We start from the raw sequence: 57359 nt of genomic DNA, 5'->3' as shown, positions 1-57359 counted from the left end.
CCCCGTCCGGCGGGGGAAGGTTAGGATGGGGGGGTTGCGGATGTACGGCAATAAAGGGCAAGAGCCACCCTCTCCCCAACCCTCTCCCGCCGGACGGGAGAGGGGGCGGATTCTCGTGGGCAAAGCCCACGCTACGGTTATTCCACAAACCAACGCAAAAAATTCCGCTATGGGTTTTCTCCAACTTTAGGAGTTGCCCGACGGTGTAGCGTGGGCTTTGCCCGCGAATCCTATCGTATTGAGGCGATAATGGATTTAAAGTATCAGAATACAAAGAGGTCGTCTGAAAAGATTGAGATAGGTTTTTCAGACGACCTCTTTCAGTTACAGCAACCTGATCCCTTCCCCCGTCCGGCGGGGGAAGGCTAGGATGGGGGTGGCTTGCGGATATACGGCAATAAAGGGCAAAGAGCCACCCTCTCCCCAACCCTCTCCCGCCAAACGGGAGAGGGGGCAGATTACTGGATGCCGCCGTTACTGCTTTTTAGTGTCGTATTGAGGCGATAATGGATTTAAAGTATCAGAATACAAAAAGGTCGTCTGAAAATCCTCCAAAACAGGTTTTTCAGACGACCTCTTTCTTCTCCTACTCATTCCAACGCGATTTCTAAATACTCGCGCTATGCCCTACCCGCACATGGCTGTGGTGGTCGCGGCCTTCGTGGTCGTAGTCGGATTTGAAGCCTTTGAGCACGACGTCTATGTCGTTTTCTTTGGCGAAGACGTTGGCGAAGTCTTCAATCAGTTCCAATACGTCGCCGGCGATGTAGGACGAGCGTTCGGCGTTGATGGTTACTTTCGAACCCGGACGGATGTTTTTCAGGGTTTTCTTGATGGCGGCTTTGTTCAGGAACGAGACTTCTTCTGCCAGCTCTAAGCTGATTTCGTCGGCTTCGGCGAGTTCTTCGCGGCTGAGGTAGTAGGCGCGTTTCATGTTGCCCTGAAGGATGAAGATGATGCTGATGGCGAGCCCGATACCGACGCCTTTGAGCAGGTCGAGCGCGACGACTGCGGCGAGGGTGGCGGCGAAGGGGATGAACTGGTACAGCCCTTTATGCCAGAAATGCAGGAGGGTGGCGGGTTTTGCCAGTTTGTAGCCCACCAGCAGCAAGACGGCGGCGAGGGTGGACAGGGGGATCATATTGAGGATAAAAGGAATCGCCAAAACGCACACCAGCAACAGGACGCCGTGGATAACGGCAGACAGTTTGTGCGTCGCACCTGCATTGGCATTGGCGGACGAGCGCACGACGACGGAGGTAATGGGCAGTCCGCCGATGAGCGAGCTGACGATGTTGCCTGCGCCCTGAGCGCGCAATTCGCGGTTGGTGTCGGTAATGCGGCGGTGGGTGTCGAGGCGGTCGGCGGCTTCGATGCAGAGCAGGGTTTCAATCGAGGCGACGATGGCGATGGTGATGCCGGTCATCCAAACGTAGCTGTTGCCAAAACCTGAAAAGTTGGGCAGCGTGAGCATAGCTGCGGCTTCGCGCCATGTGTCGGGGACGGGTAGTTGGACGAGTTGTCCGGCGGGAATGGCAAGGCTGCTGCCGCTGGCGACGAACCATTGGTTCATCAGTATCCCCGCGCCCACAGCAACCAGCGCGGCGGGCAGGGCTTTGATGTTTTTCAGCGCGGGGATTTTGTCCCATACGATTAGGATCGCCATCGATACGCCCGCTACCAAAAGAGAGCCTGTGTGGATGTCGGCAAACAGTGCGGCAGGATCGGCGAGGCTGCCGCTGCTGCCCAAGGCAAACGGAATCTGTTTCATGATGATAATCACGCCGATGCCCGCCAACATGCCTTCAATAACGGACACGGGGATGTATTCGGCAAGGCTGCCGGCACGGATGAAGCCGAGCAAAAGCTGGATGGCGCCGGCGATTAAGCCCGCGCACAGAAACAACTCGAACGAACCGAGTTCGGTAATCGCGGCAAGGATAGTCGCCGCCAAGCCTGCGGCGGGGCCGGAAACGCTGATGTGCGAGGTACTGAGTGAACCGATGACGATACCGCCGACGATGCCCGCCAACACGCCGGACAAAGGCGGCGCGCCGGAAGCGAGCGCGATGCCGAGGCACAACGGCAGGGCGACGAGGAAGACAACCAGTCCGGAAGCAAAATTGGACTTGAACAGGCTGCCCAAAGGCTGTTTTTTCTGATGGGGTTTCATGGTGAGGGGTACTCCTGATGTGTGTATGTTTTTGTATTTGAGAGGATTGGGGCAAATCAAGGTCGTCTGAAAAATCAGGACGCTTGTTCAAACTGATTTTCAGACGACCTCCGAGCCGTCAACCCGCTTTCTTGCGCGCGTTGACCACCCATTCTGAATCGGTGAGGTCGTAGATTTTTTGAATGTCGGCGAGGATGTTTTTGAAATCGATGTTCAAATCGATGAGGCGGCCGGTACGCAGATCGAAGACCCAGCCGTGCACGATCGGATAGCCGTCGAGCAGGTAACGTTCCTGCACGCACGCCATTTTGATGACGTTGAGGCACTGTTCCTGCACGTTCAATTCGACCAGGCGGTCGTAGCGCAGGTGTCCGTCCTCAATCGCGTCCAGTTCTTCCTGATGCAGGCGGTACACGTCGCGGATGTTGCTCAACCACGGATTCATCGTACCAAAATCTTCGGGCAGCATCGCCGCTTTGATGCCGCCGCAGTTGTAGTGGCCGCAGATGATGATATGTTTGACTTTCAGATGCGAGACGGCGTATTCGATGGCAGAGGCGGCACTCATGTCCAAACCGTGCACAAGGTTGGCGACGTTGCGGTGCACGAACACGTCGCCCGGCTCAAATCCCATCAGCTCTTCCGCCGCGACGCGGCTGTCGGAGCAGCCGATGTAGAGGTATTCGGGATTTTGCCCGTCGGCGAGGTCTTTGAAGTAATCGGGGCATTGCTGCCTCTTCGTTTCCTGCCATTTGCGGTTGTTCTCAAAAATGACTTCGTATGATTGGCTCATGCGGCTTCCTTTCTGCTTGATGTGTCGTCTGTTTTTTTGTTACCGCACCCTGTTGCGGATGCGGCCTCTGTAAGGGTTGCGCATTCTAGGAAGGCAAAATTAGAGAAAAATTAGCCATAAAATGCCGTATAAATATGTAAATTCGGCATTTTCAAGCAAAAGGTCGTCTGAAAACCCTTTTTCAACCCAACCAAATAAAAAAGGAGAAACCGCCGTTTCTCCCTATCTTTCAAAAAATTAAACCGTCCTCGTCCACACGCCGCCGCCCCGTCCGAAACGCCCCTACTGTCTGCCATTCCCCGCAATTTTCAGACGACCTCCTTACCAATCCTTACACTTTACGGCATAATGGCGGACTGTTTTTCCGAGGAGAATTCCATGTCCGTCAAAACCCCGTCGCTATTCGGCGGCGCCATGATTATCGCCGGTACAGTCATCGGCGCAGGTATGCTTGCCAACCCGACCGCCACTTCCGGCGTCTGGTTTACAGGCTCGCTGATTGTGTTGCTTTACACTTGGTTTTCCATGCTCTCCAGCGGCCTGATGATCCTTGAAGTCAACACCCACTATCCGCACGGCGCCAGCTTCGACACCATGGTCAAAGACCTGCTCGGACCGACTTGGAACGCCATCAACGGCATTGCCGTCGCCTTCGTTTTATATTTACTTACCTACGCCTACATCTTCGTCGGCGGCGACTTGACCGCCAAAGGGCTGGGCAGCGCGGTAGGCAGCGACGTTTCGCTCACCGTCGGACAGCTTGTCTTCTTCGGCATCCTCGCCTTTTGCGTGTGGGCGTCGGCACGGCTGGTCGATCGCTTCACCAGCGTCCTCATCGGCGGCATGGTGCTGACCTTCATTTGGGCGACCGGCGGGCTGCTTGCCGATGCCAAACTGCCCGTCCTCTTCGACACCCAAGCCCCCGCAGGCACGAGCTACTGGATTTACATCTCCGCCGCCCTGCCCGTCTGCCTCGCCTCCTTCGGCTTCCACGGCAACGTCTCCAGCCTGCTCAAATACTTTAAAGGCGATGCGCCCAAAGTCGCCAAATCCATTTGGGCAGGTACGCTGGTCGCGCTCGTGATTTACGTCCTGTGGCAAGTCGCCATCCAAGGCAACCTGCCGCGCAACGAATTCGCCCCCGTCATCGCCGCCGAAGGGCAAGTCTCCGTCCTCATCGAAACCCTGTCCAAGTTCGCCCAAACCGGCAGCATGGACAAAGTGTTGACCCTCTTCTCCTACATGGCGATTGCCACCTCCTTCCTCGGCGTAACGCTCGGCCTCTTTGACTACATCGCCGACATCTTCAAATGGAACGACAGCGTGTCCGGCCGCACCAAAACCGCCGCCCTCACCTTCCTGCCGCCCCTGATTTTCTGTCTGTTGTATCCAACAGGCTTCGTTACCGCCATCGGCTACGTCGGTCTGGCGGCAACCATTTGGACCGGCATCATCCCCGCCATGCTGCTCTACCGTTCGCGCCAAAAATTCGGCGCAGGCAAAAACTACAAGGTTTACGGCGGATTCGGGCTGATGGTTTGGGTTTTCCTCTTCGGCGTCGTCAACATCGCCGCGCAGGTATTGAGCCAGCTCGAACTCGTCCCCGTGTTCAAAGGCTGACAACCCAACCGCACAAGAGGTCGTCTGAAAACCCCATCAAAGGTTTTTTCAGACGACCTTTTCTATATTTTGCATAGACAGTATCAGCCCCTTAAAAATCCATTGCATTTTCGCTCAATCCATTAACATTTAACCTTGTTGGAAACACAGTTTGTTTGTTAGTATTAAGCCATTGCCGTTACATCCGCATCACGGCGGCGACGGACAACCTCCAAGACGGACAACCTCCAAATAGAAAGGACACATATCATGGCTAAATTATTGGTCGCTCCGGTATCCGCCGGTTTGGACGTGGCAGCAGCAAGCAAAGCCTTTGCCCAAGCTTTGGGCGCGCAAGTTTTCCAACCGCTCGACGCATCCGCCGAAACCCTGTTGGCGCAAGGCAAAAGCGACGACTGGTTTGACGCTGTGGTCGGCAAAGCCGTCGCACTCAATACCGACAAACTCGTTATCGAAGGTATCGCCCCCGATGCGGACAAACTCTTCCTCTCCGGCAAAAACGTCGAGCTGGCGCTGTCTTTGGATGCAGGCGTAGTCTTGGCATTGCAATCCGACAATGCCGACGCAGCCGAAGCGGCACACCGAATCAACCTTGCCAAACAGCTTTACACCAACTCTCCGGGCCTCTTGGAAGGCTTCATTATTGAAGGCGCGGCAGCATCCGTAGGCGAAGAAGTTGCCCGTCTGACTGGACTGACGTTCTACGGTTCAAGCAGCGCGCTCAAAGACGTATCTGTTTTGGCAAAACGCGAGGCCTCCCGCCTGTCTCCCGCCCAATTCCGTTACAACCTGATTGATTTTGCCCGTAAAGCCGATATGCGCATTGTCCTGCCCGAAGGCGCAGAACCGCGTACCGTCGCCGCAGCCGCCATCTGCCACGAAAAAGGCATTGCACGCTGCGTTTTGCTTGCTAAACGCGAAGAAGTTGAAGCCGTTGCCAAAGAACGCGGCATCAACCTGCCTGACTCTTTGGAAATCGTCGATCCCGCTGCATTGGTCGAACAATACGTCGAGCCGATGTGCGAATTACGCAAATCCAAAGGTCTGACCCCTGAAGACGCCCGCAAACAACTGCAAGACACCGTTGTCCTCGGCACCATGATGATGGCGCAAAACGACGTGGACGGCTTGGTATCCGGTGCCGTTCATACGACCGCCAACACCATCCGCCCCGCCTTGCAGCTGATTAAAACCACACCGGGCGCAAGCCTCGTGTCCAGCGTATTCTTCATGCTGCTGCCCAACCAAGTCCTCGTCTTCGGCGACTGCGCGGTCAACCCGAATCCGACACCCGAACAGCTTGCCGATATCGCCATCCAATCCGCCGATACCGCCAAAGCCTTCGGTATTCCGCCAAAAGTTGCCATGATTTCTTACTCTACCATCAACTCAGGCAGCGGCCCTGATGTCGATGCCGTGATTGAAGCGACCAAACTGGCGAAAGAAAAACGCCCGGATTTGGAAATCGACGGCCCGCTGCAATACGATGCGGCTACTGTGCCTTCAGTCGGCAAAAGCAAAGCCCCTGAAAGCACCGTCGCCGGTCAGGCAAGCGTCTTGATTTTCCCGAACCTCAACACCGGCAACTGTACTTACAAAGCCGTACAACGCAGCGCCAACGTCCTGAGCGTCGGTCCATTGTTGCAAGGTTTGCGCAAACCGGTCAACGACCTTTCCCGCGGCGCATTGGTAGAAGACATCGTCTTCACCATCGCCCTGACAGCGGTTCAGGCAAAACAAATGGCAAACTGATTACTTGATTTTTTAAAGTAAACAAAGGTCGTCTGAAAACCATCAATAAGGTTTTCAGACGACCTTATATATTCGGACGGTACATACCTGGCCGAAACCCTGCACCTTGGCTATACTCTTTCAGACGACCTTTCCGCACCTTCATTATGGAACAACCCGATTTCTTCCCCATCCCCAGCCCCTGCATCGGCGTATGTGAAGCCAACGAAAAAGGCTATTGCAAAGGTTGCCTGCGCAGTCGTGAAGAGAGATTGTATTGGCAGCAGATGACGGACGACCAAAAGCACCAAGTCATGCGCCTGCTGCATATGCGCAAAACCAAAATCCGCAACAAAAAACTCGATTTGCTGAGACAACAGGAAGAACGGGAAGAAATACAGCAGGACAATTTGTTTGATGACAACTTTGTCCCGGAAACTTAAAACGAGAAAGAGGTTCCCCTTCTCTTTCACAATAAAAGGTCGTCTGAAACCAGGCAGCAGATTTTGGTTTGCTTTTAGGTTTTCAGACGACCTTTCCCGCCTTAAAATACATCCCCTCAAATACAACTATACCCCGTCCACACACCATGCCCGTCAAAATCCAAACCCGCCCCGTCAACCAAAACGTCCTCGATGATTTGCTCACCGCCGGCGCCGACCCTTTAATCGCCCGCCTGTGCGCCTCGCGCGACGTGCAGAGTCCTGCCGAATTGGACGACAAACTCGCCGGCCTTCTGCCTTATCAATCGCTGACACATTGCGAAGCCGCCGCCCGCCGTCTGGCGGATGCCATCGAGCGCAAGGAAAAAATCCTGATTGTCGCCGACTACGATGCCGACGGCGCGACCGCGTGTTCCGTCGGCATGAGCGGTTTGGCGGCGATGGGCGCGGCGGTGGATTTCCTCGTACCCAACCGCTTCGAACACGGCTACGGCTTAACGCCCGAGCTTGCCGAAATCGCTGCCGCGCAAGGCGTGGATTTGCTGATTACGGTCGATAACGGCATCGCCAGCATCGCAGGCGTGGCGCGGGCGCAGGAATTGGGTTTGGACGTGATCGTTACCGACCACCACCTGCCCGCCGAAACCGTGCCCGACTGCATCATCGTCAATCCGAACCAAAAAGGCTGCGGCTTCCCCAGCAAAAGTCTGGCGGGCGTGGGCGTGATTTTTTATGTATTGATGGCGTTGCGTGCCGAATTGCGCCGCCGCGATTATTTTTCAGACGACCTTAGAGAACCGAATCTGGGCGAACTTTTGGATTTGGTCGCACTCGGCACCGTCGCCGATGTCGTCCCCCTCGACCACAACAACCGTATCCTCGTGTCGCAAGGTTTGAAAAGGATGCGTTCCGGCAAAATGCGTCCCGGCATCCGCGCCTTGTTTGAAGTGGCGCGGCGCGACTGGCGCAAAGCGCAGCCTTTTGATATGGGTTTTGCACTGGGTCCGCGCATCAATGCCGCCGGACGGCTCGACGATATGTCGGTCGGCATCGCCTGCCTCTTGGCGCGCGACGACGCGGAAGCGCAGGCATTGGCGACGCAGTTGAACGACCTTAATATCGAACGCCGCGAAATCGAGCAATCCATGTTGCAAGACGCGCTGAACGCCTTTCCAGAAACCCTGCCTTCAGGTCAGACGACCCTGGTCGCCTACCGCGACGACTTTCATCAAGGCGTGGTCGGCATCGTCGCCAGCCGCCTCAAAGACCGCTTCTACCGCCCGACCATCGTGTTCGCCCCTGCGGACAACGGCGAAGTGCGCGGTTCGGGCCGCTCTATTCCCAACCTGCACCTACGCGACGCTTTGGATTTGGTATCCAAACGTCACCCCGATTTGATTTTGAAATTCGGCGGACACGCGATGGCGGCGGGCTTGAGCATACTCGAACACAACATTCCCGCGTTTCAGACGGCCTTTGAAGAAGCCGTGCGTGAAATGGTGTGCGAAGACGATTTGTCGCAAACCTTCATCACCGACGGCAGCCTGAAAGCCTGCGACATCACGCTGGAACAGGCGCAAAACCTCGCCCGCCATGTTTGGGGGCAAGGCTTCGCGCCGCCGAGCTTTACCGACGAATTTCACGTCGTCCGCCAGCAACCCTTAGGCGCAGAGGGCAAACATAAAAAAGTCTGGCTGCAAAAAGACGGCTACGAATTTGAAGCCATGTTCTGGCGGTGCAGCGAAGACATCCCCGAATACATCCGCACGGTTTACCGCCCCGTGGCAAACGAATGGCGCAATCAGATGGAATTGCAGCTTTATATCGATTATTGGGAAGCGGCTTAAGGCTTGCGAAAGATATAGTGGATTAAATTTAAATCAGGACAAGACCGACGAAGCCGCAGACAGTACATATAGTACGGAACCGATTCACTTGGTGCCTCAGCACCTTAGAGAATCGTTCTCTTTGAGCTAAGGCGAGGCAACGCCGTACTGGGTTAAAGTTAATCCACTATAAAAGGTCGTCTGAAACCGAAGATTAGGTTTCAGACGACCTTTATGCTCTTGAAGCTCAGTTCAACCTATTTCTTCAAAATATATTTGCGTACGGCGGCGTTGTGTTCTTCCAGATTATGGCTGAACTGGCTCAAGCCGGTGCCGTCCATTTTGGAGACGAAATAGAGGTATTTTTCATTCGACGGATGCGCGGCGGCATCAAGGGCGGCTTTGCTCGGCAGGGCGATGGGGGTCGGGGTTAAGCCGCTGCGGGTGTAGGTGTTATACGGCGTATCGCGCTGGAGGTCGGCTTTGCGGATTTTGCCTTTATACGCGCTGCCCATGCCGTAAATCACGGTCGGATCGGTCTGCAGGCGCATGCCGATGTTGAGGCGGTTGACGAATACGGAAGCAACATGGGCGCGGTCGTCTTCGTGGGCGGTTTCTTTTTCAATCAGGCTCGCCATAATCAGCATTTCATACGGATTTTTGTAGGGCAATCCGCTTTGGCGATCTTCCCAAGCGTCGTTCAGACGACGTTGCATGGTTTGATAAGCGGTTTGGTAGATTTGCAAATCGCTGCTGCCTGCGTCGATTTCATAGCTGTCGGGGAAGAACTGGCCTTCGGGATTGCTGCTGAGCGCGTCGGGGGCAATCGCCTGCATGAGTTCCGCATCGCTCCAGCCGCGTGTTTTGTGTTCGATGTCGGGGGTGTTATCGATGATTTTACGCATGGTGGCAAAACGCGAACCTTCGACGATTTGAACGGTAACGGCATCGGGTCTGCCGTTGCGGATTTTCTGTAAAATGCCCCAGGCGGAAATATTGGAAGGGAGGCGGTATGAGCCGGCGTTGAGTTTGTTGTGTGCGCCTATCAGGTAGGCGGCTGCGACCAGCACATGGCGGTTGTAAACGACTCCGTCTTCGGCAAGCGTACGGCTGACGGAAGAGATACCTTGGTTTTTGGCAATTTTGATGCGGTATGCTTTGCCGTTGTCTTTGGGAACGAACAGCAAGGCGGCGAACACGGCGGCAACGGCAACAAAAAATACCGCAAACCATTTCAACATTTTTTTCAGCATGGTAGGATTTTTGATCTGTGAACGTCGTGCGACAGTATAACCGAAATGCGCGCCTTCTTCCCTGCGTGCCCGCCCGACGTATGTTTTTTCCGCCTCAGTGGTCGTCTGAAATAAAGGGTCGTCTGAATTATGAATCTTCCGTCCGAATGCCAAGACATTGACTGGCAACAAGGCTGGTGGCAGCCTGCCCGCCGCGCGTTTTCGCCGAACTTCGAGCCGCGTGCAGAATCAGAAGCCGTGTCGCTGGTGGTTTTACACAATATTTCGCTGCCGCCTTTCGAATATGGGACGGGCGCCGTGGAAAAGCTGTTTACCAACCGCATCGACCCCGACAAACATCCGTTTTTCAGCGTCATCCACACCTTGCGCGTTTCCAGCCACTTCTTGATTACCCGCGAGGGCGAGGCGGTGCAGTTTGTTTCTTGCGACGATATGGCGTACCACGCGGGCGTGTCGTCGTTTCGCGGACGCGAAAAGTGCAACGCGTTTTCGGTCGGTATCGAATTGGAAGGCTGCGATTTCGAGCCATTTACCGAAGCGCAATATCAAACGCTGGAAACCCTGCTGCAAGCGTTGATCGGGCATTACCCTATCACCTCCGTTACCGGCCATCAAAACATCGCGCCCGACCGCAAAACCGACCCCGGCCACTTTTTCGACTGGCAAAGATTGCAGGCAGCAGGTTTTCCGGTTGTCCGTTAATCGCTCAAAAATGCCATATAGCATTTTTCAGACGACCCTGCCCCATTTTGAGCTATCATTCGCGGCATTTGCTGTCAGAAAAGTTTATTTTCGTTATAATCGAGCATCCATACGGGACAATCCGTGTCCGACTCCGACGAACTTACTTGCGGCAATACGATTCCGCATACCGCCCAAAGGCAAACCCGCCTAAAGGCAACGAAGACGGAATGCCGCTCTTACAAAAAAGTGATTACCCATGATTTTCATCGTCTTAGGCTTGGCAGTCATTCTTGCCGTCATCGCCTACAATATGTACCAAGAAAACCAATACCGCAAACAGGTGCGCGAACAGTTCGGCCACTCCGACAAAGACGCGCTCCTGAACAGTAAAACCAGCCATGTGCGCGACGGCAAAGAATCCGGCGGCAAAGGCCTGTTCGTCAAAAAAGCGAACAAAGCCCAAGAAGCCGCGCTGCGCAATCTGCAAGAACAAGACGAAATCTTCGCCGCCAAAGCCAAACTCGCCAAACCTTCCGCCATCAAAACCGATGTCGAGTTGGCGATTGAAGACGACTTTACCGACGAGCCGGTACAGCATACCGTCATCGGGCTGAACAACGAAATCACCACCCAAGCCGCGAGCGACGAGCCGGTCAACCTGCCGTCCGCCGCCAACCAACCTTTGGTCAGCTTGGACGAATTGTCTCAAGTCGAATTGCCGTGGTTTGACCCGCGCTTCGACTACCTCGCCTACATCGCCCTCTCTGAAGCGCAAGAGCTGCACGCCCTGCCCCGCCTGTCCAACCGCCACCGTTTCCAAATCATCGGCTGCACCATGGACGACCGCTTCCAAGTTGCCGAACCGATTCCGAGCGTGTATTACCAAGGTTTCGTCGTCGGTCTGCAAGCAGTCAGCCGCAACGGTTTGGCAACCCAAGAAGAATTGCAACAGTTCAACCAACAGGTTGACACCTTCGCCCAACTGATGGGCGGCAAAGTCCTCCACACCGATTTGGCAGCGTTTACCGAAGTCGCGCAGGCATTGGACACCTTCTGCGCCCGCGTCGATCAAACCATCGCCATCCACTTGGTTTCACACAGCAACATCAGCGGCGTAGAACTGCGCGCTTCTGTTGAAAACCTCGGATTCGTGTTGGGCGAAGACGGCGCATTCCACTACACCGGACAAACCGGCAGCCCGATGTTTGCCATCCACAGCCTCACAGGCGACGCGTTTACCAACGCCCTGTTGGACAACCAGTCCTACAAAGGCTTCAGCATGCTGCTCGACATCCCGCACGCGCCCGCCGGCGAAAAAACCTTCGACCTCTTCATGGACTTGGCGGTACGCCTCTCCGGTCAGTTGGGCTTGGATTTGGTCAACGACAAAATGGAAGAAGTTTCTACCCAATGGCTCAAAGACATTCGCAATTACGTCTTGGCGCGTCAGGAAGAAATGCTCAAAGTCGGCATCAAACCCGGCAGCAAACAAGCCCTGCGCCTGTTCTCCTAAAATCGAATGTAATCAAAGCGGATATGTCGTTACGGCATATCCGCTTTTTTTCGGGTAAAATTCAGCTGTTTTCAACTTATCCTTTTTCAGACGACCTTTGCCCGTCCCATCATGTATAGTGGATTAAATTTAAATCAGGACAAGACCGACGAAGCCGCAGACAGTACATATAGTACGGAACCGATTCACTTGGTGCCTCAGCACCTTAGAGAATCGTTCTCTTTGAGCAAAGGCGAGGCAACGCCGTACTGGTTTAAAGTTAATCCGCTATATCAGACAAAGGTCGTCTGAAAACCTTCCTCCATGAATCCGACCGCACAACACATCCGCCACCTTACCGATCTCCTCAACCGCTACGCCTACGAATACTACACCCTCGACGCGCCCAGCGTACCCGATGCCGAATACGACAAATTATTCCGCGAACTCGAAGCGTTGGAACGAAACCATCCCGAACTCAAACTGCCTGACAGCCCGACCCAGCGCGCAGGCACAGAACCACTAACTGCTTTTGCTGAAGTACACCACGAAGTGCCGATGCTGTCACTGACTAATGCCTTCTCTCCAAGAAATGAAAATGGTGTGTTCGACCATTCAGAAATGTATGCTTTCGATGAACGTATCCGTAACAGTTTGAATGGTGAAAAACCGCAATACGTCATCGAACCCAAATTCGACGGTCTCGCCATCAGCCTGCTCTACCGCGATGGTGTATTAGCACAGGCAGCAACGCGTGGCGACGGCACGACGGGCGAAGACGTTACCCAGAACGTCAAAACCGTCGCCAACATCCCCCTTCGCCTACACGGTGACAATACCCCAAAACTCATCGAAGTTCGTGGTGAAATATTGATGTTAAAAGCCGATTTCATAACACTCAATCAACACCAAACCGAAAACGGCCAAAAAACCTTCGCCAACCCCCGCAACGCCGCAGCAGGTAGTTTGCGCCAGCTTGACTCCCGCATTACAGCTAAACGTAAACTAACCTTTTTCCCATACAGCATTGCCCAACAACAAGGTGGGAAAGAATTTACAACACATACTGAGGAAATAGACTATTTAACGACATTGGGATTTGGGCATAAAAAATTAAAAAATATTCTTAAATTAAATAAATTTAAAGATATAAATGACGTACTTAAACGTTATGAAAAAATGTACGAAGAAGAGCGCCCCTCTCTGCCCTACGAAATCGACGGTATGGTGGTCAAAGTCAACAGCTTGGCACAACAGCGTGAACTCGGCTTTATCTCCCGCGCGCCGCGCTGGGCGATTGCCCACAAATTCCCCGCCGAAGAAGCTCTGACCGTCGTTGAAGCCATCGATGTGCAAATCGGGCGCACCGGCGCCGTTACCCCCGTCGCCCGCCTACAACCCGTATTCGTCGGCGGCGTAACCGTTACCAACGCCACCCTGCACAATCAGGACGAAGTATCGCGCAAAGACGTGCGCGTCGGCGATACCGTCGTCGTGCGCCGCGCCGGAGACGTGATTCCCGAAGTCGTGCGCGTGATTTTTGAACGCCGCCCGATGCAGAAAACCGCCGTTGCCGTTTCAGACGACCTCAAACATCAGCAAGACGACCTGTTTGCCGAAACACCGTCTACCAATCAAACCCAATCTGTTCCGCTCCACAAGCCCTACCACCTGCCGACCCATTGCCCCATCTGCCGCAGCGAAATCGAACGCGAAGAAGGCGAAGCCGTCGCCCGATGCAGCGGCGGTATGCTTTGTCAGGCGCAACGCGCGCAGGGCTTAATCCACTTCGCCTCGCGCAAAGCGATGGACATCGACGGACTCGGTCAAAAACAAATCGAGCAGCTGGTCGCCCAAGACCTCGTCCGCCATTTCGCCGACCTCTACCGCCTCGACATCCCGACCTTGCAAAAAATGAAGGAAACAGCGGATAAAGCGTCGTCTGAAAACGAAAACGGCAACGCAGAAACGGTTTCAGACGACCTGTCTGAATCCAACCCCAAAAACGGCAAAAAACAGCCGACCAAGTGGGCAGAAAACATCCTTGCAGGCATAGAGGCCAGCAAAACGCCCGAACTCGCCCGCTTCCTGTTCGCGCTCGGCATCCGCCATGTCGGCGAACGCACTGCCAAAACGCTGGCACAGGCATTCGGCTCGCTGGAACACGTCCGCCGCGCCCCCGAACCCATCCTTGCCTGCCTGCCCGACATCGGCACCGTCGTCGCCCGCTCCATCGCCCACTTCTTCGCCCAAGACGCGCAGCAGGCGATGATAGACGAGCTGCTTGCCGCAGGCGTTGCCCCGCAAACCCAAGCCGTTACCATCCCGCCCGCCCGCCATGCCGAGCCGCAACGCTGGATTGCCCGCCTGCCCGGTTTCAAAATCAGCGAAAACAAAGCCCAAGCCTTGTGGGAACTCGCCGGCAAAAGCATAGAAGGCCTGCAAACCGACAAAGCCCTCCCCGCCGACTGGCAAACATGGCGCAGCGAAGCACAAAACGCCGCCCTGCTCGAAAACCTGAAAACCTTCTTCTCTCAAACGCCGTCTGAAAACCAAGAAGCAACGGTTTCAGATGACCTAAATGAAGCCGTATCGGGCAAAACCTTCGTGTTAACCGGCACGCTGCCCACCCTCAAACGCGACCAAGCCCAAGCCCTGATCGAAGCCGCAGGCGGCAAAGTTTCCGGCAGCGTGTCCAAAAAAACCGACTACGTCGTCGCCGGAGAAGCCGCAGGCAGCAAGCTGGAAAAAGCCAATGCCTTGGGTGTGGTGGTATTGAGCGAGGAAGAGCTTTTGGCGATGCTGGGCTGAATACCCGCCAAACATACCGCAGATTAAACTAGGAAATCCCTGCATCGTAGTTCCTCCATATGCGGAAACGACAGCATGGATATTGCTGATTCGAATTTATAAAATAAGGTCGTCTGAAAAATTTTCAGACGACCTTATGAATACAAAAAAGGAATAATAATCATGACAAACCAAAGTAAGCCTGGCTGGTTATTACGAGTAAAAGAGAAATTAAAATGTAACTGGTTATTATGGGCATTAGGCGGATTCGCTGTTTTATTTTTTGCTGTTGCCTTAGCATTTTATTATTTGAAATTTAATATATCACCTATGTTTTGTAATTACTCCACATGGGAAGATTTCATTAATAATTCACATACAAACTCCTTCATATTAGACAATTTCCTAGCCAAGCTTTCTAATGATCCTGCCACATGGGGAACATTCGGTGATTATCTGGGCGGTACGCTGAACCCCATCATCAGCTTCCTAGCCTTTATCGGCCTGCTCTACACCATTCATCAACAAGCGCAAGAAATGAAAGCGACGCGCGATGAATTAGAACGTACAGCTGAACAACAAAGCCGCCAATCAAAGATTTTTAATCTGCGACAGTTTGAATCGACATTTTTTTCTTTGTTGAATCAGCATAATAAAATTATTGAGAAAATAATGACACCGATAGAAGCAAAGAGAATCAAGATTATAGAAGAGTCGCGTGATATAACTAATGGGGAGTTAATAAAACATAATACTATTACAATGATGAAAAATAATTATCAACATTCTTTTACCATCAACCCAAATGACGATAGCTGTTCAAATTTCTATGAACAAAATTATTGGCGAATAAGTAACTACCATATAGCTAACGAAATACTCATAAGCCATGAATTAAGAAGATATTTTATTACATTATTCCAAATACTAAAATTTATTTCAATTAACTTATCTACAGGCGAGAATAAAATAAAAAATTTAGAAATTTTTTCCTCTGACAACCAAGAATCCAGAAAATACATTAGTAAAGAAAGTTTTAACTCAAGGGAAAAAATATATAGCAATATAGTTCGAGCTGCCATCCCTAATGAAATTCTTCAACTTCTGGCTTTAAATTGCTTAACCATGGATGAATACTCTGAAATTCAAGGATTTAAAACTTTTCATAATTTCCAAGGACTATTAAATCGATATAATTTTTTAGAACATTTAAGATTAGATGAAACAGATATTAAAAATTCAAGCGATTCAGAATTCAATATTCTATGGCTATTTCTAGCCATCAATATTAACGATATTAAGAAATCCTTCGGAAATTCAAATATTTTAGAGGGAATATGGAAACTTATAAAACAAAAATTATCTATTGAAAAAATTATTACGGAAATAGAAGGTCTCACATCCAAACTAGAAGATGAACAACAAGAACTTCAAACTAATTTACAATCTATTTGAACAGAAGATGAAGAAAAACTTAACGGAATAAACAATTCGATTACAGTATTGGAAAAAATGAAGAGTTTTTTGCAACACCCAGAAGATCAACTCAACTAAACTGTTAGTTTCTTACCCCTAAAGGTCGTCTGAAAATTTTCAGACGACCTTTATTCCATTATCAATACCAAACCACTCCGTTCAAAGTAATCATGAACTGATACCAACCGCACCACTCTTATCAATATCCCCATCTTTACCCACAACGGTCAATATCATGCAGACTTTTACCCGCAGCGTCTGGCTAGAGGCGCCGCTCGAACCGATATTCCGCTACTGCACTTCCCGACACGGATTTGCCCGTCAGTTTCCGTTTCACGTGAAATGGTTATCGGAAAAGGAATACTGGGAGCGTGGGGATATTTTGGATTTCAAATACAGAGTTTGCGGGATTTGGTTGCGGCATCGTGCCGAAATCATTTCGCTTGAGCCGAACCAATCGTTTACCGACCTGATGCTGAAAGGGATTTACCGCTCCTTCCGCCATACGCATGAATTCAGATTTTCCGGAGGGCGTACCTGCGTGACGGATACGGTGGAATTTACTTTCGGGCTGGGAAAAACGGTTGACCGGCTAATCGGATTGCCGACTTTGCGTCGGACATTTGAAAAACGCCACCGTTTATTGAAAGAGTGGGCTGCCCAATGGACTGACTGAAGATGCTACAAGTTAAAGGCGTAAAAAAGGTCGTCTGAAAACCCGTATCTCAGTTTTCAGACGACCTTCTTCATTCCTTCTACATCACAAAACGGCTGCCGGATAGGAACCGATGACTTTGACAAACGATGCGCGTTCGCTCAAGAGCCGCAGTGCGTTTTGGACTTTTTCGTCGTTTTGATGTCCTTCGATGTCGATGAAGAACAGGTATTCCCACAGCGCGGATTTGCTCGGGCGGCTTTCGAACTTGGTCATTGAAATACCCGATTCGGTAAACGGCTGCAACAGCGCGGCGACGGCGCCGGCGCGGTTGGGGGCGGAGACTGCCAGCGAGGTTTTGTCTTTGCCGCTGCTGCCTGTATCTTGATGCCCCATGACCAAGAAGCGCGTAGTGTTGTTCGGCTCGTCTTCGATACACTCGGCGACATAGTTCAAATGATAAATATCGGCTGCGGTACGCCCTGCGATGGCGGCGATACTGGGGTCGTCTGATTCTGCCACCAGCCTTGCCGCCTCTCCGTTGCTGGAAACGGCGATGCGTTCGGCGTTGGGCAGGTTGCGTCCGAGCCAGTCGTTGCATTGCGCCAGCGCTTGGGCGTGTGCGATGACTTTTGTGATGCCGCCCAATTCGTGCGTGCCTTTACGCAAGAGGTTATGATGGATGCGGACAATGACTTCGCCGCAGGCTTTCAATGCGGTTACTGCCAATAAGTCTAAGGTGCGGCCGACCGAGCCTTCGGTCGAGTTTTCAACCGGCGCGACCAAATAATCTGCCTGCCGCGTTTCAACTTGGCGGAAACACTGGTCTATGGTTTGAAATGCGGCGGTATGGGCGGCATGGCCGAAATGTTTGATGGCTGCCTGCTGGGTAAACGTTCCCTGCGGGCCGAGGTAGGCAATCGTCAGTGGACGCTCCAACGCTAAGCATTCGCTCATCACTTCGCGAAACAGCCTTGCGATGGATTCGTCAGGCAGCGGGCCTTGGTTCAAACTCTGAATCCGCCTCAATACCGCGACTTCGCGCTCGGGACGGTACACTGCGCCCGTTCCTTTCAATTCGCCGATGGCGTGCGCATGGCCTGCGCGCTCGTTCAACAGGCGCAAAATCTCGGCATCGATTTCATCGATGGCATTGCGGTGCGGCAAAAGCTGTTCGTCAATGGATAAGGACATATCGACAAGCCCCTTGGTGATTCATTCATAGATATAAGCAATCATTCTAACATCAAACAGGTCGTCTGAAAGCCTGAATACGTTTTCAGACGACCTGTTTTATAGTGGATTAACTTTAAATCAGGACAAGACGACGAAACCGCAGACAGTACAGATAGTACGGCAAGGCGAGGCAACGCCGTACTGGTTTAAAGTTAATCCACTATAGAATCCCCCGTTCTTTCTCGAACACAGCCTTTACCGGCATCATTTTGCCGTCCGTTTGACGCGTATCCGGCGTATATTTTGGAGATTTGGTACAGGGGTCGTCTGAAAATGTAAAGACAGCGTCCCTGCAATGCAAAAAAGCGCAAAAGCATAGGAAAACAAGCTATCAAAAAACTCAAAATGCGTGTTAAGATTAGCCATTACTATCCGCCGCACCCGTTTATTTCGGGTTTGCGCAGCGCATACAATCACGAAAAGGAAATCCCATGAGTCGCGTATTACTCGTAGATGACGACGCTTTGCTGACTGAATTGCTCACCGAATACCTTACCGCCGAAGGACTGAACGTCCACAGTGTTCCGGACGGCGAAGCCGGTGTACACGAAATCCTGACCGGCCAGTACGATGTCGTCGTATTAGACTCCATGATGCCGAAAATGAACGGCTTGGACGTATTGAAAAACGTCCGCTCCCAAAGCACCGTTCCCATCATCATGCTGACCGCCAAAGGCGATGACATCGACCGCATCATCGGATTGGAAATGGGTGCGGATGACTATGTTCCGAAACCTTGCACCCCGCGCGAACTGTTGGCACGCATCAACGCCATCCTGCGCCGTGCGCAACAAAGCGGCGAGCCGAACAACGCGCCAAACAGCATTTCCGTCAGCGACGTCGTCCTGTACCCTGCCAAACGTCAGGCGACCATCAAAGACACTCCGCTCGAACTGACCAGCACCGAGTTCAACCTGCTCGAAGTCCTGATGCGCCATGCCGGACAAGTCGTCAGCAAAGAAACTTTGTCCATCGAAGCGCTTGACCGCAAACTGGCAAAATTCGACCGCAGCATCGACGTCCACATCTCCAGCATCCGCCACAAACTGGGCGATGCCTCGCTGATTCAGACCGTACGGGGCTTGGGCTACCTGTTTGTTAAAAACTAAAGATAAAACAGATCAATGAAACTGTTTCAACGCATCTTCGCCACATTTTGCGCAGTCATCGTCTGCGCAATCTTTGTGGCGAGTTTTTCTTTTTGGCTGGTGCAAAATACCCTTGCCGAAAACCAATTCAACCAACGCCGCACCATCGAAACCACTTTGATGAACAGCATTCTCTCCGCCTTTAGGGCGCGCGGGGACAGCGGTGCGCGCGAAATTTTGGCGGAATGGGAAGACAGCCCCGTTTCCAATTCCGTTTACGTCATTTTGGGCGACGAGAAAAAAGACATCCTCGACCGCAACATCGACAACCACACCATCGAACGCGCCCGCGTGTTTGCCATCAATAATCCCAATTCCGATTTGGCGCACATCGAATACGACCGTTTCGGCGAAGAATACCTCTTCTTTATCAAAGGCTGGGACAGCCATCAGGCGCAACGCCTGCCCAGCCCGCTCTTTATCCCTGGTCTGCCGCTCGCCCCGATTTGGCACGAATTCATCATCCTCTCCTTCATCATCGTCGTCGGTCTGCTGATGGCGTATATCCTCGCCAGCAACATTACCAAGCCCATCAAAATCTTGGGCAGCGGTATGGACAGGGTGGCAAACGGCGAACTTGAAACCCGTATTTCGCAGCAAGTGGACGACCGCGACGACGAATTGTCCCACCTTGCCATCCAGTTCGACAAAATGGCGGAAAAACTGGAAAAACTCGTTGCCAAAGAACGCCACCTGCTGCACCACGTCTCCCACGAAATGCGCTCGCCCTTGGCGCGCATGCAGGCGATTGTCGGACTGATTCAGGCGCAGCCGCAAAAGCAGGAACAATATCTGAAAAGGCTGGAAGGCGAATTGACCCGCATGGATACCTTGGTTGGCGAATTGCTGACGCTTTCCCGTTTGGAAACATCCAATATCCCGCTGGAAAAAGAAAGCCTGAAGCTCGTCCCCTTCCTGAAGAACATCGTGGAAGACAACCAAAGCATCGCCCAGCAGAACAAACAAACCGTTACCTTTTCGGTCGAACCCAGAATCCCCGAAAATGCCACGGTCTGCGCCAACGAAGGCTATTTGTACCGCGCGTTTGACAACGTTATCCGCAACGCCATCAATTACAGCCCCGAAGGCAGCACCATCCGCGTCAATATCGGACAAGACAGCAAGCATTGGATTGTGGACGTTACCGACAACGGCCCCGGCGTGGACGAAATGCAACTGCCGCACATTTTCACCGCCTTTTACCGTGCCGACTCCAGCGCCAGCAAACCCGGTACCGGCTTAGGCCTTGCCCTGACCCAACACATCATGGAGCAGCACAACGGCAAAATCATGGCTGAAAACATCAAGCCGAATGGTTTGAAAATGCACTTTATCCTGCCCAAAAAGAAAGTGAACGGCAAAACGGAAAAGCCGCATCCTAAAAACTCTTGACCATGAATATTGCCCATCGGGGTTTGTATAGTGGATTAAATTTAAATCAGGACAAGACCGACGAAGCCGCAGACAGTACATATAGTACGGAACCGATTCACTTGGTGCCTCAGCACCTTAGAGAATCGTTCTCTTTGAGCTAAGGCGAGGCAACGCCGTACCGGTTTAAAGTTAATCCACTATAAACAAATTGTCACACCCCAAGCCTATAAAAGGTCGTCTGAAAAGAACAAACCCTTACGTTCCCACCTTTCAGACGACCTTTTATACCATTTGTCATATATAATGTAAGTGAATAATTAAATCATTTAAAGTGCGTATGTTCCGCTATACCGAGCAGCGAAACATACTATCCATTGATAACAAAACCAACGACGAACGCCCAATCCCATTCACTCATCACATACCCCTTCCCCCCCCCGAAAGGTCGTCTGAAACGCAGCGTCCACACACCGAAAAGGAGGCACCATGTCCGCCCAATCCATGTCCGGCTACTTCTTCATGCCCAACCACATCATTCTCGTGGGCGCGAGCGAACGCCCATATAGCTTGGGCGAACGCATCCTGAGCAACCTCCTGAGCGCACCGTTTCAAGGTCAAATTACACCCGTCAACCTCCGCCACCGCACGGTTGCCGGACTCACCTCCTACACCAACCTCAACAAAATCCCCGGCAGCGCCGACCTCGTCATCGCCGTAACGCCGCCCGACAGCTACGACGCCCTGTTCAAATCCTGCCGCAAAAAACAGTTCGGCCACATCATCCTCATCCAAGACTGGGAAAGCCTGTCCGACGACGAATGGCACACTGCCGAAGCAGCCATCAAAAAACACCACGGCGACGAGCTCAACATCAGCGTGTGCAGCCCCGCGGGCGTGCAGCTTCCATCGCAAAGCCTCAACATCAGTTCCCAACCCGACCATCCGGCAGGCTACACCGCCCTTCTGACCGGACACGCCTCCGTCAGCAGCGAAATCAACCTCATGCTGCAAAAAATGGGACAGGGCATTTCACGCCACATCAGCCTCAACTATCCGCTCAGTCCCACCACTTCTGCCGACTGGCTCAACCGTTTCGGCCACAACCGCCACACCAAAGTTGCCGTTATCGAGCATAACCCAGCCGAAAACCAGCGCAACCTGTTCAGCGCCATCCGCCATTTCACCCGCCACACCCCGCTTATCCTCCACGTTACCCACCGTTCGGACGACACCGAAAAAGCCGTGTTACGCTGCCTTGCTCGCCATTGCAACTTCCTCGCCACATTCAGCAGCAGCGAACTCGAAGCTGCCCTGCACGCGCGTTTATCCGATCTTCCCCCTCTGAACAGCATCGACATCCTGTCCGACACCCCTACCGAGTGGCTGGAAACCTGTGCGCCCCAAAACCTAAAACTCCAATTCCCCACCAAGCAGCCGCACATCCGCCAAGGCTACATCGGCAGCACACCCACACCCGCCCATTACCACAGCATCGCCAGCCAACACCTTCAAAATACCCATACCGAAGCCCTGCTCGCCATCGTTGCCCCGACCGACAGTCCTGACGAAAAAAATCTGACCCGCACCCTGAGCATGCTGGCGAAACACACTACCAAACCCCTGCTTGTCAGCAGCCGCTTTTCAGACGACCTCCTGCATTTCGACCGTCCCGAACAAGCCCTGCAAGCCGTATCGTTCCGCAACATTGCCGACCAACTGCAAAAAGAGCAGCTACGCATCGCCACGCCAAAAAAAGGTCGTCTGAAAACCCCGCAGGCAAGAAACATTACCAAAGCCCTCGCCTCAAAAGACCTACCCCTGCTTGCCGAAGCCCTGTGTCTGCCGGCTTATCAACACACCGTGCATAACGCCGTGCAATTCCGTTTCCAACGCCATACCGCCTATGGCGACATCCTGACTGTATGCCATCAAGGCAGAACCACCGCCGCGCTCCCGCCGTTTTCTACGCTGGACAGCGAACACATCGCCCGTTTCGCCCAACTCGACAACGCACACACCCTCAACCAGCTCCTGCACACCCTAAACACACTCAGCCAACGGCAGCAATACATCGGCGAAATCCTGCTCAACCTCAACGGCGACCAATACAGCAGCGACTTTGTCTTGCATGCTGACGAACGTCCTTCCCCGAAAAACAAACCAACCAATATAGCCACCCTCAAGCTCGAGCAGGCCGCCGCCAAAGTACAGACCGCAGCGGAATACCTGCGCAGCAAAAATCCGACTGCCGCCGAGTTCCTCCGCAACACCGGCGAAGCCGCCGCTGAACTTTTGGGCGCCAAAACCGAAAGCGAAGCCCCCATCCAAAACGTGCTCGCCCCCTACCCGACCGAGCATCCTGCCACGTTTACCCTCAAAAACGGCGAAACCGTAACCATCCGCCCCTTCGCCCCCGAAGACGCGGAAGCCAAGCAGCAATTCGTCCGCAGCCTGTCTCCGCAAGCGCGCTACACCCGCTTCATGACCCACACCAACGAATTGCCCATCCCCACCCTCGCGCGCTTCAGCAAACTCGACTACCACAGCGAAGCCGCATGGACGGCACGCAATTCAGACGACCTCATCGTCGCCGTCAGCCGCTTCAGCCGCATCAACCGCAACGAATGCGAATTCGGCATCACGCTTGCTGAAAACGTGCGCGGCAAAGGGTTAGCAGCAGAAATGATGAAGCTGATTATCCAATCGGCAACACAACAAGGCTACCGCGTCATGAGTGCCCAAATACTCAAATCCAACACCCCTATGCTTAAACTTGCTGAAAAATCAGGCTTTACCATCACCCCTTCAGAAGAAGACAACACTTTGTGCCAAGCACGCCTCAACCTGACCACTCCGCAAAACAGCAACAAAAACAAATAAAAACTTGCATGAACAACGCAAAATATCCTAAAATTAGCGGTTTCTTATCTATCCGATTTTCTCAAAAGGACTCAAAATGGTAGTTATCCGTTTGGCTCGCGGTGGTTCTAAACACCGTCCCTTCTTCCACGTAGTCGTTGCCGACTCCCACAACCGCCGCGACGGCCGCTTCATCGAGCGCGTTGGCTTCTACAACCCTGTCGCCAATGAAAAACAAGAGCGCGTACGCCTCCAAGCCGACCGCCTGAACCACTGGATCGCCCAAGGCGCACAAGTAAGCGACGCAGTTGCAAAACTGATCAAAGAACAAAAAGCTGCTGCTTAATCACCGGCTAATCTTGCTATGACCGACACTCGACAACGGGTAGCCATGGGCTACATCAAAGGCGTATTCGGCATCAAAGGCTGGCTCAAAATAGCCGCCAATACAGAATACGCCGACAGCCTCCTGGACTACCCTGAGTGGCAGTTAAGCAAAGACGGTAAAACCCTGAACGTTACACTCGAAGCCGGCAAAATCGTCAGCGGAGAGCTTCAGGTTAAATTCGAAGGCATAGATGATCGCGATCAGGCTTTTGCCCTGCGTGGCTATACCATCGAAATTCCCCGAGAAGAATTCGCCCCTACCGAGGAAGACGAATATTATTGGGCAGATTTAGTCGGCATGACCGTTGTCAACAAAGACAATATCGTGCTCGGCAAAGTCACAAACCTGATGGAAACCGGCGCCAACGATGTTTTGATGATTAATGGGGAACATGGCCAAATCCTGATCCCGTTCGTATCCAACTACATCGAGGCCGTCGATACCGAAGGCAAAACCATTACCGCCGACTGGGGCTTAGACTACTGATGTTGATACAAGCCATCACCATCTTCCCCGAAATGTTCGACAGCATTACCGAATACGGCGTAACCGGTCGCGCAAAAAAACAAAACCTTTGGCAATTCCAAGCCATCAATCCCCGCAAATTCGCCGACAACAAACTCGGCTATATTGACGACCGCCCCTTTGGCGGAGGTCCGGGAATGATTATGATGGCGCCGCCGCTGCAAGCAGCGATAGAAGAAGCCAAACAAACATCTTCAGCGCCTGCAAAAGTCATCTACCTTAGTCCGCAAGGTCAACCGCTGACCCACAAAAAAGCCGTAGAACTTGCAAAATCTCCGCATCTCATACTGCTTTGCGGACGATACGAAGGAATTGACGAACGCCTGCTGCAAAGCAGCGTAGATGAAGAAATCAGCATAGGCGACTTTGTCGTTTCCGGCGGAGAGCTACCCGCCATGATGCTGATGGATGCCGTACTCAGACTGATACCCGGCGTATTGGGCGACATACAGTCAGCCGAGCAGGATTCGTTTTCAGACGACCTATTAGACTGCCCCCATTACACCAAACCTTTAGAATTCCAAGGCATGACCGTCCCTGACGTATTGCGTTCGGGCAATCATGGCTTGATAGCCGAATGGCGGTTGAAACAATCGCTGCGGCGCACCCTGGAGCGCAGACCAGACCTGCTGGAAAAGCGCAGTTTAATCCCAAAGGAATCCCGCCTCTTAAAAGAAATCTTGCAAGAGCAACAGGAAATCCAATCATAATTTAGGAAAAACAATGAACCTGATCCAACAATTAGAGCAAGAAGAAATCGCTCGCCTGAACAAAGAAATCCCCGAATTCGCACCGGGCGACACCGTAGTCGTTTCCGTACGCGTAGTAGAGGGTTCACGCAGCCGTCTGCAAGCTTACGAAGGCGTTGTTATCGCCCGTCGTAACCGCGGCTTGAACAGCAACTTCATCGTCCGCAAAATTTCCAGCGGCGAAGGCGTTGAGCGTACCTTCCAACTCTACTCCCCTACCGTAGAAAAAATCGAAGTAAAACGCCGCGGTGACGTCCGTCGCGCCAAACTGTACTACCTGCGCGGCCTGACCGGTAAAGCTGCCCGTATTAAAGAAAAATTGCCTGCCCGTAAAGGTTAAGCAAAAGAATTGCAAAGCAAAATCCCCACTTTTCAGTGGGGATTTTTATTTTGCAATTCTTATAACGGATCTTCGCAGAAATTTGATCTAAAAAATATTGGGTTAAACTTAAATCAGAGCAAGGCAATGAGGTTGCCGACAGCAAAATGTATAAAACTATTTCACTTATTACCCTGATAACTCAATAAAAAATTATTCTTTTCAAACCAGAGTAAAGTAAAGCTGTGCAGGTGTTTAAACTTAACTCTCTATACAACAATATATCCCAATAAAAACCAGTTTCAGACGACCTTCGATGTAATTGGGGTCGTCTGAAACCGGTGGATTTACGATTCCGCCTTATCTTCCGCCTTTTCCTTCTGACCGGGCAGATAAGGCATGATGACTTCAGACAATGATTGGAAATAAGGAATGCTGTACGAGCTTTGCCAATCTTCCGTTTCCGGCAAATCGGTGTGGGCGCAGACCATGACCGCCAAAGTGACCAGCAACACGCCTTTGGCTGCACCGAACACGCCGCCCAATACTCTGTTGACGCTGCCCAAGCCCATCGATGACGCTGCGTTGGTCAGTATGGTGCGCAAAAACTGCTGTAAAAAACGCGCCAAAAAGAAAATCACGACAAACGAAATGGCAACGCCCAAGGCGCGCGGTTGAATCGATTTGAACGCCACTTCCGAAAACGGTACGGCAAATGTTTTAGCCAACAAAAAGGAAATCACCCACGCAAACAGCGAACCCGCTTCGGCAATGACGCCGCGTATCATCGACATCACGATACACGCCGCGATCACGCCGAAGGCGAGTATGTCGGCTAACGGAATATCATTCATTGGTTACCTGTCCGGCAATGCCGTGTACGCGCAGTTTGTTCAAGTCGCGTTCGGCGTCGTAGGCGTTTTTGTATGCGCCTGATTTGACACGGTAAACCTTGCCTTTATCCGTCATCACTTCAGTAATGGTTGAGTCGATACCTGCCGCTTTCATTTTGCGTTGCAGGCTCAAGGCGCGTTCTTTTTCAGCATAACCTGCCTGAATGGCGGCTTTTTTACCTGATTTGACTTCGGCGGTTTTGGTTTTTGCCTTTTCAGACGACCTTTCGGCAGTAGCGGTTTTCTCTGCCTTGGCGGTCTGCTCGGCTTTGGCTTTGGCAACTTTCGCTTCGGCTTCCCTTACCGCGGAAGCTTTTTTGCCGGCCGTTTCGATTTTTTCGTATTTGGAAGCATCTACCCGAATTCTTTCTTTAGGTTCGGATGCGGATGCTGTGACGGCTTCTTTGGCTTTTTCCGCTGCCGCTTTGTGTTTTGCCGCCGCTTCTTCTTTGGCTTTTAATGCCTTACGTTCGACAACGGCTTTCTCGGCTTTTTCCAACTGTGCCAGCTTGTTGCGTTCGGCTGCGGCGGCACGCTCGGCCTTCTCGGCTTTTGCAGCTTGAAGCGCACGTTTACGCGCTGCGGCATTGGCTTCGCGTTCTGCTGCTTCTTGGGCTTGAAGCTGCTGCGCTTTACGCTGCTCTTCACGGTTACGGCGGCGCTCTTCCGCGCGTCGCTCGGCTGCTTCGCGTTTGGCGGCTTCGGCTTTTTGGATTTTCTCAGACTCTTCCAAACCTTTGATGTCGCTGTCTGACAAGGTATCGTTAATCAACACCAAAGGCGGGCCTACATCTTCGGGCGCGGCTGGTGGCGCATCAGGTTGCGGCTCGGCTTGCGCAGTTTGCTCCGGCGCAGTGGTTTCCTGCGGTTTGTCCGCTACTTCGGCATCGGCATTTTTGGCCGCTTCCGCCGCTGCTTCCAAATCTTCTTTGGTAGAGGGTTCCAACACGGTCGCATCCGCCAGGTTGGCAGGTTCTGCGTTGGCATTATTCTGTTGGATGGTTGTAGTTTGGGCGTTTTCTTCTTCTGGCTTGTTTTCCGGTCCGGTTGACAGGGCGACGCCCAATAAAACGGTCGATGCCGCCACCAACCCCGATGCCATAACCAAGCGGCGGCGGTTGCGGCGTTTGAGCTGTTCGTAACCGGTCAGAACTTCATTTTGCTTATTGTCAGACATGGAGATTTCCTTTTACAACGCCGCCATCACGTCGGCAACGGTATGAAATGAGCCGAAAACAACGATTCTATCATTTTCGCCCGCCTTAGCCAAAGCTGCGCGGTACGCCTCGCGAACGGAGGTAAAAGTTTGTATATTTTCGATATTTTGTGCTTCCAGTTTCGCCTGCAAGGCTTCCGCGGTCATACCGCGAGGCACGTCCAAAGGCGCGATATACCACTCGTCAAACTGGTCTTTAACGATTTCCAACACGCCGTCTATGTCTTTGTCGGACAGCATGCTGAACACGGCGGTGCGTTTTTGCGCAAACGCCAAATTAATCAGGCTGCGGCGTAAGGCGCGGGCGGCGTGGGGGTTGTGTCCGACATCCAAAACGGTCAGCGGACGGCCGGGCAGAACTTGGAAGCGTCCGGGGTTTTCAACCAGCAGCAAACCGCGCTTGATGGCGCCGATGTCCACCGGCAATTTTTCGTTCAAACATTCCAACACGGTCAACGCGCAGGCTGCGTTGGAAAGCTGGTATGCGCCGCGCAATGCGGGGAACGGCAGGGAATTGCGGTTGCGCGCGGGGTCGTCTGAATGCTGCGGATGGAAGCGGTAGTTCCATTGGATGTTTTCCAATGAGGCGAAATCGAAATCGCGCTGCACCATCAACAGTTTCGCGCCTATGGCTTCGGCGTGTGCGACCAACGATTCGGGTGCGGGGTTTTGCCCGCAGATTGCGGGTTTGCCGCTGCGGAACACGCCTGCTTTTTCAAAGCCGACCTGCTCGACCGTATCGCCCAAAAACGCCTGATGGTCCAAATCCACGCTGGTAACCACCGCGCAATCGCAGTCGAACACATTGACCGCGTCCAAACGTCCGCCCAAGCCGACTTCCAATATCATCACATCGACTTGTTCGCGTATGAAGATATCGACCGCCGCCAAGGCATTGAATTCAAAATAAGTCAGCGATATTTCGCCGCGCGCCGCTTCGATGCGCTCGAAGGAAGCGGTGATGAGGTCGTCTGAAACCGGCTCGGCGTTGACGGCGATGCGTTCGTTGTAACGCAATAAATGCGGGCTGGTCAGCGTACCGACTTTGAAGCCTGCCTGTTTGTAAATCTGCGTCAGGTAGGCGCAGACCGAACCTTTCCCGTTTGTTCCCGCAACAACGACGACAGGGCATTGCGGCTCGAGCTTCATGCGTTTTTTCACTTCGCCCGTGCGTTCCAAGCCCATGTCGATTAAGCCGCCGCTGTGGGCGGTTTCCAAATGCGAGAGCCAGTCTTGTAATGTTTTCATGTGTGTTTCGTTTTTCAAAAGGTCGTCTGAAACCGTCGCTTCGGAATAATGGGGACGGTTACTGCTGCTTGTGTGGACTATTTTTATATTGGGTTTAATTTGACAAGGACAAGGCGGAAAACCGCTTTACCGAATTAAAGCGGATGCCCGGCATCCTGAACCTGACACCAGCGCGCCCAAACTTTCAGACGACGGTAAGATTCCTTATCCGCCATATCGGGCGTGACGCATTGCCGTATCGTTTTGCCGTCGGCGTTCCACTGCAAAAACAAAGCGTAAGGGGTCAGCATGGTCGCACCGTCCAACACTGCGCCCTGCCCTTCTCCGTCTCCGCAAAATACACAAGCGCGCGCATGGCGGTCGATGGCGATTTTCTTTACCGCACCCGCCGTCCGCAAATTCACTACGCGCCAAGCGTGGACAAAACTGCCCGCCAACGCCGCCAGCCCGAACCACATCATCCAGCCGTAAAACCATATCAGGCATACGGCCACTGCGGACAAATGCAACAAAACGGACAAGACTTTTAAAGAACGGGACGGCTTCAAGGTCGTCTGAAAAGCGCGCATCACCCTACATCATATTGTCAAACACAGGCGTAATGCTCAATTCCGCCTCTTCCATGTCCAAAACCATATCGTGGATTTCGGTATCGAAAAATTCCCAAAACGCCTTCAGGCTCATGTCTTGCGGCCACTTGCTTTTATCGATGTCCCAGCCTGCCAACTCCGCCTCGAAAATCTGTTGGTAGCGTTCGTCAAAATAGGCAATCACGGCTTCCGGCTCGTCAAACTGCGGCACGAGGAATACGGAGCAGTTGGCACGGATTTGCTCGATGGTCAGGTCAGGCATATTTTCATCGGCGGATTTCAGCCATTCCAAAAAACGGGCGGTCGGCTTAAGCACGACGGCGGTACGGTCAACAAAATACATGGTTTTCCTTTGCTACGGCAAAATCGGAGATAGTCTCTTTACCGTCTATATCTATTCTAAAATAATCCATTTGCCATCTTTGTGTTTTCTGGGCTGTTTTATTTAAATTTGTGCACCAGGGTGGATAAAATCGCATGGACATCTTTCCTTTACAATCCTTTGTAGAGAGAATTTTTTTACTGATAGCCACCTCTTTGGGAATTATAAATAAACCGCAATGACAGCCGTCTATCACGACAATAATCAGTTCATCGCCCAAGTCCTCATCGGTATAAGGGATATTTTTGTTCTCTTGGTCTTTTTTCCAAAAGACTGTAAAGTAGCCTTCTTTTTTGGGTGTTTTCTTTGCCAAACGACATCTTTTATATTTTTGATCATACTTTGTCTTAATCAAAATGCTTTCATAGTCTTCATTCCATTTTTCCTTTATCAGATCAAAGTCACCATAATACCTATGAAGAATGTCTGTCATTTTCATTGTTTTATTGTCTTGTCTTTAGAGATGTCAGTTGCATTCACCAAAGGTCGTCTGAAAGCCCAAATCTGTCTTTCAGACGACCTTTTGGCAAACTGTTAATGCGTCATTACTTGCTGCAAGAACTGTTTGGCGCGTTCGTGTTTCGGATTGGTAAAAAACTCTTCAGGCGTTTCGTTTTCCAAAATCTGCCCTTTATCCACGAAAATAATGCGGTCTGCCACTTCGCGCGCAAAGCCCATTTCATGCGTAACACACATCATGGTCATGCCGCTTTCCGCCAAGTCCTGCATCACTTTCAACACCTCGCCGACCATTTCCGGGTCGAGCGCGGAAGTCGGTTCGTCAAACAGCATCACGCGTGGCTCCATCGCTAACCCGCGCGCAATCGCCACGCGCTGCTGCTGACCGCCGGAAAGCTGGCTGGGGAAAGCGTCTTTTTTATGCGCCAAACCCACGCGTTCCAACAGCTCCATCGCCTTTTCCTCAGCCTGTTCGCGGCTTTGTTTTTTCACCTTCATCGGCGACAGGATGATGTTTTCCAATACGGTCAGATGCGGATACAGATTGAAGCCTTGAAACACAAAACCCACTTCCTCACGCACCTTGTTCAAATCCGTTTGCGGATCGGCAACATTGATACCATCCACCCAAATCTCGCCGCTCTCAATGCTTTCAAGCTGGTTGACGGTACGGATGAGCGTCGATTTGCCGCTGCCCGAAGGTCCGCAAACCACCACCACTTCACCCTGCTTCACTTCCAGATTGACGCCGTTGATGACGTGCAGGTCTTTGAAATGTTTATGTACATTTTTGAATTTAATCATGTTTATTTTACATTCTCTAAAATTGACCAGATTTTGGCTGGTTTATCTTCGATACGTTTAACATAGCCATCTATTTTTTTCGCATTGTGTTCATAGTAAATACCGCTGCACAATACATCCATTGCATCCTTATTCAGATCACCATAACGATTATTGGTATATACCGACAAAATACAGGCTTTCAAAGGATGGAAAGGCACGCCATATTCCCGCGCAGCATCCTGATTTCCAAATAGCCATGCGGTTTTCACCAGAGCTGAAAAATTTCCCAACGTCCCCGCTTTAAACAATTTTTCCTTGATTAACGGATAATTTTTCCGTTTCTGCCTTTCCAGCTTGGCGACTTCATCCATCAATTTTTGCGAACCGTTAGGTGCAAGTTCGTCTTCCAAAGCCTTTCTATCATATTCGGCATCAATATCATGGAGTAAATCCTGTGCCTGACCATTGCCGTTTTTTGCAGCTTTCTTGAGCCAATAGTAAAACTCACTCTTCTTGAGATTCACAGGGTCAGTGGTCATTTCCAACTGCTCTGCCAGCATATATTGTGCATCTGCATCACCAGCCTTTGCCTTCCTCAGCAAATCACCTTTCTTCCCACCGATACCGCCTGAGGCAAACACCGTACCTGCAATGAATATGACTACCCCGCCCCAAAGATATTTTTTAAGCATTCCATCCCCTCATTTTTTCAGACGACCTTACGGACGAGATAATTGCTCAGTTCCACATATTTCTCCGGCGCGATATGTTCGGCGCGGTCTTGCGGGCTGATGCCGACTGCCTGCAAATCCTCGTCACAGGCAAGCTCTTTCAGATTGTTGCGTATGGTTTTGCGGCGTTGGTGGAAGGCGAGTTTCACCAGTTTGGCGAAATGCTCGAAATCGTCCGCCTTGCCGATGCGGTGTTTCACCGGAATCATGCGCACCACCGCCGAATCCACTTTCGGCGCTGGGTCGAACGATTCGGGCGGCACGTCAATCAGCAGTTCCATATCGAAAAAATATTGCAGCATCACGCCCAAGCGGCCGTAGTCGTTGCTTTTCGGCTCGGCAACCATGCGTTCGACCACTTCTTTTTGCAGCATAAAGTGCATATCGATGACATCGTCCGCCACTTCCGCCAGCTTGAACAAAAGCGGCGTGGAAATGTTGTACGGCAGATTGCCGACGATTTTCTTTTTGCCCGCGATGCTGTTGAAATCAAACTGCAATACATCGCCTTCATGAATCACGAGCTTATCCGCAAACGGCAGCGTTTTCAGACGACGTACGATGTCGCGGTCGATTTCGATAACGTGCAGGCAGTTCAGTTTCTTCGCCAAAGGCTCGGTAATCGCCGCCAAGCCCGGCCCGATCTCAATCACCACATCATCCGCCTGCGGACGCACTGCGTTGACAATATCGGCAATAATGCGCGTGTCCTGCAAAAAATTCTGCCCGAAGCGTTTCCGGGCCTTATGTTCTTTCATCGCGTCTCTTCAAACTGTCGATCATTATAGTAAGCGCGTATTGTAACTGAAAAACATAGCATTTTGTCGGACAAGAAAGAGGTCGTCTGAAAACGTTTTTCAGACGACCTCTTTAGCTATAACGGTAATTTCATCCCCTACCCCGCTCAAAAAATGGGTAGGCGGCTGAATTGTTCAAACAAACATTACCGGCGGCAGCCAAGATTGGGTACCGCTGGCGGAAAATTCCCACAGGATGTCGGGCAAACCGTAATGGTCGGCGCGCGTCGGGTCGAGTTGCGTTTCGATTTCGGCTTCGCGGCCTTCGCTGATTTGTGTGGCGATGTGCGGATTGATCATGACGGTTTTGCCCAGTGCGATAAATTCCGCCCAGCCGGTTTCAAACGCCGCCAAAATTTGATCAGCGGTAAACAGGTTGCCCACGCCGATAAGAGGCAGCTTGCCGTTGATACGGTCGTGGATAAACTGCATACGGGTTTGCGCCGTATCGCCGCCGCGTCGGATTTTCTTGTCGAATTCCCATAAGGAAACGTGCAGATATTGCAGCGGCTTTTGCACCAAGGCGTCAATCAGTGCGCCGGTTTCGGTCATGGTCAACCCGTCTTCGCCTGCTTCTTCGGGCGAGAAACGGTAGCCGATAATGAAGTCGTTGCGTTGGTGTTTTTCACGAACTGCGGCAACGGCATCGACGACGGCGAGTGGGAAGCGCATTCTGTTTTCCAAGCTGCCGCCCCATTGGTCGTTACGGCGATTACTTTGGGCGGAGTAAAACTGTTGGATTAAATAGCCGTTCGCGCCGTGGATTTCCACACCGTCAAAGCCTGCGCGAAGTGCCAAATCGGCAGCTTGGGCGAAGGAGGCGATGAGTTCTTCCACTTCTGCGGCACTCGCTTCACGCGCTCCATCCTTTTCGCTGGCGGACGCACTGATTTTGTCGCGGTGGTTGAGTTCTACCATCGCTTGGGAGCCGCCGTGATGGATTTGCAAAATCGCTTTTGCACCTTGTTTTTGAATGATTTGGGCGGTTTCTTTCAGGCTGTCGAGGCAGTTTTCACCCGTAGCTTCGGGCTGTCCGCGAAAGGCTTTGCCGCCTTCTTGAACCAAAGTGGCGGCGGAGATAAAGAGACCTATATCACCTGCGCGATTGCCGAGAAACGTGCGTTCTTGGTCACTGATTAAACCATCGGCGTGCGAACCGAAATGGGTCATGGGCGCAACGGCGAGGCGGTTTTTGACGGTTACGCCGTTGTTGAGTGTGAAAGATTGGAAAAGCGGAGCATATTTGGGTTTCATTTTGTTCTTTCGAAAATTAATAACTCCTACAAAATTGGGACAAATATGGAATTATCAAGAACGAGGTCGTCTGAAAAACACGGTTTCGACGAAACGGAATGTTTTCAGACGACCTTTCGACAATACGTCTAACGACGATTACCAGAGGTAGGTTACGCTGGCGCCGCCGCCCGCACCGCCTTTCGCCGCGCCGACTGCCGAGCCTTTAACCAGCCATTTGCCGCTGGCGGATACTTTGGAAATACCTACGGCGTAACCGCTTTTACCGCGCCAGATACCGCTTGCGACGGAAACCGCGCCTTGTCCCGGCTGATATGCCTGTCCGAGGCTGCCGACCGCGATTGCAGCGGCGGAGCCTGAATCGGCGCGCTCTTCAAGTTTATCCATACGGACTTTGGCCTCGTTGCGCAAAGCGGCGATTTGTGTCTGGTGATTGCTCTCGGCTGCGGCAAGGCTGCTTTGGCTTTGGCGGGCAAGGCTCTTCACTTGGGCAACGTTGACCGCGTCCGTATCCTCCTTACCCGCAGCAACATTAGTAATCTGGCGGCTGTTTTGTTCGCTGCCGACAGATACCGCACCTAAAGTCGATACCCATGTTCTGCCTGTTTCCGTACTTGCCGCGCCGGTAGCAAAGTCATGACCTGCAACGCCTGCCGCAGTATCGGCAACGCTGTCCGTACCGAGCGCTACGGAGTTTTGTTGACGCGCTTCCGCTTTGTAGCCCAAAGCAGCGGATTTTTCCTCAAATGCGGCAGCACCTGCGCCCAAAGCCGTTCCGCCGGATTTCCGTACCCGTGCGCGCGTACCGGCGGCAAGACCGTTGAGCGCGGTGGACGAAGATTCTACGCCCAATGCCACGCTGTTGGTTTCCTCGGCAACCGCGCGCGTACCGACTGCAACCGCTTGATAACCGTTTGCCTCGGCAGCAGATGCCAGCGCAACCGCCTGCGTACCATTGGCTTTTGCCCTATCCCCGACAGCGGTGGAACTGAGCGCATTGGCTTCGCTTCCGCGTCCAAACGCAACCGCATCAATATCGGCAGCCTTCGCGCTTTCGCCGACCGCGATAGAACGCAAACCTGTTGCCTGCGACATCAAACCGACCGCCACCGACTGTCCGCCGGAAGCCTTCGATGCGCCGCCGACGGCAATATCATTGGTTCCTTTTGCATTCGCCCTGAAACCGACGGCAACCGTCCGCAATGCTTCCGCCTTAGCCTCACTGCCAAATGCCGACGCGCTCAAACCCGAAGCGTTTGAATCATAGCCGGCAGCAACAGACTTATAACCCGCCGCAGCCGCTTTGTCGCCCAACGCAGTCGCATTCTCCCCTGCCTTCGAGTCTTTGCCCAACGCAGCAGAACCATTTTTGTGCATCGTTCCTGTCGCAATACCTTCTGCAACACAAACATTTGCAAAAACAAGGGATAACACCAAACACAGCGGTTTGACGGATAAGTTTAGTTTCATCTTTTTCATTCTCCATTTTTGAATTTTTAACAATACTAACTAATCCCAAATAATTATATTTAATTATTTAGAATTAGTTATATTGTATAGTATTATTACAATATTATTAATTATATGTAATTAATGATTGATTTAAATCAGTGGTCCGTTACGTCGCTTTTGCCATACTGGGCAATCTTATAAATTACACCAAGGTGTTTTCAGACGACCTTTTACCAACACTTTCCACCTGACAACCGGCAAATGAAGGCATCCAAAGGGGTAGAAATATAAATCCTCTGCCATATCCGCTATAATCAACTCTTTTCATCCGACAGGAAGTCAAATGTCCTCCAGCCGTTTCAACCAAACCGGCCCCAAAATCGGTCTGAGCGTGCGCCTTGCGGAAACGCAGGCGGAAATTGAAGCAGCACAACGCTTGCGTTATCAAGTATTCGCCCAAGAGCTGGGTGCGGAAATCGAAAGCGACGACGGTCGCGATGTCGATCCTTACGACGAACATTGCCACCACCTCCTCGCATTCGACGACGCCACCGGAGAAGTCATCGGCTGCTACCGCCTGATTACCGAAGAAACCGCTAAAAAAGTCGGCGGCTGGTATAGCGAACACGAATTTGACTTGTCCCCTTTGAAAGACATCTTGCCGCAAACCGTCGAACTCGGACGCGCCTGCACCCATCCCGACTACCGCAACGGCGGTTTGGTCATGCTTTTGTGGTCGGGGTTGGTCAAATTCATGAAAGATGAAAACCTGCGCTTCATGATAGGCTGCGGCAGCATTGATATGCACGACGGCGGCAGCGATGCGGCGGGTCTGTATCATGCCCTGAAATCCAAATACCTCGCGCCTGAAAAATGGTGCGTCAAGCCGCTCAATCCGCTCAAGTGGGACGAAATTACCCCGTCGGACAAACCGGACGTCCCGCAGCTGATTAAAGGCTACCTCAATGCGGGCGCATGGTTCTGCGGCGAGCCTTGCGTCGATGAAGCGTTCAACTGCGCCGACGTGCTCATCATGATGGACATCACCCGCTTGGCAGACCGTTACCTCCAACGTTTTGCCCCTAAACCATAAAGACCAAAAGGTCGTCTGAAAACCTTTTCAGACGACCTCAACTATTGTGAAATCAGCAAATAATTGATTTTTAGCGGTTTCACTCTATACCAAGATTGCACACACCACAACCTTATGATTGCCAAACTACGTTTTACCTTCCGCCTACTCTGCATCGGCATCTGCCTGCTTTACGGTATGGCGGAAATGTTCTTCCTGTTTCCCTTTTACAGCAAACGGCGCAAACTGCGCGCCATCCAAATCTGGTCGCTGCGCGTCCTCGCTTCATGCGGCATGAAGCTGGAAACCTTCGGCACGCTGCCTCAGGAAGGGCAGGCGCAGTTGTTAATCAGCAACCATATCTCTTGGTTAGACATCATGGCAGTCAACGGCGCATTTCCGGGTCGGTTTGTGGCGAAAGACGATGTCGCCAAATGGCCGGTAGTCGGCTATCTCGCCACGCAGGCGCAGACCGTTTACGTTTCACGCAATAAGGGCACCAAAGGCAATACCGCTAAAATCGCCACGGTAACCGAAGCCCTCAAAAACGGCGATACCGTAACCATTTTCCCGGAAGGGACGAGTACGGAAGGTTATGAAATCCTCCCGTTCAAGCCCAGCTTTTTCCAAACTGCCTACGATGCAGGCGTTTCCATTATCCCCATGCTCTGCCGCTACCCCAATCCCGACGGCACCAGTCCGAACCTTCAGGCGGCTTATGTGGGCGATACCAGCCTGTGGCAATCCATCTGCATGATCATCAGCCAGCCTTCCAGCAAGGTGGAGCTGCATTTTCTGGAGCCGGTTCCTGCCAAAGAAGACCGCTACGAAACGGCGCTGGAAATACACGGCATTTTGAGCCGAAAATTGAAAGAATTGGGCTGAAGAGTCAAAACAAATGAAAGGTCGTCTGAAAAACAGGGAAATCGGTTTTTCAGACGACCTTTTTTTGCAACCATGTTTTGATTGCCAGCCGATTCAAGAATGATATCGTCTTGTAGCGTGGGCTTTACCCACGAGGATTTATGAGCAAAAAAACTGCTAAAACTTTCTCTATTATTCACAGGCAAAGCCCACGCTACGGGTTTTAAACAAACATAGTGTACATAGTGTAATGAACACAAAACAGGTCGTCTGAAAACGTACAATCACTATTTCAGACGACCTCTGGCATATAAAAAACCGCAGGTATGAAACCTGCGGTTTGCTGTTAAAGTCGTAGCGTGGGCTTTGCCCACCAAGATGATGAGTAAAAGAGCTGAAGATAATAAGTAAAAAACTGCTGAAACTTTCCCTATTATTCGCGGGCAAAGCCCGCGCTACTGATTTTAAACAAACATAGTGTAATGAACACAAAAGGTCGTCTGAAAACGTACAATCACTATTTCAGACGACCTCATACCCATAAAAAACCGCAGGGATAAAACCTGCGGTTTGCTGTTTTACAGTTTGCTGTCTTCGCTGTCGAGGAAGCTTCTGAGGCGGTCGCTGCGGGTCGGATGACGCAGTTTGCGCAGGGCTTTGGCTTCGATTTGACGGATACGTTCGCGGGTTACGTCAAACTGTTTGCCGACTTCTTCGAGCGTGTGGTCGGTATTCATGTCGATACCGAAGCGCATACGCAGGACTTTGGCTTCGCGCGGGGTCAGGCTTTCGAGGATTTCTTTGGTGACTTCGTGCAGGCTGGTGTACATCGCCGCGTCTGCAGGAGCAACGTTGTTGGCATCCTCGATGAAGTCGCCCAAGTGCGAATCGTCGTCGTCGCCGATCGGGGTTTCCATCGAAATAGGCTCTTTGGCGATTTTCATGATTTTGCGGATTTTGTCTTCCGGCATTTCCATCAACTCGGCAAGTTTGGCGGAATCGGGCTCTTCGCCGGTTTCTTGCAGATACTGGCGGGAGATGCGGTTCATCTTGTTGATGGTTTCGATCATGTGCACCGGAATACGGATGGTGCGCGCTTGGTCGGCAATCGAGCGGGTAATCGCCTGACGGATCCACCATGTTGCGTAGGTGGAGAATTTGTAGCCACGGCGGTATTCGAATTTATCGACCGCTTTCATCAAGCCGATATTGCCTTCCTGAATCAAATCAAGGAACTGCAAACCGCGGTTGGTGTATTTTTTGGCGATGGAAATCACCAGACGCAAGTTTGCCTGAATCATTTCCTGCTTGGCGGCTGCGGTTTCTTTTTCGCTCGACACCATGTTTTTGTTGATGTCTTTCAGCTCTTCGATGGAAATACGGGTTTCTTTTTCCATGTTCGCCAACTCGGTTTGTTTTTCGAGGATGGCGTGGCGGAAGCGGTCGAGTGCGTCGCTCCAGACTCTGCCTTTGGCGACTTCCTCTTCCACCCATTTCAGATTGGTGATCTCGGGCAGGAAGTTTTGGATGAAGTAGTCGCGTTCCATATGGACGCGGTCAAGACAGATGTCGCGGATCTCGCGTTCAAGCTTGCGGATGTTTTCGACACGGCTGCGCAGGTTGCCGCTGAGGCTTTCGATTTGGCGGGTGGCGAAGCGGACTTCCAAGAGCTTGTTGGCGATGGCGTCGCGGTGTGCCAGATAATCGGGGTGGCGGCTGTCGTGTTTTTCCAGCTTTTTGATCATCTTGCCGTATTCGCTTTCGATGAAGGCGAAATGATCCAGCACTTTTTGCTTCAATTCGGCAAGATGGGCGGCGGACATGGCTTCGGCATCGCTGCCGGAATCGTCGTCATCTTCGTCTTCATCCTCTTCATCTTCGTCGCTGCTGCCGGAATCGTCATCATTTGACGCGCTTTCCAAGTGTCCCAAGCCCAATTCGTTAAGCAACACTTCGTTCGGGTCAATGATGGCTTCGACCACTTCGTCCACGCGGATTTCATCCTTGCGGACTTGCTCGATCAGCTCGAGGATTTCAGCGATAGAACCCGGACAGGCGGAAATCGCCTGCACCATGTTTTTCAGGGCGTTTTCGATTTTTTTGGCGATGATGATTTCGTCTTCGCGGGTCAGCAGGTCAACCTGCCCCATTTCGCGCATATACATACGCACGGGATCGGTGGTTCTGCCGAACTCGGAGTCCGCGCTGGACAAGGCGGCTTCGGCTTCGGCAACGGCATCGTCGTCGGTTACGGCGGCGGCGTTGTCGCTCAACAAAATGTCTTCCGCATCAGGCGCCTGCTCGGTCACTTGGATGCCCAAGCCGGAAATCATGCTGACGATGTTGTCGATTTGATCCGCATCGGACATATCGTCGGGCAATGCGTCGTTGATTTCGGAATAAGTGATGTAGCCGCGTTCCTTACCCATAATGATGAGCTGGCGCAGGCGGGCGCGCTGCTCTTCGAGGGTCAGCGGACGGTTGTCGTCCTGTTCTTGATAGTCTTCGTGATTTTGGTCTTTAGACATGGATTACTTTCTTGATCTGATGGTGTGCCGACGGTTTGCATGATGCACCTGAAGGCGGAACAGAGTGAAAACCGATTTAAAGTCAATCTGTTAAGTTATCACTCTGAGGTCGTCTGAAAGCTCTTTGGAACGGGTGTTCTGCGGGATCATATTCGCAGCTTGGGACAATGCTTTTCTGACGATCTGAAGGTTGCTGGATTCGGCTGGGATTGCCGTTCGTTCAATTTTGCTTTGCCGTCAAAAGCGACAGCAAGAGTTTTTTTTCATTTTCATTCAAACCCGATTGCAGGCTTTTCTGCTTGAGGGTTTCGATTTGTTGGTATTTCAACTCGTTAAGGAGTTTCTTCATGCCGATTTGGAAGTTCTCGCGGTCTTCTTCGCCTCCGCCTTCCATTTCTTCAGAATAGAGTGTCGATTGGAAGATTTGGTTCACGGTTTCTTCGTAAGGAGAACCGCGCATATACTCTAAAACCTGCGCGGTAGCAGGTACGGCGGCATGGCTTTTAATGGTTTCGGCAAGATTGGCAAGGCAGGCGAAATCGCCGTCCAATGCCAAATAATCGGGCAGGTCTATATATGCAGCCCAATCCGGATTTATCAAGAGGCTGCGGATTTGCCGTTGCACCAGCGTCAGCATGACCGGCTGTTTGACGGAAATCGGAGGCAGTTTGTAGCTTTTTTGTTTGACGTGCCGCTTCGGCGCTTCCTGCCCCAGCAGTTGGGCGAGATTGTCGGGATCGATGCCGACCAGCTCGCTAAGCCGTTGTTTCAACAGATAAGCCAATGCCGGCGCGGTAATTTGCGCCAAAAGCGGCGAACTGGTTTTCACCAATTCCGCCTTACCTTCCTGCGTATTGAGATTGAGGTCGTCTGAAAGATGTTCCCAGAAATATTCCGACAGCGGCTTGCTTTGATTCAACAGCGCATCTTCAAATTGCGCTTTTCCATAGGCGCGGATGTAGCTGTCGGGGTCGTGTTCTTCGGGTAAGAACAAAAAATGCAGCGATTTGTCGTCTTTCAACTGCGGCAACGCATTTTCCAGCGCGCGCCAAGCCGCCTTCCGTCCCGCGCTGTCGCCGTCGAAACAGAAATAAATACTGTCCGCCTGCCGCATCAGGATTTTGACGTGTTCCGCCGTCGTCGCCGTGCCCAAAGCCGCTACGCCGTAGCCCACGCCGAACTGCGCCAGTGCGACCACGTCCATATAGCCTTCGACCACCAAAATCCGCCCTGCGTCTTTGACCGCAGCACGACCTTCATACAATCCGTAAAGGTTTTTCCCCTTATCAAACAGAGGAGTATCGGGCGAATTCAAATATTTCGGCTTCGAGTCGTCCAACACCCTGCCGCCGAAACCGATTACCTGCCCGCGCGGATTGCGGATGGGGAACATAATCCGATGACGGAATCGGTCATAATGCCGCCCCTCATTGTCAATCACCATACCCGTATCCACCAACGCAGTATTCGGGTACGGCTGGAACACTTGCGCCAAAGGCTGCCAGCCGTCGGGTGCGTAGCCCAAACCATAATGCGCGATGACTTCCGCGCTCAAGCCGCGCTTGTCCAAATAAGCTTTCGCCGCCGGATTGAATTTCAACTGTTGCGCATAAAAATCAGCCGCCGCAGCCGTCGTTTCCTCCAGCGTCTGCTGTTTCTTCTTACGTTCGGCACGGACTTCAGGATTATCGTTCTGCCCGCGCACTTTAGGCACAGCCATGCCCACACGGTCAGCCAGAAACTGCACCGCCTCCGGAAACGACAGCCCCTGATGTTCCATCACAAAACCAATCGCCGAACCATGCGCCCCGCAACTGAAACAATGATAAAACTGCTTGGTCGGACTGACTGAAAACGACGGCGTCTTTTCCTTATGGAACGGACAACAAGCCATATAGTTCGCCCCGCCCTTCTTCAGCGGAACCTGCTCGTCGATAATATCGACAATATCGACTTTGGCCAGAAGCTCGTCAATGAAATCGGATGGAATCATAGTTCGGCGGATGCGTATGGACGGGACAAACGTTTTCAGACGACCTTTTATCTTAAAGGTCGTCTGAAAACAGAATCTCAAATCGGGTTGGGAATAAGGTTCGTATTATAACGTGTATTCAGGATAAAAATAGCACTCTTACAAAACCGACTCCTTAGCTGACAGCTTATGCAACAGAAACCCTCGAGGTCGTCTGAAAATTCGTTTTCAGACGACCTCGAGTGCTTAAAACTTGTATTCTGCTTTGATGACAAAGCCCCTGAATATCCTCTTCCCAATATCGAAATACGGGGAAATCCTAATTTGAAATTACTTTAGAACTTGCCTGTAATCCCTATCCTGATGGTTCTACCCGGTGCGGGCAGATAGGAGCGGCTCATCGGGTCGAGGTAGTAGCGGTTGGTCAGATTACTGCCCACCAGTTCGGCAGTCAGGTTTTTGCCGATTTTGTAGCGCAGGTAGGCATCCCATACGGCGACAGGCTGCCAGCGCATATCGTTATGCGGGGGCTTCATATTGTCATTCAGATATTTATTGCGCACATCGTAGAATGGCTGCCAAGCATCGTTGCGGTTTTCATAGACGCGGCTGTGGTAATGGAGGCGCACGCCTGTTTCCAGTTTGTTGGCAAGGAAACGGCTGCCCAATTCGGCATCAATCGACCAACGAGGTTGAAGCGCGCTTGCCAGATAGCCCGAATCGGTCAAGCCGCCGTGGTTGCAGACAGGACGATTCATAGTCTTACCGTTTTTCACAAAATAGCTTGAATCAACCATGCCCTCTGTTGCGGATGTCCAAGTGAAATTTTCGTCGCACATTTTGTTTTCCAGGCTGCGGAATACGTTCAGGCTGCCGAAGACGCGTCCGGTATCGAAGCGGGTGGACAGCTCGACACCACTGCGGATTTGTCTGTCGAATTGTTCGAATTCGAGATTGCTGTCCCTATCGATAACGTTTTCGGTCTTGTTATGGAAGTAATTGACGCGGAAATCCGCTTTTTTCATTTTCGGTAACAGCCCCGTTAAATCATGAATATAGCCCACTTCCCAGTTTTTGGCGTGTTCGGGCCGCCAGCCATAGCCCATGCGGTTGAATGAGCCGGCGGCGGTAGAAAAGCCGTAAGTCCCTTCAAAAATGCTGGGGTAGCGCAGGGTTTCGGTATAGCGCAAATAGGCGCGGCTGTAATCAGTAAAATTGACAGTGGCAGAAAATGCGGGTACCCAACCGCTGCCCTTCTGCTTCATTGCCCTCTGTCTTTCGGCTTCGGTCATTGGCGTTGTGTAAACACTTGCACTGGCTGCGTAGTATTTAGGTACAAATTGCGGACTGTCTGGAATAGACGGGTCATATACAGGATTGGCAACTTTGGTGTGCAAATCAGGAATGCTGCCATTGGTAAGGGGATGATCCTGCATATTCAGACGACCTTTATCGTCTTTCAACCAATAGAAATCCACCTTTTCATTAGGATTGACCCATGTTTCGCGATCATCTGTCAAAGTCGGAATATATTGCGAATTGACTTGAAACGAAGTCAGGCTAATTTGTTTATGTTTTTTTCTTTGTTCTGAATATTCGTCCGCCATATATAAAGCATAATCAAGACTGCCATTTGCCAAAGCATCGTCAATTGCCTTGTAATCCGCGTATTCTTGCGGCGTGGCAACCCTGCCGATCGAATATTTTATCCCCCTGTTCATTTCTAACGGATCGCCGGTCTTATTCGTGCCGCTTTCCAAACGTCTGCTTTTATCCTGAAGTTGGAAATTGGTATATCGCCCGCCTGCCGTCAAAGTCAGCCAGCGGAAGGGTTCGTAGCGGAAATTGAAGCCCAGATTGTATTCTCGCCGCTTGCCGTTTCGAGGTACACCGTATTGGTTCAATTCATAATTTGCCCTGATGGTGCTGTTTTCGAGTTCTTCCCGATATTTGTCGTATCCTCCCCGCTCCAGCTCGTCTGAAAAATCATTGCGCGATGTCAGTTTTTCGTTTTGAAAATCGCCCATCAAGGTCAACGACAGTTTGTCGCTCAATTTCATACGGTTGGAAAATTGAAAGCCTGTCCGGTTGTTACGGGCGTAATAGGCGTTGCCTTCGATGGTGTTGAACCTGCCGTTGGTATTGGGCGTTTCAGGTTTGGGCGGTTTGGGGGTTTCAAAGCCTGCATCCAGCAATTCCTGCCGCTCTGCGGGAGTGTATTTCTGCCATCTGTCGTATTCGTCCCATGCTATTTGAAATTTGTTGTCCTCATAAACGGTATCGCCGGGCGAGCCGCCTGCGGTATTGGTTTTGGATTTGGTGCGCGTCGTCCAAAGTGTGGCATCGAAATCTATCCAACGGCTGCCCTCAGGCTTCCACGAATAGTCGATATTGTAGGAACGCTGCTTGACCCAAGCCAGCGGCCATTCGGCAATTTTATTGAGGACGGAAGCGTCCCAACTGATGGGGCCGATAATACGCGAAGGCATGATTTCGCCGAACGTGGAATCAGTATGGCGCAGGCCGAATTTGAGCGTTTGGCGGTTCGGCAGACGGAAGGTGGTTTTACCTACCCATGATTTGGTTTCGAGTGAGGTATTGCTGACTTCTCCACCCGGATGGTAGAAAAGCCCGATTTTTGAAATATCAGGTGCGCCCAGCATGTTTTCACTGCCGTAAAATTTCTCGCCCTTGGCAGCGGCTTCTTCTTGACGACGTTTTAATTCGTCTAAAGTTTCTTGTGTCCAAGGACCGATATAGCCGTAGCGTTCCGCCCCTTTTTTGCCGGAAAAATAATTGCCTTTACTGCGGTAGGCATAGGCGAGCATGGCATCGAAATTGTCCTGCTTGGTGGCAGCGGCAATGCGGTAGGCTTTATCTTCCCCAAATTTATTGCGTCCGTTGAAACGCTGGTCGATTCGGTCGGTATCGTCAAAAAATGAACGCCAAATACCGCCCGTCGCTACTGCGGGAACAGGCAAGGTTCGATAATCGACTGAATGTTCATAAGCATTCTCACGCCGCTTGATGGAATTGTTGGAAGCCTCCGCCTTCACTTCAAATCCGTATTTCTGCCCTTCGGGGACAATATCGTCGGCATCTATGGTTTTCAGGGCGACGGAGCCGCCTATGCCGCTTTTCATATCGCGGCTGAACGAGGGGCCTTTTTCGATGGAAACGCTGCTGATGATGTTGGGATCGACGTAGTTGCGGTTGTTTGCACCCGCGTAGCCGCGCCAGACGGTAATCGCCTGCTCAGTGCCGTCGATGGTAACGGGAATCCGTCCCTGTCCCTGTACGCCGCGTATATTTGGGTCCAGCGCACCGCTGTTGCGCGCGTCGCCGCTGTACACGCCGGACATACCGCTCAAAAGGTCGGATACGGTGTTGCCCTTGAAGGTTTCGACTTCGTTTTTGCCTTTGTAAAGATTGACGATTTCGCGGGTATAAACCCGGTTTTTACCGATTTCGTCTTTATTGCGCGTGCCTTTGACGGTAACGGTATCGAGAATGACGGTCGGCGTATTATCGGCCGCATAAATGATGGGAGAAAAACCGATGGCGGCAATGCAGGCGGCAAGGGTGTTGACTTTGACTGACTTCATAACGGATTCCTTGTGTGGCGGAATGTCAGACAGCGTCGTCTGAAAATGTTCAGACGACCTCGGAAAGGTTTTACCGAAAACAGATTGAATAATATTTAATGATTTTGATTATTATTTATATAGTTTTCGATAATTTTAACCGAATCTCGATAATATGCAAACATTTGCTTGCTTCTTCGGTATCCTGTTCAGAAATATTCGAATTGTTTAACATTTTGTTTTCAAATGAAATCAAATTATTTTCCTCAAAATAAAGCTTTATAAATATCGGGCAGTCTAAAGGTCGTCTGAAAATCCGATGCCTCCAATCAAGACAAAGCGATTTTCAGACGACCTTTCCAAACGGATTCGCAATAATCCGCCCCTATTCCATCCTTTCTTATCCTCATTCCTCCGTTGTTGATACAATACGAAACAGCCTGATAACAATTTCAAATATATCTGATATGGACGAAAACCTTACCTTCCTCACTCTGTTTCTGCTCGGTTTTTTCGGCGGCGGCCACTGCGTCGGTATGTGCGGCGGGTTAAGCAGCGCATTTGCCTTGCAGCTTCCGCCCAACCTCAACCGTTTCGGATTGATTGTCCTGTTGAACTTAGGACGTGTAAGCAGCTATGTCCTCATCGGCTTCCTAGTCGGACTGATCGGGCAGGCAGGGATTTCTTTGGATGACACCCGTGTGTTGCAGCAGGGCCTGTATATCGCGGCAAACATTCTGTTGTTGCTTTTAGGGCTTTATCTGGCGGGGATTTCGACGGCGGCAACGCGTATCGAACGCATCGGCAAACCGATATGGAAGCGGCTGAATCCTTTTTTAAACAAGCTTTTGCCCATCCGTTCCGTCCCAGCCTGTTTCGGCGTGGGGATGCTCTGGGGCTGGCTGCCGTGCGGCCTGGTTTACAGCGCGTCGCTTTACGCCTTGGGCAGCGGCAGCGCGGTTCACGGTGCTTTATATATGTTGGCTTTTTCGCTCGGCACGCTGCCCAACCTTTTGGCGATGGGCATCTTTGCAGCGCAGTTGAAAACGCTTTTGCAAAAACGCAGTATCCGCCTGTTGGCAGGGTTGACGGTGGCGGCTTGGGCCTTGTGGCGGCTTTGGGTTTCGGTTTCAGGCTGGACGGCATAAAGGTCGTCTGAAAACCTGTACACAGCCATACCGCAGAATCATGTGAACAGCTTGTGAACAACTCTCCTTTCCTTTTGATTTTCCAAAATAAAAATATCATGATTAAAAAACAGGCAATACAAAATATTGCTCACAACCCGCATTCGGATTGATGTGTGCATTCTGTGGAAAACTTGGATAATATTTTGAAACCTATTGAATATTTTTAGCTGATTAAAAAATAATCAATCTATTCGCAACCCTCTAAAGACAAAAAAGACAGGAATAGAAATGCACACCCTTTCGGAACAAGTCCGCTTAAATGAGGCGCGCAAAAAATTGGCAAAAAGCAGGCGTTGGGCGACGGGCTTGCTGCTCGCCGCGTGCGGGCTGTTTGCAGCCTCCGCCGTTTATGTGCGCCAATATCCTTGGTTGGGATTTGTCAAAGCGTTTGCCGAAGCAGCGATGGTGGGTGCGCTGGCGGACTGGTTTGCCGTAACCGCGCTTTTCAGACGACCCCTCGGCCTGCCGATTCCCCATACCGCGATTTTGCCGCGTAATCAGGCGCGTATCGGCGATGAATTGGGACGGTTTATCGAACACAATTTTTTGCAGGGCAAACCCATCGCCATGCGCATTTACCAAGCACAGCCCAGCGATAAATTATTGAAATGGCTGGACGGCGAAGACGTGAAATCGCACTGGCTGCCGTGGCTTTCCAAGCAGATTCCGACCCTGCTCGCCATCGCCAAACCGGAACAGATGGCGCGTTTCACGGCGATGCTGCTGGAAGAACGTTACAGCGGCGGACAAATCGGCAACGCGCTTGTCGACGGTTTGCGGCTGCTGAAAGCGCAAGGGATGCACGAAAAAGCGTTTGAAAGCCTGCTCCGTCAGATTCGGCGTTGGCTGAAAACGCCGGAAACCCGTGAAATGCTGGAGCAGAACCTGCGCGAATGGGCGGCGAAAATCGAAGGCGACAATCCCGGAACTTGGGACAAGCTTAAAGCGGCGGTGAAATCGACCTTGGTGGAGAAAGTCGATGATTGGGCGGCAGAAAAAGCGTTGGCATGGATAGACGGCTATTTGGCAACTGCGGACAAGCAGGACAACGCGCTGCGCCGACAATTCTTGGTGCAATACGACGAACTGACCGAACGCCTGACCGCATCGCACCTGTGGCACCGCCGCTTGGACAAATTCAAAAAACAGCTCACGCAATCGCCCGCACTGCAACGTCAAATCATGACCTTATGGCGCGGCATTTTGGACTGGGCGCGGGAAGATGTGGAAAAACAAGACTCTTTGTGCCAAGCGCAACTGGAAAAGCTGCTGCATCATATGCGTTCGCAAGCCCAAGCATACCCGCAATTTATGCGTCGGGCGGATGTGCGGATTTCGCTTTTGGTTCGGGATTTTGTGATGCGTTATAAAGATAAGGCCGCTTTGTTCGTCGCGGACAAGGTCAAAGGCTGGGACAGCCGCCTGATGGTGGAAAAACTGGAATTGAGTGTGGGCAAGGATTTGCAATATATCCGCATCAACGGCACGCTCGTCGGCGGACTGGTCGGACTGGTGATTTATACGGTATCGCTGTGGCTGGCGGGATAGTATAGTGGATTAACTTTAAATCGGTACGGCGTTGCCTCGCTTTAGCTCAAAGAGAACGATTCTCTAAGGTGCTGAGGCACCAAGTGAATCGGTTCCGTACTATAGTGGATTAAAATAAAAATGAGACAAGGCGGCAACGTCCGCCGTGTACGGGTAGTACATAAGGGCGTTGGCAACGCCGTATCATTGCAATTTTAATCCACTATATCTGTACTGTCTGCGGCTTCGTCGCCTTGTCCTGATTTTTGTTAATCCACTATATGAAAAAGGTCGTCTGAAAACAAGGTTTCAATGAAATTTGTTTTTCAGACGACCTGTTGCTTCTAGTAGCAAACTCAATACGCCACATCGATACACAAATATTTCAATTCCAAATATTCGTCCGCACCGTATTTGCTGCCTTCGCGTCCCAGCCCGCTGCGTTTCACGCCGCCGAACGGTGCCGCTTCATTGCTGATTAAGCCGGTATTGATGCCGACCATGCCGTATTCCAAGGCTTCGCCGACGCGCCATTGGCGGGCGGTGTCGGAGGTGAAGAGGTAGGCCGCCAAACCGTATTCCGTATTGTTCGCAGCCTCGATGACTTCGGCTTCGGTTTCAAAGCGGAACACAGGACACAACGGCCCGAAGGTTTCTTCGCGCGCCACCGCCATTTGCGCCGTTACGCCGCTTAAGACAGTCGGTTCGAAAAACGTTCCGCCCAATGCGCTGCGTTTGCCGCCGGTCAGACAGACCGCGCCTTTGGAGAGCGCGTCGGCGATGTGCTGCTCGACTTTCTCCACCGCTTTTTCCTCAATCAGCGGCCCTTGGTTCACGCCTTCATCCAAGCCGTTGCCCAATTTGAGCGCGGCTACTTTTTCACTTAATTTGCGGCAAAATTCGTCGTAAATGCCGGATTGAGCGTACACGCGGTTGGTGCAGACGCAGGTTTGACCGCTGTTGCGGAACTTGCTGGCGAGCGCACCTTCGACGGCTTTGTTCAAATCGGCATCGTCAAACACGATAAACGGCGCGTTGCCGCCCAGTTCCAAACTGAGTTTTTTAATGTCCGCCGCGCTGTCGGCAAAAATTTTCGCGCCGACTTCGGTCGAACCGGTGAAGCTGATTTTGCGCACGGTCGGGTTCGTGGCAAATTCATGGCTGATTTCCGAAGCGCGACCACTGACGACGGGAAGCAAATCCTGCGGCACGCCCGCTTCGTAAGCCAGCAAGGCCAGCGCATACGCGCTCAGGGGCGTGAGCGACGCGGGCTTGACTATCATCGCGCAGCCCACCGCCAAAGCAGGCGCGGCCTTGCGCGCAATCATCGCGGACGGGAAGTTCCACGGCGTAATCGCAGCGGTAACGCCGACGGGCTGTTTCAACACGACCAGTTTTTGCGACGCTTTCACACTCGTCAATACATCGCCGTCAATCCGCCGCGCTTCTTCGGCAAACCAGCGTACAAACGAAGCTGCATAATCGATTTCGCCGCGCGCCTCGGTCAGGCTTTTGCCCTGTTCCATCGTCATGATGCGCGCCAGTTCTTCTTTGTTTTCCTTCATCAGAAAATACCAACGCCACAACACATCGGCGCGCTCCAACGCAGTTTTTGCCGCCCATATTTTTTGTGCGTCCTCCGCCTTTTGAATCAGTAGTTTGAGGTCGTCTGAACGGGTTGTGCGGACAAACGCCAAAGTCTCGCCCGTTGCCGGATTATCGACTTTGATACTGTCTGGAATCGGAAGAAAAGAAATATCGGGATGGTTTAACAATGATGCAAAAGAATTCATGCCTGCCCTCGTGTGTATAGATGATGGATGAAGGTCATTATTCTCTTCATAGGAGAAAAGCGCAAACTGCTGAAACATTACGTCGCCGATTTTTCGACCTTGCCGTTTTATATTGATCGAAATAGCAAAACCCGCAACTATATAAGGGTAAAATATTTAGATGTCCTTTCAAAAGTAAATTTACTTTTCCGTTTGATGCTTTTATTAAAGATTTGTCTAAACCAAAGACAAAGCATGTTATCTCTGCTATTGTGCTAACGTTTAACACCGCTTTTATCAATAATTCATATGGAGTAAACCGATGAATAAAAATACCAAGTTACTGATTTCTGCCGTTATTGCCGCTGCCGCGCTGTCCGCATGTTCCAGCTCTTCCAAAGAAAAACCTGCTGCGCAACCTGCTCCTGCTCCGCAACAAGCAGCGCAACAAAACCAACCTTTCACTCCTCAAACCGTGAAAGTGGACGCTATCGACAGCACCAAAGAGGTACACTACCGCTGCGGTCAAAACGGTCAAGACCCATTGAGCGTTATGTACGGCTTCAAAGGCAACGAGCCTGTTGTAGCACAAGTGAAATACAAAAACGAACTGACCCCCAACCTGTTCCGCGTCGTCGGCTCCAGCGACGATATTAATGCCTTCTGGGGCGGAAACGTCGCATGGGTGGCAGGTCGTGCCAATTTGGGCAATATCGACAAAGTGGACGGCAATATGCTGACCGTACGCGGTAAAACGACCGTTAACGGCAAAGAAGAAGTCGTTGATCAAATCGTTGCCAAATACTGCTCCGTTGCCAACTCCCCTGCCAAAGCAGGCAAACCGGCTCCTAAAAAACCTGCCGCAAAAGCAAAACGTTAATTTCTAACTCTAACCGTAGAAATTAATCTGAGGTCGTCTGAAAATTTTCAGACGACTTTTTTGCATTTTGTGTAATTCATTACCAAGAGCGGCATAGAAGTGTCCGTCTTATACAGTCGATTACTTTCAAAGAATCCTTCCCTTTAAGCCAATTTTTCCCTTGCTCTATCTGGAACAAGAAAAGTGTGTTCCTTTCCATACAGTCAAAACAATACCGCCATATTCGCATCACAACTATCAAATCAACTGCCCAAAACAAAAAGGTCGTCTGAAAACCTGTTGCCAAGTTTTCAGACGACCCCTTCACATCGCAATCATAGCCATCAGACCACGACTTCTTCTTTTTTCTTCACTTCCTTCGCGATATTTTCGCGGCTCAGGCCGAACATCAGCAAGAGCGGGCTGGCTACCAAGACTGAAGAGTAAATACCGAACACGATACCGATGGTCAATGCCATTGAGAAACCGTGTAACGCTGCGCCGCCGAACACCAGCATGGAAACGACCATTGCCTCGGTCGAGCCGTGGGTGATGATGGTACGGCTCATGGTGGCGGTAATCGCATTGTCGATGACTTGCGGAACGGTATGTCCGCGCATACTCGGTTTGCGGAAGTTCTCACGGATACGGTCGAAGACGACGACGGATTCGTTTACGGAATAACCCAATACAGCGAGGATACCCGCCAACACGGTCAGTGAAAATTCCCATTGGAAGAAGGCGAAGCAGCCCAAAATAATCACGATGTCGTGCATATTCGCGATGATGGCGGATACGGCGAAACGCCATTCAAAGCGCATCGACAGGTAAACGATGATACCTGCTACGACAAAGCCCAATGCCATCAGACCGTTGGTCACCAGCTCTTCGCCGACCTGCGGGCCGATAAATTCGACTTGGCGCAGGGTAACGTCAGGCTGCTCTTTTTTCAGCAATTCCATAACCTGATTGGAAAGCTGCGCGGAAGTTACGCCTTCTTTGTTGGGCAGGCGGATCATGATGTGTTTGTTCGTACCCAACGCCTGAACTTGGACATCACCCATTTTCAGGGTATCGAGTTTTTCACGGGTTTTGTTGACGTCCACGCCCTGCTGATATTGCACTTCCATCACGGTACCGCCGGTAAATTCGACGGAGAAGTTCAAACCTTTGGTAATGAGGAAGAATACGGCGGCAATGAAGGTTACCAACGAAATAAAGGTCGTCAGTTTGCCGTAGCTCATAAACGGGATGTCGCGTTTGATTTTAAAGAGTTCCATGTCTTACTCCTTGCCAGCCGCTGTTTCGGCTTTGGGTTTCCATACTGCGCCGATGGAAATGTTCTGCAATTTGCGGCGGCGTCCGTACCAAAGATTCACTAAGGCGCGGAAGACGACGACGGATGAGTACATCGAAGTCAGGATACCCAGACAGTGTACGACGGCAAAACCGCGGACCGGACCGGAACCGAATACCAAGAGGGCGATACCGGCAATCAGCGAGGTCAGGTTGGAGTCGACGATGGTTGCCCATGCGTGTTGGAAACCGAGGTTGATTGCCTGTTGCGGCGGCACGCCTTCGCGCAACTCTTCGCGGATACGTTCGTTAATCAATACGTTGGAGTCAATCGCCATACCCAGCGTCAACGCCAATGCGGCAATACCGGGCAGCGTCAGCGTTGCCTGCATGGCAGACAAAATACCGACTAAGAACAAGATGTTGGTACTCAGGGCGATGGTCGAGAAGAAACCCATCAGGCGGTAGTAAACCACCATGAACAAAGCAACGGCGGTAAAGCCCCATAAGGTCGAATGGAAACCTTTTTCAATGTTTTCTTTACCCAAAGACGGACCGATGGTGCGCTCTTCCACGATTTGCATCGGTGCGGCGAGAGAACCGGCACGCAGCAACAAGGAAGTATCATTGGCTTCCGCCTGCGTCATGCTGCCGGAAATTTCCACGCGTCCACCGGTAATAGCGGAACGGATAACCGGTGCGGTAACCACTTCGGATTTGCCTTGGTCGATCAACACCATCGCCATGCGTTTGCCGACGTTAGCAGCAGTCAATTCGCCGAAAATACTGCCACCTGCGCTATCCAAGCTCAGACTGACGGCAGGCGCACCCATTTGGTCGAAACTGGGTTGCGCGTCATTGATATTGTCACCGGTCAATTCAACCTGTTTGTTAATCAGCAAGGTTTCAGGATGATCGCCACCACTGGACAACAGCTCGAAACCGCTCGGAACATTACCTTCCAAAGCTTCGCGCACTTTGACAGGGTCGTCTTCCACCATGCGTACTTCCAAAGTCGCGGTACGGCCGATAATGTCTTTTGCTTTGGCTGTATCTTGTACACCCGGCAACTGTACGACGATACGGTCGAGGCCGGATTGCTGGATGACAGGCTCAGCCACGCCCAACTCATTGACGCGATTATGCAAAGTGGTGATGTTTTGTTTCACCGCATCGGAGCGTACTTTGTTAATCGCTTCTTCGGATAATGTCAGCGTGATGTTATTGCCGTCGGCATTCAAATTTGCCTCAGGGAAAAGCTGACGCAGCTTAGGCATGGCTTTTTGTACGTCGGCGGCGTCCTGCATCGGGACAATCAGACCGTTTTCAATTTGACGGATGGTGCCGGTACGGATTTTTTCGCGGCGCATCTCGCGGCGGATGTCGCCCGAATAACGTTCAAACGTTTTCTGCATCGCGGCTTTCATATCCACTTGCATGGTGAAATGCACGCCGCCGCGCAAGTCCAAGCCCAAAAACATCGGGTTGGCACCGATTTTGGCCATCCATTCGGGGCTGTCCGCCAACAGGTTAAGCGCGGTGATATAGCCATCGCCCAAAGTGTTTTCGATAACGTCGCGGGCTTTAAGCTGGGTTTCTGTATCTTTGAAACGCACTTTCAGCGAGTTGTTTGCAACAAACATCCCGTCAGTCTGAATACCTGCCTGTTTCAGCGCGGCATCGACTTTAGACTGGGTCTGCTCGTTAATGATGATGGCTTGTCGGTTGGTTGATACCTGCACTGCGGGCGTTTCACCGAAAAGGTTGGGCAGCGAATACACTACGGCAACCAAAATCGTGCACGCAATCAGCAGGTATTTCCATAAAGGATAACGGTTCATGGTAAACCTTCGATTTATTATGAAGACAAACAGCCGCGCTCAGCTTTCCGAGGCGGCTCTTGGCAAAAATACGGATTACTCGGCTTTGGCGGCAATCGCGTTACGTTCCACTTCGACTTCGATTTTTGCACCTTGACCGATGTCCACAGTGAAAAACTGTTCGCCGACTTTGGTAACGCGGCCTTTGAAACCTGCTGCCAAAACAACCTTATCGCCGACTTTCAAAGCAGCAAGCATGGCTTGGTGTGCTTTGAATTTCTTTTGTTGAGGACGCATGATCAGGAAGTAGAACACCACCATAATCAGCACTAAAGGGGCAAATTGGGCCACAGTTTGATTCATAATTTGTCCGTTTTCTAAGAGATTAAAATTAAGTAAAACACCGCTTGCGGCAGAAAAAAGCATTGGTACAGCCGCAAAATTAAGCTATTCTAAAGGTCGTCTGAAAAATTTCCAAGCCTTTCCCTATTTATTAACCATATTTATCATGTCAGGTCGTCTGAAAATGAATTTTCAACGACATTTAAAACCTGATTCCTTCCTACCAACGACAAGCCCCGCGCCCTTTTCCTCATGAAAAAACTCATTCGACGACTGCGTACGCGCCTACGCCGCCTCTTGGGTAAAAATGCGCGTACGGTCTGGATTTCTCATCCCGTTTTTGCGCAACACCAACCCGGCACAGGTCACCCCGACTCGCCCGAACGCACTGCCGTTATCGAGGCGGAGCTCAAACGTCAGGATATTTGGCGACATCTTCAAACTGCCGAAGCCGAAGAAATCAACGATGCCCGCCTCGCCTTGGTTCATCCGCGCAAATACCTGCGCTCGCTCGAAGCCTGCCAGCCCCAACCGGACAAAATCTACCGCATCGACGACGATACCGTCATGAGCCATGGTTCGCTCAAAGCCGCCCGTTACGCCGCAGGGGCTGTCGTTCAGGCGGTAGATATGGTGATGAATAAGAAAGCATGGCACGCCTTTTGCGCCATCCGCCCACCCGGACACCACGCGCACAGCGATAAGGCAGGCGGCTTCTGCCTATTAAACAACGTCGCCGCAGGCGTCATGCACGCCATCGCCGAATATCGACTCCAACGCATCGCCGTCATCGACTTCGATGTCCATTACGGCGACGGCACAGCGGAAATCTTCAAAGACGACCCGCGCGTCCTGTTTATGAACCTTTTTGAAACCGACCTCTTCCCATTTCCCGAAACCAATCATTCCGCCAACGGCGCCAATATGTTGCACCTGCCTTTCGCGTCCAACACCGGCAGCCGCGTCTTTCGTACCACCGTACGCGAGCAATGGTTGCACAAACTGACCGCATTCAAACCCGAACTGGTCTTACTGTCCGCAGGTTTCGACGGACACAAACAAGACGAAACAGGTCGTCTGAACCTGCACGAAGCCGATTTCGCCTGGTTGACCCACAAAATCATCCAAGCCGCATCAAGCTGCCCAGGCAAAATCGTCTCCGTACTGGAAGGCGGCTACACGCTCGAACCTTTGGCAAAATCCGCTGCAGCCCATATCGGCGTCCTCGTAGGACTACCCAAGGCAGACTATGTTACCGCCTATCAAAACCACTTGAAACGCGGTCTAAAAAGGGAGGATTCCCAGTCTTCCGAATGGCAATCTAAATTATTAAACGAAAGATTATCTGAAAATAAGATTCAAGGTTTTCAGACGACCTTTTAGCGGGTAGATTACTCTCCGGATTGTTGTTACCGTAAAAGGTCGTCTGAAAATCCTACCCACTCAAAAACAAACCGCCCTTTCAGGCGGTTTGTTTTCAGCTTAAACAGACGGTTATTGTTTTTTACCGCCGAATACACCGAAGGCATTGTTCCTTTCATCTTTTTTGTCATGATAACTGTATCGCCCGGCCATTTCGGCAGCTTTGTCACCGTAGAATCCGCCAGTTACAGAGCCTTGTTCATCTGAAGAAGTCCATTTACCGTTAAAGCTGCTGCCTGTAATATCTGCAGTAAAGGCTCGTTCATTCATGAACCATCTGTCACCACTATTGATTTTACCTGCGATGGTTTTAGTATCGAAGTTAACATCGGCGGTAAATGAACCGGTGGTACGGTAGGTGTTGGCGGCATCCACCCAGTTTTCCTTATTATCCAAGTTGCGGGCACGGAAATTCAACACATCGCCAGCATACTTGGCTGTCCCTGACGGTAGAGAGGCACTCATTACGCCCTGAACAAACAAGGAGTAGGCATTATCGGCAAGTTTTGCCGCACCGAAGACAACATTGCTCAAATTGCCTGAAGCAACAAACGATTTGTAGTCCGAACCCAATTCAGTTCGATAGAGCTTGTTGGTAACAGGTGACAAAGCGATTGTCGTACCGTTGATAATGACTTTGGTCAAGTCCGCGATATTCGATAAGACGTATTGCTCGCCTGTTTCACCTTTTTTCAATTCGGCTGCGGCGGCATCATCTTTAGGTTTGGTTACGGGCGCATCAGGTTTGGCAACCGGCGCATCAGGCTGTCCGCCTGCTTGAGCTGCTGCATCTTGGCGTTTTGCACCGAACACACCGCGCGCCACTACGTCTTCATTACGTTGGTTTTTACCTGCCGCACTATATGTACCGGCAAGTTGGTCTGCCTTCGCTCCAAAGAATCCGCCTTGCATCGTACCTTGCTTGTTGGAGAAGGTGTTTCCGTGCAAATCGCCATCGAAGGACAGGTTTTCTGCCATATCGCGCGCATTGGATTTGACGACACCTGCAATCCTGTCGCCACCGCTACCACCGCCAAACGTTTGATCGGAATAGCGGTTGATGCCGACATTGATGGTTTTTTGGTCGAAATTGACTTTTGCGGTAACATCGGTTGCTCTGGCGGCAGGATACAGGTTTTCCAATTTAGATGCAGAGCTTGTATCAGGAAGCTCGTTTAACAAGCTGGTATTGACCGGCAATCCGTTTGCAAAATGCAAACCGATACCTTTATAAGTAGCTTCACCCTTTAGAGCGGCAACGGTTTCGCTACCAGACGGCGCACCTTGTACAAATAAAGCTTGTTTGAAATCACGCAGATTGGTTACATCGGCAACACCGCCATAACGAACATCAGGCAGCAGGTCGCCGCTGTGTATCGCATATTGTGCTGCATCGGCTTTACCGCCGTTCATACTTCTTTCGCCCAACGTGAACTCACCTGCTTTAACGTCTTTGGTATTAATGGCAACACTATCAAGTACGACGCTGTTTTTATCCGAAGCAGTCGGAGCTTCGGTTTTGGCATATTCCAAATCGCCGGTTTCACGCTTTTTCGCTACCAAGACACCGCCATCCAAAGCCTTGCCCATTACTTTGCCTTCACCGCCAAAACCTTGACCTGAATTGGCCTCATTGGCTTTCTTAGCTTCTTCGGCTTTCTTGGCTTCTTCAGCTTTCTTAGCTTCTTCGGCTTTTTTGGCTTCTTCGGCTTTTTTGGCTTCTTCGGCTTTCTTAGCCTCTTCAGCTTTCTTGGCTTCTTCGGCTTTCT

45 protein-coding genes are annotated in these 57359 nt (G+C 51.5%); 22 read left to right on the top strand and 23 right to left on the bottom strand.

Features of this window, described 5'->3' with window-relative positions; genetic code table 11:
• Positions 1 to 607 precede the first annotated feature (607 nt).
• Complete coding sequence (locus tag HMPREF2954_RS04645; RefSeq protein ID WP_045074790.1) at positions 608 to 2173, bottom strand: SulP family inorganic anion transporter; 1566 nt, start codon at positions 2171 to 2173, stop codon at positions 608 to 610.
• 118 nt (positions 2174 to 2291) lie between these two features.
• A complete protein-coding gene (locus HMPREF2954_RS04640; protein ID WP_045074787.1) occupies positions 2292 to 2966 on the bottom strand; it encodes a carbonic anhydrase in 675 nt (224 codons plus the stop codon).
• A 378-nt stretch (positions 2967 to 3344) separates the two neighbouring features.
• Between HMPREF2954_RS04640 and HMPREF2954_RS04630 the strand changes: the two genes are divergently transcribed.
• The 4 genes from HMPREF2954_RS04630 (at position 3345) to recJ (ending at position 8607) form a co-directional block, all read left to right on the top strand.
• On the top strand, positions 3345 to 4586 hold the full coding sequence (locus HMPREF2954_RS04630; protein WP_045074782.1) for an aromatic amino acid transporter: 1242 nt from the start codon (positions 3345 to 3347) through the stop codon (positions 4584 to 4586).
• A gap of 249 nt (positions 4587 to 4835) precedes the next feature.
• On the top strand, positions 4836 to 6338 hold the full coding sequence (gene pta / locus HMPREF2954_RS04625; RefSeq protein ID WP_070689023.1) for a phosphate acetyltransferase: 1503 nt from the start codon (positions 4836 to 4838) through the stop codon (positions 6336 to 6338).
• A gap of 146 nt (positions 6339 to 6484) precedes the next feature.
• Positions 6485 to 6760 (top strand): DUF1289 domain-containing protein, encoded by a 276-nt coding sequence (locus HMPREF2954_RS04620; RefSeq protein ID WP_045074777.1) that lies wholly within the window; start codon positions 6485 to 6487, stop codon positions 6758 to 6760.
• Positions 6761 to 6906: 146 nt separating this feature from the next.
• Positions 6907 to 8607 (top strand): single-stranded-DNA-specific exonuclease RecJ, encoded by a 1701-nt coding sequence (recJ, locus tag HMPREF2954_RS04615; RefSeq protein WP_070689022.1) that lies wholly within the window; start codon positions 6907 to 6909, stop codon positions 8605 to 8607.
• A gap of 236 nt (positions 8608 to 8843) precedes the next feature.
• Here recJ and mltG read toward each other — a convergent pair whose 3' ends face one another.
• The gene (gene mltG, locus HMPREF2954_RS04610) at positions 8844 to 9839 is read right to left on the bottom strand and encodes an endolytic transglycosylase MltG (protein ID WP_045074771.1); all 996 of its coding nucleotides are present in this window, start codon (positions 9837 to 9839) and stop codon (positions 8844 to 8846) included.
• A 129-nt stretch (positions 9840 to 9968) separates the two neighbouring features.
• On the opposite strand from mltG, the gene ampD reads away from it, so the two are divergent.
• The 5 genes from ampD to HMPREF2954_RS04585 all read left to right on the top strand — a co-directional run bounded on the left by ampD (position 9969) and on the right by HMPREF2954_RS04585 (position 16957).
• Positions 9969 to 10541, top strand: a complete 573-nt coding sequence (ampD, locus tag HMPREF2954_RS04605; RefSeq protein ID WP_045074768.1) for a 1,6-anhydro-N-acetylmuramyl-L-alanine amidase AmpD — start codon at positions 9969 to 9971, stop codon at positions 10539 to 10541.
• A gap of 238 nt (positions 10542 to 10779) precedes the next feature.
• Positions 10780 to 12036, top strand: a complete 1257-nt coding sequence (locus HMPREF2954_RS04600) for a cell division protein ZipA C-terminal FtsZ-binding domain-containing protein (RefSeq protein WP_003763891.1) — start codon at positions 10780 to 10782, stop codon at positions 12034 to 12036.
• A gap of 303 nt (positions 12037 to 12339) precedes the next feature.
• Entirely contained in the window at positions 12340 to 14826 is a 2487-nt protein-coding gene (gene ligA, locus HMPREF2954_RS04595) for an NAD-dependent DNA ligase LigA (RefSeq protein WP_070689021.1), read from the top strand.
• A 162-nt stretch (positions 14827 to 14988) separates the two neighbouring features.
• On the top strand, positions 14989 to 16260 hold the full coding sequence (locus tag HMPREF2954_RS04590) for a putative phage abortive infection protein (RefSeq protein ID WP_052673346.1): 1272 nt from the start codon (positions 14989 to 14991) through the stop codon (positions 16258 to 16260).
• A gap of 256 nt (positions 16261 to 16516) precedes the next feature.
• On the top strand, positions 16517 to 16957 hold the full coding sequence (locus HMPREF2954_RS04585) for an SRPBCC family protein (RefSeq protein WP_045074762.1): 441 nt from the start codon (positions 16517 to 16519) through the stop codon (positions 16955 to 16957).
• An 84-nt stretch (positions 16958 to 17041) separates the two neighbouring features.
• Here the strand turns inward: HMPREF2954_RS04585 and pheA are convergent, their stop codons facing one another.
• Complete coding sequence (gene pheA, locus HMPREF2954_RS04580) at positions 17042 to 18130, bottom strand: prephenate dehydratase (RefSeq protein WP_049225724.1); 1089 nt, start codon at positions 18128 to 18130, stop codon at positions 17042 to 17044.
• A gap of 473 nt (positions 18131 to 18603) precedes the next feature.
• On the opposite strand from pheA, the gene misR reads away from it, so the two are divergent.
• The 7 genes from misR (at position 18604) to rplS (ending at position 25555) form a co-directional block, all read left to right on the top strand.
• Positions 18604 to 19281 (top strand): two-component system response regulator MisR, encoded by a 678-nt coding sequence (gene misR, locus HMPREF2954_RS04575; protein WP_003740839.1) that lies wholly within the window; start codon positions 18604 to 18606, stop codon positions 19279 to 19281.
• A 15-nt stretch (positions 19282 to 19296) separates the two neighbouring features.
• On the top strand, positions 19297 to 20712 hold the full coding sequence (locus HMPREF2954_RS04570) for a HAMP domain-containing sensor histidine kinase (RefSeq protein ID WP_070689020.1): 1416 nt from the start codon (positions 19297 to 19299) through the stop codon (positions 20710 to 20712).
• A gap of 468 nt (positions 20713 to 21180) precedes the next feature.
• A complete protein-coding gene (locus HMPREF2954_RS04565) occupies positions 21181 to 23574 on the top strand; it encodes a bifunctional acetate--CoA ligase family protein/GNAT family N-acetyltransferase (RefSeq protein WP_045074753.1) in 2394 nt (797 codons plus the stop codon).
• Positions 23575 to 23650: 76 nt separating this feature from the next.
• Positions 23651 to 23899, top strand: a complete 249-nt coding sequence (rpsP, locus tag HMPREF2954_RS04560; protein ID WP_003740833.1) for a 30S ribosomal protein S16 — start codon at positions 23651 to 23653, stop codon at positions 23897 to 23899.
• A gap of 18 nt (positions 23900 to 23917) precedes the next feature.
• Positions 23918 to 24427: a ribosome maturation factor RimM gene (rimM, locus tag HMPREF2954_RS04555; RefSeq protein WP_045074750.1), complete on the top strand. Its 510-nt coding sequence runs from the start codon at positions 23918 to 23920 to the stop codon at positions 24425 to 24427.
• Positions 24427 to 25176, top strand: coding sequence for a tRNA (guanosine(37)-N1)-methyltransferase TrmD (trmD, locus tag HMPREF2954_RS04550; protein ID WP_003740829.1), 750 nt, complete (start codon positions 24427 to 24429; stop codon positions 25174 to 25176). Before rimM ends, trmD begins: the two co-directional genes overlap by 1 nt.
• A gap of 13 nt (positions 25177 to 25189) precedes the next feature.
• Complete coding sequence (gene rplS, locus HMPREF2954_RS04545; RefSeq protein ID WP_003679470.1) at positions 25190 to 25555, top strand: 50S ribosomal protein L19; 366 nt, start codon at positions 25190 to 25192, stop codon at positions 25553 to 25555.
• A 326-nt stretch (positions 25556 to 25881) separates the two neighbouring features.
• On the opposite strand, the gene HMPREF2954_RS04540 is transcribed toward rplS, so the two are convergent.
• The 11 genes from HMPREF2954_RS04540 to HMPREF2954_RS04490 form a co-directional block, all read right to left on the bottom strand.
• The gene (locus tag HMPREF2954_RS04540; protein ID WP_009312743.1) at positions 25882 to 26388 is read right to left on the bottom strand and encodes a CvpA family protein; all 507 of its coding nucleotides are present in this window, start codon (positions 26386 to 26388) and stop codon (positions 25882 to 25884) included.
• Entirely contained in the window at positions 26381 to 27604 is a 1224-nt protein-coding gene (locus HMPREF2954_RS04535; RefSeq protein WP_045074745.1) for an SPOR domain-containing protein, read from the bottom strand. The genes HMPREF2954_RS04540 and HMPREF2954_RS04535 overlap by 8 nt, the downstream gene beginning before the upstream one ends.
• Before the next feature lie 12 nt (positions 27605 to 27616).
• Positions 27617 to 28891 carry a bifunctional tetrahydrofolate synthase/dihydrofolate synthase gene (folC, locus tag HMPREF2954_RS04530; protein WP_045074742.1) on the bottom strand — a complete coding sequence of 425 codons (1275 nt, stop codon included), beginning with the start codon at positions 28889 to 28891 and terminating at the stop codon, positions 27617 to 27619.
• A 134-nt stretch (positions 28892 to 29025) separates the two neighbouring features.
• Positions 29026 to 29460, bottom strand: coding sequence for a protein YgfX (locus HMPREF2954_RS04525; RefSeq protein ID WP_045074739.1), 435 nt, complete (start codon positions 29458 to 29460; stop codon positions 29026 to 29028).
• 4 nt (positions 29461 to 29464) lie between these two features.
• Positions 29465 to 29824 (bottom strand): hypothetical protein, encoded by a 360-nt coding sequence (locus HMPREF2954_RS04520; protein WP_003761526.1) that lies wholly within the window; start codon positions 29822 to 29824, stop codon positions 29465 to 29467.
• Entirely contained in the window at positions 29811 to 30302 is a 492-nt protein-coding gene (locus HMPREF2954_RS04515) for a MepB family protein (protein WP_045074736.1), read from the bottom strand. The genes HMPREF2954_RS04520 and HMPREF2954_RS04515 overlap by 14 nt, the downstream gene beginning before the upstream one ends.
• Before the next feature lie 95 nt (positions 30303 to 30397).
• The gene (locus tag HMPREF2954_RS04510) at positions 30398 to 31126 is read right to left on the bottom strand and encodes an amino acid ABC transporter ATP-binding protein (protein WP_003740819.1); all 729 of its coding nucleotides are present in this window, start codon (positions 31124 to 31126) and stop codon (positions 30398 to 30400) included.
• Positions 31127 to 31128: 2 nt separating this feature from the next.
• Positions 31129 to 31800 carry an SEL1-like repeat protein gene (locus HMPREF2954_RS04505; RefSeq protein WP_052673345.1) on the bottom strand — a complete coding sequence of 224 codons (672 nt, stop codon included), beginning with the start codon at positions 31798 to 31800 and terminating at the stop codon, positions 31129 to 31131.
• 17 nt (positions 31801 to 31817) lie between these two features.
• The gene (gene rsmA / locus HMPREF2954_RS04500) at positions 31818 to 32597 is read right to left on the bottom strand and encodes a 16S rRNA (adenine(1518)-N(6)/adenine(1519)-N(6))-dimethyltransferase RsmA (RefSeq protein ID WP_045074733.1); all 780 of its coding nucleotides are present in this window, start codon (positions 32595 to 32597) and stop codon (positions 31818 to 31820) included.
• 174 nt (positions 32598 to 32771) lie between these two features.
• Positions 32772 to 33890, bottom strand: a complete 1119-nt coding sequence (locus tag HMPREF2954_RS04495) for an NADH-dependent flavin oxidoreductase (protein ID WP_003758160.1) — start codon at positions 33888 to 33890, stop codon at positions 32772 to 32774.
• A 138-nt stretch (positions 33891 to 34028) separates the two neighbouring features.
• A complete protein-coding gene (locus tag HMPREF2954_RS04490; RefSeq protein ID WP_045074823.1) occupies positions 34029 to 35360 on the bottom strand; it encodes a YadA-like family protein in 1332 nt (443 codons plus the stop codon).
• A 325-nt stretch (positions 35361 to 35685) separates the two neighbouring features.
• Here HMPREF2954_RS04490 and HMPREF2954_RS04485 point away from each other — a divergent pair, with 325 nt between their 5' ends.
• On the top strand, positions 35686 to 36435 hold the full coding sequence (locus HMPREF2954_RS04485) for a GNAT family N-acetyltransferase (protein ID WP_045074730.1): 750 nt from the start codon (positions 35686 to 35688) through the stop codon (positions 36433 to 36435).
• 114 nt (positions 36436 to 36549) lie between these two features.
• The gene (locus HMPREF2954_RS04480; protein ID WP_045074727.1) at positions 36550 to 37299 is read left to right on the top strand and encodes a lysophospholipid acyltransferase family protein; all 750 of its coding nucleotides are present in this window, start codon (positions 36550 to 36552) and stop codon (positions 37297 to 37299) included.
• A 557-nt stretch (positions 37300 to 37856) separates the two neighbouring features.
• Here the strand turns inward: HMPREF2954_RS04480 and rpoD are convergent.
• The 3 genes from rpoD to HMPREF2954_RS04465 form a co-directional block, all read right to left on the bottom strand.
• A complete protein-coding gene (rpoD, locus tag HMPREF2954_RS04475) occupies positions 37857 to 39806 on the bottom strand; it encodes an RNA polymerase sigma factor RpoD (RefSeq protein WP_045074725.1) in 1950 nt (649 codons plus the stop codon).
• Between the two features lie 220 nt (positions 39807 to 40026).
• Entirely contained in the window at positions 40027 to 41799 is a 1773-nt protein-coding gene (dnaG, locus tag HMPREF2954_RS04470; protein ID WP_045074723.1) for a DNA primase, read from the bottom strand.
• A gap of 314 nt (positions 41800 to 42113) precedes the next feature.
• Positions 42114 to 45383: a TonB-dependent receptor domain-containing protein gene (locus HMPREF2954_RS04465; RefSeq protein WP_070689019.1), complete on the bottom strand. Its 3270-nt coding sequence runs from the start codon at positions 45381 to 45383 to the stop codon at positions 42114 to 42116.
• A gap of 446 nt (positions 45384 to 45829) precedes the next feature.
• Between HMPREF2954_RS04465 and HMPREF2954_RS04460 the strand changes: the two genes are divergently transcribed.
• The gene (locus HMPREF2954_RS04460; RefSeq protein ID WP_045074718.1) at positions 45830 to 46510 is read left to right on the top strand and encodes a sulfite exporter TauE/SafE family protein; all 681 of its coding nucleotides are present in this window, start codon (positions 45830 to 45832) and stop codon (positions 46508 to 46510) included.
• 270 nt (positions 46511 to 46780) lie between these two features.
• The gene (locus tag HMPREF2954_RS04455; RefSeq protein ID WP_045074716.1) at positions 46781 to 48100 is read left to right on the top strand and encodes a DUF445 domain-containing protein; all 1320 of its coding nucleotides are present in this window, start codon (positions 46781 to 46783) and stop codon (positions 48098 to 48100) included.
• Between the two features lie 335 nt (positions 48101 to 48435).
• Here the strand turns inward: HMPREF2954_RS04455 and HMPREF2954_RS04450 are convergent, their stop codons facing one another.
• Positions 48436 to 49872, bottom strand: coding sequence for an NAD-dependent succinate-semialdehyde dehydrogenase (locus HMPREF2954_RS04450; protein ID WP_045075791.1), 1437 nt, complete (start codon positions 49870 to 49872; stop codon positions 48436 to 48438).
• 301 nt (positions 49873 to 50173) lie between these two features.
• Here HMPREF2954_RS04450 and HMPREF2954_RS04440 point away from each other — a divergent pair, with 301 nt between their 5' ends.
• Positions 50174 to 50731: a hypothetical protein gene (locus HMPREF2954_RS04440; protein WP_045075786.1), complete on the top strand. Its 558-nt coding sequence runs from the start codon at positions 50174 to 50176 to the stop codon at positions 50729 to 50731.
• A gap of 323 nt (positions 50732 to 51054) precedes the next feature.
• Here the strand turns inward: HMPREF2954_RS04440 and secF are convergent, their stop codons facing one another.
• The 3 genes from secF to yajC all read right to left on the bottom strand — a co-directional run bounded on the left by secF (position 51055) and on the right by yajC (position 54189).
• Positions 51055 to 51990 carry a protein translocase subunit SecF gene (secF, locus tag HMPREF2954_RS04435; protein ID WP_003760872.1) on the bottom strand — a complete coding sequence of 312 codons (936 nt, stop codon included), beginning with the start codon at positions 51988 to 51990 and terminating at the stop codon, positions 51055 to 51057.
• Positions 51991 to 51993: 3 nt separating this feature from the next.
• Positions 51994 to 53847, bottom strand: coding sequence for a protein translocase subunit SecD (secD, locus tag HMPREF2954_RS04430; RefSeq protein WP_045075783.1), 1854 nt, complete (start codon positions 53845 to 53847; stop codon positions 51994 to 51996).
• Between the two features lie 75 nt (positions 53848 to 53922).
• Complete coding sequence (yajC, locus tag HMPREF2954_RS04425) at positions 53923 to 54189, bottom strand: preprotein translocase subunit YajC (RefSeq protein ID WP_019270848.1); 267 nt, start codon at positions 54187 to 54189, stop codon at positions 53923 to 53925.
• 231 nt (positions 54190 to 54420) lie between these two features.
• On the opposite strand from yajC, the gene HMPREF2954_RS04420 reads away from it, so the two are divergent.
• Positions 54421 to 55551 (top strand): histone deacetylase family protein, encoded by a 1131-nt coding sequence (locus HMPREF2954_RS04420; protein WP_045075780.1) that lies wholly within the window; start codon positions 54421 to 54423, stop codon positions 55549 to 55551.
• A gap of 111 nt (positions 55552 to 55662) precedes the next feature.
• On the opposite strand, the gene HMPREF2954_RS04415 is transcribed toward HMPREF2954_RS04420, so the two are convergent.
• A partial coding sequence (locus HMPREF2954_RS04415) for a transferrin-binding protein-like solute binding protein (protein ID WP_070689018.1) occupies positions 55663 to 57359 on the bottom strand: 1697 nt, incomplete at its 5' end.

It is taken from the genome of Neisseria sp. HMSC067H09 (genome assembly GCF_001814135.1).
In the GTDB taxonomy this organism is placed as follows: domain Bacteria; phylum Pseudomonadota; class Gammaproteobacteria; order Burkholderiales; family Neisseriaceae; genus Neisseria.
Note: the sequence above shows the minus strand (reverse complement) of the source record. Positions and strands in the feature narration are given on the sequence as shown.

Coding starts and splice junctions, on each gene's coding strand:
- HMPREF2954_RS04645 (WP_045074790.1), bottom strand. CDS start 2,173: ATGAAACCCCATCAGAAAAAACAGCCTTTGGGCAGCCTGTTCAAGTCC.
- HMPREF2954_RS04640 (WP_045074787.1), bottom strand. CDS start 2,966: ATGAGCCAATCATACGAAGTCATTTTTGAGAACAACCGCAAATGGCAG.
- HMPREF2954_RS04630 (WP_045074782.1), top strand. CDS start 3,345: ATGTCCGTCAAAACCCCGTCGCTATTCGGCGGCGCCATGATTATCGCC.
- pta (WP_070689023.1), top strand. CDS start 4,836: ATGGCTAAATTATTGGTCGCTCCGGTATCCGCCGGTTTGGACGTGGCA.
- HMPREF2954_RS04620 (WP_045074777.1), top strand. CDS start 6,485: ATGGAACAACCCGATTTCTTCCCCATCCCCAGCCCCTGCATCGGCGTA.
- recJ (WP_070689022.1), top strand. CDS start 6,907: ATGCCCGTCAAAATCCAAACCCGCCCCGTCAACCAAAACGTCCTCGAT.
- mltG (WP_045074771.1), bottom strand. CDS start 9,839: ATGCTGAAAAAAATGTTGAAATGGTTTGCGGTATTTTTTGTTGCCGTT.
- ampD (WP_045074768.1), top strand. CDS start 9,969: ATGAATCTTCCGTCCGAATGCCAAGACATTGACTGGCAACAAGGCTGG.
- HMPREF2954_RS04600 (WP_003763891.1), top strand. CDS start 10,780: ATGATTTTCATCGTCTTAGGCTTGGCAGTCATTCTTGCCGTCATCGCC.
- ligA (WP_070689021.1), top strand. CDS start 12,340: ATGAATCCGACCGCACAACACATCCGCCACCTTACCGATCTCCTCAAC.
- HMPREF2954_RS04590 (WP_052673346.1), top strand. CDS start 14,989: ATGACAAACCAAAGTAAGCCTGGCTGGTTATTACGAGTAAAAGAGAAA.
- HMPREF2954_RS04585 (WP_045074762.1), top strand. CDS start 16,517: ATGCAGACTTTTACCCGCAGCGTCTGGCTAGAGGCGCCGCTCGAACCG.
- pheA (WP_049225724.1), bottom strand. CDS start 18,130: ATGTCCTTATCCATTGACGAACAGCTTTTGCCGCACCGCAATGCCATC.
- misR (WP_003740839.1), top strand. CDS start 18,604: ATGAGTCGCGTATTACTCGTAGATGACGACGCTTTGCTGACTGAATTG.
- HMPREF2954_RS04570 (WP_070689020.1), top strand. CDS start 19,297: ATGAAACTGTTTCAACGCATCTTCGCCACATTTTGCGCAGTCATCGTC.
- HMPREF2954_RS04565 (WP_045074753.1), top strand. CDS start 21,181: ATGTCCGCCCAATCCATGTCCGGCTACTTCTTCATGCCCAACCACATC.
- rpsP (WP_003740833.1), top strand. CDS start 23,651: ATGGTAGTTATCCGTTTGGCTCGCGGTGGTTCTAAACACCGTCCCTTC.
- rimM (WP_045074750.1), top strand. CDS start 23,918: ATGACCGACACTCGACAACGGGTAGCCATGGGCTACATCAAAGGCGTA.
- trmD (WP_003740829.1), top strand. CDS start 24,427: ATGTTGATACAAGCCATCACCATCTTCCCCGAAATGTTCGACAGCATT.
- rplS (WP_003679470.1), top strand. CDS start 25,190: ATGAACCTGATCCAACAATTAGAGCAAGAAGAAATCGCTCGCCTGAAC.
- HMPREF2954_RS04540 (WP_009312743.1), bottom strand. CDS start 26,388: ATGAATGATATTCCGTTAGCCGACATACTCGCCTTCGGCGTGATCGCG.
- HMPREF2954_RS04535 (WP_045074745.1), bottom strand. CDS start 27,604: ATGTCTGACAATAAGCAAAATGAAGTTCTGACCGGTTACGAACAGCTC.
- folC (WP_045074742.1), bottom strand. CDS start 28,891: ATGAAAACATTACAAGACTGGCTCTCGCATTTGGAAACCGCCCACAGC.
- HMPREF2954_RS04525 (WP_045074739.1), bottom strand. CDS start 29,460: ATGCGCGCTTTTCAGACGACCTTGAAGCCGTCCCGTTCTTTAAAAGTC.
- HMPREF2954_RS04520 (WP_003761526.1), bottom strand. CDS start 29,824: ATGTATTTTGTTGACCGTACCGCCGTCGTGCTTAAGCCGACCGCCCGT.
- HMPREF2954_RS04515 (WP_045074736.1), bottom strand. CDS start 30,302: ATGAAAATGACAGACATTCTTCATAGGTATTATGGTGACTTTGATCTG.
- HMPREF2954_RS04510 (WP_003740819.1), bottom strand. CDS start 31,126: ATGATTAAATTCAAAAATGTACATAAACATTTCAAAGACCTGCACGTC.
- HMPREF2954_RS04505 (WP_052673345.1), bottom strand. CDS start 31,800: ATGCTTAAAAAATATCTTTGGGGCGGGGTAGTCATATTCATTGCAGGT.
- rsmA (WP_045074733.1), bottom strand. CDS start 32,597: ATGAAAGAACATAAGGCCCGGAAACGCTTCGGGCAGAATTTTTTGCAG.
- HMPREF2954_RS04495 (WP_003758160.1), bottom strand. CDS start 33,890: ATGAAACCCAAATATGCTCCGCTTTTCCAATCTTTCACACTCAACAAC.
- HMPREF2954_RS04490 (WP_045074823.1), bottom strand. CDS start 35,360: ATGAAACTAAACTTATCCGTCAAACCGCTGTGTTTGGTGTTATCCCTT.
- HMPREF2954_RS04485 (WP_045074730.1), top strand. CDS start 35,686: ATGTCCTCCAGCCGTTTCAACCAAACCGGCCCCAAAATCGGTCTGAGC.
- HMPREF2954_RS04480 (WP_045074727.1), top strand. CDS start 36,550: ATGATTGCCAAACTACGTTTTACCTTCCGCCTACTCTGCATCGGCATC.
- rpoD (WP_045074725.1), bottom strand. CDS start 39,806: ATGTCTAAAGACCAAAATCACGAAGACTATCAAGAACAGGACGACAAC.
- dnaG (WP_045074723.1), bottom strand. CDS start 41,799: ATGATTCCATCCGATTTCATTGACGAGCTTCTGGCCAAAGTCGATATT.
- HMPREF2954_RS04465 (WP_070689019.1), bottom strand. CDS start 45,383: ATGAAGTCAGTCAAAGTCAACACCCTTGCCGCCTGCATTGCCGCCATC.
- HMPREF2954_RS04460 (WP_045074718.1), top strand. CDS start 45,830: ATGGACGAAAACCTTACCTTCCTCACTCTGTTTCTGCTCGGTTTTTTC.
- HMPREF2954_RS04455 (WP_045074716.1), top strand. CDS start 46,781: ATGCACACCCTTTCGGAACAAGTCCGCTTAAATGAGGCGCGCAAAAAA.
- HMPREF2954_RS04450 (WP_045075791.1), bottom strand. CDS start 49,872: ATGAATTCTTTTGCATCATTGTTAAACCATCCCGATATTTCTTTTCTT.
- HMPREF2954_RS04440 (WP_045075786.1), top strand. CDS start 50,174: ATGAATAAAAATACCAAGTTACTGATTTCTGCCGTTATTGCCGCTGCC.
- secF (WP_003760872.1), bottom strand. CDS start 51,990: ATGGAACTCTTTAAAATCAAACGCGACATCCCGTTTATGAGCTACGGC.
- secD (WP_045075783.1), bottom strand. CDS start 53,847: ATGAACCGTTATCCTTTATGGAAATACCTGCTGATTGCGTGCACGATT.
- yajC (WP_019270848.1), bottom strand. CDS start 54,189: ATGAATCAAACTGTGGCCCAATTTGCCCCTTTAGTGCTGATTATGGTG.
- HMPREF2954_RS04420 (WP_045075780.1), top strand. CDS start 54,421: ATGAAAAAACTCATTCGACGACTGCGTACGCGCCTACGCCGCCTCTTG.